47 protein-coding genes and 1 riboswitch (2 of these 48 only partly in view) are annotated in these 57,671 nt (G+C 47.5%); of the genes, 11 read left to right on the top strand and 36 right to left on the bottom strand.

Going from position 1 to position 57,671, the window contains the following annotated elements; genetic code table 11:
- From ACOCLE_RS03850 to ACOCLE_RS03835, 4 genes are all read right to left on the bottom strand, one after another.
- Positions 1-449 carry the 5' portion of a MetQ/NlpA family ABC transporter substrate-binding protein gene (locus ACOCLE_RS03850; protein WP_419535583.1) on the bottom strand. Its footprint begins 376 nt before the window's first position, so 449 of the gene's 825 nt are visible here — the first part of the coding sequence; the start codon lies at positions 447-449; its stop codon lies off the left edge, out of view.
- 101 nt (positions 450-550) lie between these two features.
- Positions 551-1,207: a methionine ABC transporter permease gene (locus tag ACOCLE_RS03845; RefSeq protein WP_066016669.1), complete on the bottom strand. Its 657-nt coding sequence runs from the start codon at positions 1,205-1,207 to the stop codon at positions 551-553.
- Entirely contained in the window at positions 1,197-2,228 is a 1,032-nt protein-coding gene (locus tag ACOCLE_RS03840; protein WP_419535582.1) for a methionine ABC transporter ATP-binding protein, read from the bottom strand. Before ACOCLE_RS03840 ends, ACOCLE_RS03845 begins: the two co-directional genes overlap by 11 nt.
- Before the next feature lie 248 nt (positions 2,229-2,476).
- Positions 2,477-2,552: riboswitch (SAM riboswitch) on the bottom strand.
- Positions 2,553-2,598: 46 nt separating this feature from the next.
- The gene (locus ACOCLE_RS03835) at positions 2,599-3,318 is read right to left on the bottom strand and encodes a sulfite exporter TauE/SafE family protein (RefSeq protein WP_419535581.1); all 720 of its coding nucleotides are present in this window, start codon (positions 3,316-3,318) and stop codon (positions 2,599-2,601) included.
- A 370-nt stretch (positions 3,319-3,688) separates the two neighbouring features.
- On the opposite strand from ACOCLE_RS03835, the gene ACOCLE_RS03830 reads away from it, so the two are divergent.
- Positions 3,689-4,294, top strand: coding sequence for a MarC family protein (locus ACOCLE_RS03830; protein WP_419535580.1), 606 nt, complete (start codon positions 3,689-3,691; stop codon positions 4,292-4,294).
- On the opposite strand, the gene ACOCLE_RS03825 is transcribed toward ACOCLE_RS03830, so the two are convergent.
- A complete protein-coding gene (locus tag ACOCLE_RS03825; protein WP_419535579.1) occupies positions 4,291-4,878 on the bottom strand; it encodes a thymidine kinase in 588 nt (195 codons plus the stop codon). The two genes, ACOCLE_RS03830 and ACOCLE_RS03825, sit on opposite strands and share 4 nt — an antisense overlap.
- A 163-nt stretch (positions 4,879-5,041) precedes the next feature.
- Here ACOCLE_RS03825 and ACOCLE_RS03820 point away from each other — a divergent pair, with 163 nt between their 5' ends.
- On the top strand, positions 5,042-7,480 hold the full coding sequence (locus ACOCLE_RS03820) for an ATP-dependent helicase (RefSeq protein ID WP_419535578.1): 2,439 nt from the start codon (positions 5,042-5,044) through the stop codon (positions 7,478-7,480).
- Here ACOCLE_RS03820 and ACOCLE_RS03815 read toward each other — a convergent pair.
- Positions 7,457-7,747: a hypothetical protein gene (locus ACOCLE_RS03815; RefSeq protein WP_419535577.1), complete on the bottom strand. Its 291-nt coding sequence runs from the start codon at positions 7,745-7,747 to the stop codon at positions 7,457-7,459. The genes ACOCLE_RS03820 and ACOCLE_RS03815 overlap by 24 nt on opposite strands.
- A gap of 410 nt (positions 7,748-8,157) precedes the next feature.
- On the opposite strand from ACOCLE_RS03815, the gene ACOCLE_RS03810 reads away from it, so the two are divergent.
- Together ACOCLE_RS03810 and ACOCLE_RS03805 are read left to right on the top strand one after the other, a co-directional pair.
- On the top strand, positions 8,158-8,505 hold the full coding sequence (locus ACOCLE_RS03810; RefSeq protein ID WP_419535576.1) for a hypothetical protein: 348 nt from the start codon (positions 8,158-8,160) through the stop codon (positions 8,503-8,505).
- 21 nt (positions 8,506-8,526) lie between these two features.
- Positions 8,527-8,862: a hypothetical protein gene (locus tag ACOCLE_RS03805; RefSeq protein WP_419535575.1), complete on the top strand. Its 336-nt coding sequence runs from the start codon at positions 8,527-8,529 to the stop codon at positions 8,860-8,862.
- Positions 8,863-8,887: 25 nt separating this feature from the next.
- Here ACOCLE_RS03805 and ACOCLE_RS03800 read toward each other — a convergent pair whose 3' ends face one another.
- The 8 genes from ACOCLE_RS03800 to ahpC all read right to left on the bottom strand — a co-directional run bounded on the left by ACOCLE_RS03800 (position 8,888) and on the right by ahpC (position 22,237).
- Positions 8,888-11,089: a YgiQ family radical SAM protein gene (locus tag ACOCLE_RS03800; RefSeq protein WP_419535574.1), complete on the bottom strand. Its 2,202-nt coding sequence runs from the start codon at positions 11,087-11,089 to the stop codon at positions 8,888-8,890.
- A gap of 151 nt (positions 11,090-11,240) precedes the next feature.
- On the bottom strand, positions 11,241-12,812 hold the full coding sequence (locus ACOCLE_RS03795; protein ID WP_419535573.1) for a long-chain-fatty-acid--CoA ligase: 1,572 nt from the start codon (positions 12,810-12,812) through the stop codon (positions 11,241-11,243).
- Positions 12,813-12,892: 80 nt separating this feature from the next.
- On the bottom strand, positions 12,893-15,295 hold the full coding sequence (locus tag ACOCLE_RS03790; protein ID WP_419535572.1) for a DNA polymerase II: 2,403 nt from the start codon (positions 15,293-15,295) through the stop codon (positions 12,893-12,895).
- A gap of 27 nt (positions 15,296-15,322) precedes the next feature.
- Positions 15,323-16,828: an IS66 family transposase gene (gene tnpC, locus ACOCLE_RS03785; RefSeq protein WP_419532963.1), complete on the bottom strand. Its 1,506-nt coding sequence runs from the start codon at positions 16,826-16,828 to the stop codon at positions 15,323-15,325.
- Positions 16,829-17,045: 217 nt separating this feature from the next.
- Positions 17,046-18,365, bottom strand: coding sequence for a 3-hydroxyacyl-CoA dehydrogenase NAD-binding domain-containing protein (locus ACOCLE_RS03780; RefSeq protein WP_419535571.1), 1,320 nt, complete (start codon positions 18,363-18,365; stop codon positions 17,046-17,048).
- Positions 18,366-18,554: 189 nt separating this feature from the next.
- Positions 18,555-19,457, bottom strand: a complete 903-nt coding sequence (locus ACOCLE_RS03775; protein WP_419535570.1) for a homeobox domain-containing protein — start codon at positions 19,455-19,457, stop codon at positions 18,555-18,557.
- A gap of 401 nt (positions 19,458-19,858) precedes the next feature.
- Positions 19,859-21,454 (bottom strand): alkyl hydroperoxide reductase subunit F, encoded by a 1,596-nt coding sequence (gene ahpF / locus ACOCLE_RS03770; protein ID WP_419535569.1) that lies wholly within the window; start codon positions 21,452-21,454, stop codon positions 19,859-19,861.
- A gap of 213 nt (positions 21,455-21,667) precedes the next feature.
- Complete coding sequence (gene ahpC / locus ACOCLE_RS03765; RefSeq protein ID WP_419535568.1) at positions 21,668-22,237, bottom strand: alkyl hydroperoxide reductase subunit C; 570 nt, start codon at positions 22,235-22,237, stop codon at positions 21,668-21,670.
- A 157-nt stretch (positions 22,238-22,394) separates the two neighbouring features.
- Here ahpC and ACOCLE_RS03760 point away from each other — a divergent pair, with 157 nt between their 5' ends.
- Positions 22,395-23,153 (top strand): sulfite exporter TauE/SafE family protein, encoded by a 759-nt coding sequence (locus ACOCLE_RS03760; RefSeq protein WP_419535567.1) that lies wholly within the window; start codon positions 22,395-22,397, stop codon positions 23,151-23,153.
- 312 nt (positions 23,154-23,465) lie between these two features.
- Here ACOCLE_RS03760 and ACOCLE_RS03755 read toward each other — a convergent pair whose 3' ends face one another.
- From ACOCLE_RS03755 to ACOCLE_RS03740, 4 genes are all read right to left on the bottom strand, one after another.
- Positions 23,466-24,734, bottom strand: coding sequence for an OmpP1/FadL family transporter (locus ACOCLE_RS03755; RefSeq protein ID WP_419535566.1), 1,269 nt, complete (start codon positions 24,732-24,734; stop codon positions 23,466-23,468).
- Positions 24,735-25,040: 306 nt separating this feature from the next.
- Positions 25,041-26,411, bottom strand: coding sequence for a DUF1329 domain-containing protein (locus ACOCLE_RS03750; protein WP_066017148.1), 1,371 nt, complete (start codon positions 26,409-26,411; stop codon positions 25,041-25,043).
- 18 nt (positions 26,412-26,429) lie between these two features.
- Entirely contained in the window at positions 26,430-28,091 is a 1,662-nt protein-coding gene (locus tag ACOCLE_RS03745; RefSeq protein ID WP_419535565.1) for a DUF1302 domain-containing protein, read from the bottom strand.
- Positions 28,092-28,176: 85 nt separating this feature from the next.
- Positions 28,177-28,326: a hypothetical protein gene (locus ACOCLE_RS03740; protein WP_419535564.1), complete on the bottom strand. Its 150-nt coding sequence runs from the start codon at positions 28,324-28,326 to the stop codon at positions 28,177-28,179.
- Between the two features lie 14 nt (positions 28,327-28,340).
- On the opposite strand from ACOCLE_RS03740, the gene ACOCLE_RS03735 reads away from it, so the two are divergent.
- Positions 28,341-29,621: an ISKra4 family transposase gene (locus tag ACOCLE_RS03735; protein WP_419532972.1), complete on the top strand. Its 1,281-nt coding sequence runs from the start codon at positions 28,341-28,343 to the stop codon at positions 29,619-29,621.
- A 182-nt stretch (positions 29,622-29,803) separates the two neighbouring features.
- Here the strand turns inward: ACOCLE_RS03735 and ACOCLE_RS03730 are convergent, their stop codons facing one another.
- From ACOCLE_RS03730 to ACOCLE_RS03710, 5 genes are all read right to left on the bottom strand, one after another.
- Complete coding sequence (locus ACOCLE_RS03730) at positions 29,804-30,457, bottom strand: hypothetical protein (RefSeq protein ID WP_419535563.1); 654 nt, start codon at positions 30,455-30,457, stop codon at positions 29,804-29,806.
- Positions 30,458-30,538: 81 nt separating this feature from the next.
- Positions 30,539-31,582: a transposase gene (locus ACOCLE_RS03725; protein WP_419533005.1), complete on the bottom strand. Its 1,044-nt coding sequence runs from the start codon at positions 31,580-31,582 to the stop codon at positions 30,539-30,541.
- Between the two features lie 26 nt (positions 31,583-31,608).
- The gene (locus ACOCLE_RS03720; protein WP_419535562.1) at positions 31,609-32,535 is read right to left on the bottom strand and encodes a hypothetical protein; all 927 of its coding nucleotides are present in this window, start codon (positions 32,533-32,535) and stop codon (positions 31,609-31,611) included.
- A gap of 119 nt (positions 32,536-32,654) precedes the next feature.
- On the bottom strand, positions 32,655-34,160 hold the full coding sequence (gene tnpC / locus ACOCLE_RS03715) for an IS66 family transposase (protein ID WP_419532963.1): 1,506 nt from the start codon (positions 34,158-34,160) through the stop codon (positions 32,655-32,657).
- 295 nt (positions 34,161-34,455) lie between these two features.
- Positions 34,456-35,586, bottom strand: coding sequence for a helix-turn-helix transcriptional regulator (locus ACOCLE_RS03710; RefSeq protein ID WP_419535561.1), 1,131 nt, complete (start codon positions 35,584-35,586; stop codon positions 34,456-34,458).
- A gap of 168 nt (positions 35,587-35,754) precedes the next feature.
- On the opposite strand from ACOCLE_RS03710, the gene tnpC (ACOCLE_RS03705) reads away from it, so the two are divergent.
- On the top strand, positions 35,755-37,260 hold the full coding sequence (tnpC, locus tag ACOCLE_RS03705; protein WP_419532963.1) for an IS66 family transposase: 1,506 nt from the start codon (positions 35,755-35,757) through the stop codon (positions 37,258-37,260).
- A 510-nt stretch (positions 37,261-37,770) separates the two neighbouring features.
- Entirely contained in the window at positions 37,771-38,487 is a 717-nt protein-coding gene (locus tag ACOCLE_RS03700; protein WP_419535560.1) for a hypothetical protein, read from the top strand.
- A 52-nt stretch (positions 38,488-38,539) separates the two neighbouring features.
- Here the strand turns inward: ACOCLE_RS03700 and ACOCLE_RS03695 are convergent, their stop codons facing one another.
- The 10 genes from ACOCLE_RS03695 to ACOCLE_RS03650 all read right to left on the bottom strand — a co-directional run bounded on the left by ACOCLE_RS03695 (position 38,540) and on the right by ACOCLE_RS03650 (position 52,011).
- Positions 38,540-39,412 carry a hypothetical protein gene (locus ACOCLE_RS03695; RefSeq protein ID WP_419535559.1) on the bottom strand — a complete coding sequence of 291 codons (873 nt, stop codon included), beginning with the start codon at positions 39,410-39,412 and terminating at the stop codon, positions 38,540-38,542.
- 179 nt (positions 39,413-39,591) lie between these two features.
- Positions 39,592-41,076 (bottom strand): MBL fold metallo-hydrolase, encoded by a 1,485-nt coding sequence (locus ACOCLE_RS03690; RefSeq protein WP_419535558.1) that lies wholly within the window; start codon positions 41,074-41,076, stop codon positions 39,592-39,594.
- A 113-nt stretch (positions 41,077-41,189) separates the two neighbouring features.
- Positions 41,190-41,822, bottom strand: a complete 633-nt coding sequence (locus ACOCLE_RS03685) for a DsbA family protein (RefSeq protein WP_419535557.1) — start codon at positions 41,820-41,822, stop codon at positions 41,190-41,192.
- A gap of 87 nt (positions 41,823-41,909) precedes the next feature.
- Positions 41,910-44,282 (bottom strand): efflux RND transporter permease subunit, encoded by a 2,373-nt coding sequence (locus ACOCLE_RS03680; RefSeq protein WP_419535556.1) that lies wholly within the window; start codon positions 44,280-44,282, stop codon positions 41,910-41,912.
- A gap of 95 nt (positions 44,283-44,377) precedes the next feature.
- A complete protein-coding gene (locus tag ACOCLE_RS03675; protein ID WP_419535555.1) occupies positions 44,378-45,502 on the bottom strand; it encodes a WD40/YVTN/BNR-like repeat-containing protein in 1,125 nt (374 codons plus the stop codon).
- 365 nt (positions 45,503-45,867) lie between these two features.
- The gene (pepN, locus tag ACOCLE_RS03670; protein ID WP_419535554.1) at positions 45,868-48,522 is read right to left on the bottom strand and encodes an aminopeptidase N; all 2,655 of its coding nucleotides are present in this window, start codon (positions 48,520-48,522) and stop codon (positions 45,868-45,870) included.
- A 56-nt stretch (positions 48,523-48,578) separates the two neighbouring features.
- Entirely contained in the window at positions 48,579-49,424 is an 846-nt protein-coding gene (locus ACOCLE_RS03665) for a DUF2797 domain-containing protein (protein WP_419535553.1), read from the bottom strand.
- A 311-nt stretch (positions 49,425-49,735) separates the two neighbouring features.
- A complete protein-coding gene (locus ACOCLE_RS03660) occupies positions 49,736-50,005 on the bottom strand; it encodes a YeaC family protein (protein ID WP_419535552.1) in 270 nt (89 codons plus the stop codon).
- A 15-nt stretch (positions 50,006-50,020) separates the two neighbouring features.
- Positions 50,021-50,887, bottom strand: coding sequence for a rhomboid family intramembrane serine protease (locus ACOCLE_RS03655; protein ID WP_419535551.1), 867 nt, complete (start codon positions 50,885-50,887; stop codon positions 50,021-50,023).
- Positions 50,888-51,111: 224 nt separating this feature from the next.
- On the bottom strand, positions 51,112-52,011 hold the full coding sequence (locus ACOCLE_RS03650; protein ID WP_419535550.1) for an NAD(+) kinase: 900 nt from the start codon (positions 52,009-52,011) through the stop codon (positions 51,112-51,114).
- Positions 52,012-52,057: 46 nt separating this feature from the next.
- On the opposite strand from ACOCLE_RS03650, the gene ACOCLE_RS03645 reads away from it, so the two are divergent.
- From ACOCLE_RS03645 to ACOCLE_RS03635, 3 genes are all read left to right on the top strand, one after another.
- Positions 52,058-53,074 (top strand): DUF1853 family protein, encoded by a 1,017-nt coding sequence (locus tag ACOCLE_RS03645; protein ID WP_419535549.1) that lies wholly within the window; start codon positions 52,058-52,060, stop codon positions 53,072-53,074.
- Positions 53,075-53,265: 191 nt separating this feature from the next.
- Positions 53,266-53,991, top strand: coding sequence for a hypothetical protein (locus tag ACOCLE_RS03640; protein WP_419535548.1), 726 nt, complete (start codon positions 53,266-53,268; stop codon positions 53,989-53,991).
- A 101-nt stretch (positions 53,992-54,092) separates the two neighbouring features.
- Entirely contained in the window at positions 54,093-54,665 is a 573-nt protein-coding gene (locus tag ACOCLE_RS03635) for a PhnA domain-containing protein (RefSeq protein ID WP_419535547.1), read from the top strand.
- Positions 54,666-54,684: 19 nt separating this feature from the next.
- On the opposite strand, the gene aceK is transcribed toward ACOCLE_RS03635, so the two are convergent.
- From aceK to ACOCLE_RS03620, 3 genes are all read right to left on the bottom strand, one after another.
- Entirely contained in the window at positions 54,685-56,478 is a 1,794-nt protein-coding gene (gene aceK, locus ACOCLE_RS03630; protein ID WP_419535546.1) for a bifunctional isocitrate dehydrogenase kinase/phosphatase, read from the bottom strand.
- A gap of 189 nt (positions 56,479-56,667) precedes the next feature.
- Positions 56,668-57,609, bottom strand: coding sequence for a 1-aminocyclopropane-1-carboxylate deaminase/D-cysteine desulfhydrase (locus ACOCLE_RS03625; RefSeq protein WP_419535545.1), 942 nt, complete (start codon positions 57,607-57,609; stop codon positions 56,668-56,670).
- Positions 57,590-57,671, bottom strand: the final stretch of a protein-coding gene (locus tag ACOCLE_RS03620; RefSeq protein ID WP_419535544.1) for a hypothetical protein. 824 nt of this gene lie beyond the right edge of the window; only the last 82 of its 906 coding nucleotides appear in the window; its start codon lies beyond the right edge, outside the window — the gene reads right to left on this strand; it ends in the stop codon at positions 57,590-57,592. The genes ACOCLE_RS03625 and ACOCLE_RS03620 overlap by 20 nt, the downstream gene beginning before the upstream one ends.

Raw genomic sequence — 57,671 nt, 5'->3', positions numbered from 1 at the left:
AGGGTACGACCTTCGTTGCTTGGGTCGTTGGGAATAGCGATTTTTGCACCATCCTTCAGCTCACTGATGTCTTTCAGTTTCTTGGAGTAGGCAGCAATGGGGTAAACAAAGGTGTTACCAACGGCGACCAGTTTGAAACCACGGTCACGAACCATGCTGTCCAGGTATGGGCGATGCTGGAAGGCATTGGCATCAATACTGCCATCGGACAGAGCGACATTTGGCGACACATAATCGGAGAACTCAACCAGCTCCACATCGACATTATGATCTTTTTTGGCAATATCCACGGCCACTTTCATCACATCGGCTTCAGGACCAGCCATCACACCCACTTTCAAAGGGCCATTCGGATCCTCAGACTGACCACAGCCAACCAGCAACGCTGCTGATGCTAATACCGCCGAACTGGCCAGGATTTTTACTGTTTTTAGAATATTAAAAGTCATTTATTACTCCCAGACTTTAACTATATTCCATCAACAACGTGTATAACCCTGCACGATGTTGATGGGTTCCCACCTATCTATTAATGATTATCCAGTTGTAATCAGTGACTGCGGTCATAGTGCTGCTGAAGACGATCACCAATCATCTGCAGCAATTGCACAAGGGCAATCAATACGACAACTGTTGCCAGCATAATGACACCATCAAACCGCTGGTAACCATACCGTATACCCAGGTCACCAAGGCCACCACCACCGATGGCACCGGCCATGGCTGAATAGCTGACCAGCGTCACCAGTGTGATGGTCATGCCATTAATCAGACCGGGTCTGGCTTCTGGCAGCAACACACGGGTAACAATCTGTAATGGGCTGGCGCCCATGGATTGGGCGGCTTCCACCAGCCCTGAAGGCACTTCATTCAAGGCACCTTCTGCAATTCGGGCAACAAAAGGGATCGCTGCCACGGTCAGTGGCACAATGGCTGCGGTTGTACCAATGGAAGTACCTGTCAGCAGTCGCGTCAGTGGAATAATCGCCACCATCAGAATAATAAAAGGGATAGAACGTCCAGCATTCACAATCCCCCCCAGAACCAGGTTAGCCACCCGGTTTTCCAGAATGCGCCCTTCACGGGTCACATAGAGCAGTACACCCAGCGGGATACCCAGAAGAAAGCTGACTCCACCGGAAAATGCCACCATATAGAGGGTTTCCCAGAGGGCTTTAAACAACAGCGACCATGCATCAGCTGACATAACCAATCACCTCTACCTGAACATTGGCTTTCAGAAACTGCAGGGACTGTTCAATACCTTCAGGCTCACCCATAATTTCTACCATCAAAAAGCCCATGGCTTTTTCATTGACCGTTTCAATATCCGCCTGCAGGATATTAAAGTCCGTATTGAACTGTCTTGCCGCTTTAGTAATCAGCGGCTGCACAACCCCCTGCCCGACAAAGGTAATACGTACAACCGGCCGAGCACCGTCAGAAGGGTCTGACTGGAAGCGGGCTTCAATTTCAGCCACCGGTTTTTCATGAATGGCGCTGCGAACAAACTCTTTTGCCAGATCCGTCTGAGGATTGAGAAAGAACTGTTCCACTTCATTCTCTTCAATGATTTTTCCGAAGCTCATGATGGCCACTCGATCACAGATGGTTTTCACCACATCCATCTCATGGGTGATGATCAGAATCGTGATCTTAAGCTGACGGTTAATGTCTTTCAGCAAAGCAAGAATGGATCGTGTTGTCTGAGGATCCAGCGCTGATGTTGCTTCATCGCACAACAGAACTTTCGGCTTACTGGCCAGGGCCCGGGCAATAGCAACACGCTGTTTCTGTCCACCGGATAGCTGGGCAGGATAGCTGTTTCTTTTAGAGTCCAGCCCAGTCAATTCCAGCAGAGGCAGAACGGCTTGTTCAATCTCTGACTTAGTGGCACCAGCCAGTTCCAGGGGAAGAGCAACATTGTCATACACCGTTCGGCTGGACAGCAGATTGAAATGCTGAAAAATCATGCCAATATTGTGACGGGCCTGACGCAGTGATTTTTCCGAGAGCAGGGTAAGATCCTGGCCATCCACCAGAACCTGACCGGAGGTCGGTTTCTCCAGTAAGTTAACACAGCGAATCAGGGTACTTTTCCCAGCGCCACTGGAGCCAATCACACCGTAGATCGTACCTTCAGGTACCGTTAGGCTTACTCCGTCAATGGCCTTGACCTCTGTGCCGCCAGCGGCAAACACCTTGGTCAGGTTGTTCAATTCAATCATTACAGCTCCTGCCTACAACTGCGCTGGATGATGAGTCGCAATTTCTATACATCTGTTAAAACAGATAGAGTATTTGTCAGATAGTTCCAGTTCAGGAGGTATTTCCTGAAAAATTGCTCCCAGCATTTTCAGGATACCGCACATCCGTGTACATGCCCCGGAAACTGCTCCATGCGTTTCCGGGATACCACACATCCATGCGCATAAAAAAACCACCCTGCTGCTAACAGAGTGGTTTCATAAGGAATTCTTTATTGAAACCCTTCTTTTAGCGGAATTTGTAATGCGCCCGCAAGCCAAGGTCAAATCAGCGCATGAAGCTACAAACTATCCAAAATAGTGATTTCTGTCAACACTCCAGAAAGTGCTCTTAAACTGCAGACAAGATAGCGGTTATCCCTGAAATGCTGCACAGTACGAGCATAATCTGGCGAATCCTTTCCTTTTCCACCTTCTCAGCGACTTTACTGGCCATCCAATGCCCCATTAACACCGCAGGAAAAAGGCATACACCATAGATCAGCTGCTCTTTTGATAACAGATCATTAATCCCCAGCATAACCAGTGAAATAAAACTGCCAACCACAAAAAATACCGCAAGGTTGGCTCTGATCCGGTTGCCACTTTCATTTTGTAACAACAGAGCCATGGGTGGCCCACCTATAGAGGCCGCAGTTCCCATCATCCCCGAGCACAGACCCGCACTGAACAGAGTAAATGGTGTCGTTTTCAATTGATAGGGAAAAAGGCTACCGACAACCGCCAGCAATACAGCCCCTCCCAACACAAGACTTAAGTGCTGGATACTGACCAGCGTGAGAATCAATACCCCAATCATGGAGCCGGGAACCCGGCCCAGCAGGGCATACCCCAGAATTGAAACATCGATCTCACTGGCATAACGTCTGGCGGAAAGAGCACCGATCGCCATACCGGAAAAAATCAGAGGTCCGGGAACCAGAGCGGGATCAATCTGATAAAGAAAAGGTGCGGCAACCACTGCCATGCCAAAGCCGATGGTTCCCTGGACAATAGCTCCCAGGCCAACAACCCCCATAGCAGCAATAATCTGCAGAAGTGACAGTTCCATTCAACGACATCCAGCAAAGACCTTAGAAATTACGCCTGGCTCTGCTATATTGTTTTTTCGAATAAAAAAATAAGAATAAATTATATATAGATAATGTCAGACAAAACATACGTACTGGTAATTTTTTACCTGTAAGCACTTAATAACTGGACAACCGACGTTTGTCTTATTTAATAAAAAGGGAAGGAACATTTTTTAATCAGACATGGCTTATTTTTTACTTTTCAAAAAATTACGCCTTGCAATAACGAACAGATGTCGTCAGGTATTTTCGCAGTTTATCTGCCATTCATACGTCTTCACATGATTGGCTGCCCGACGTTATCCCACATGTCCCTAACACCCATAACCAGCATGGGCAGGTATTATTATGGAGCTCTTCTTCAAAGACTTTATTATGCTCTGGTCAACCATTGATCCTGTAGGCACCCTGGCACTTTTCACCGGGCTGACCGCCCGATTATCAAAATCACAAAAACGCAGGGTAGCTCTGAAAGCAACAACGTATGCCTTCGTTATTCTTCTATCAGCCCTAGTGCTTGGACAGATTATTTTAAAGGCAATGAGCATCCAGCTGATCTCCCTCCAGTTGGCAGGAGGCATCATCCTGTTCCTGTTTGGTCTGCAAATGATTTTCTCTGACCCTGAAGAAGGCTCAGGCTCTCGGGAGCCTGGCCACCAACTTGCCGTATTCCCTCTGGCAGTCCCTTCCATTGCCAGCCCCGGGGCAATCATGGCAGTGATTGTTCTGACGGATAATCAGCTCAAAACCTTTAGCCAACAGGCCATGACAGCCGGCGCCATGACGTTGGTTCTTATGGTCACCTGTGGCCTGATGCTGATTGCCGACCGTATTTTTCGTGTCATTGGACACAATGGTTCGGCCATTATCATACGGGTCATGGGTATGGTACTGGCTGCACTGTCGGTAGAACTGGTGATGACAGCCCTTGGAGTTCAGCGCTGGATGGGTTAACTCTCCAGCCCCATCATCGACTTGTAGTGTTTTCTGCAAACGGATAGATAGCTGTCATTACCGCCTATCTGCACCTGGCTGCCACTTTTAACCGGATTACCATCTCCATCAAGACGCAGCTGCATATTGGCCTTTTTCTCACAACACTTGCAGATGCTCTTCAGCTCTGTCAGCTCATCAGCAATGCTGAGCAGAACCTCACTGCCGGCAAACGCCTTGCCAAAAGCATCGGTACGCAGACCAAAACAAAGTACAGGAATACCCAGCACATCAACCACATCGGAAAGCTGCCATACCTGCTCTGGTGTCAGAAACTGTGCTTCATCTACCATAACGCAGGCAATGTACTCTTCACTGTGCTCTCTGGCGATCTGCTGCTTCAGGTTATCATTCTGGGAAATGGCCACAGCTTCACTTTGCAGGCCTATTCTTGAGGTAATTTTTCCTACACCAAAACGGTCATCAATGACCGGAGCCAGCAACAACACCCTTTTACCGGCACTCTCATAATTATGAGCAGACTGAAGAAGGTATGTACTCTTTCCCGAGTCCATGGAAGAAAAATAGAAATAAAGCGAAGCCATTACACTGTGATCCTTGGTGTCGATACATAATTATTCCGTCATTGTCGCTTTATCTCCAGAGAAATTACCGCACCCCTGTTTCGGAAGATGACGCTTGTTCTAACTATAGAAGTTTCTCAAAGTTTGCTAGCCTTGCCCTCTCTACACTAAACCACCAGACTGAATGAAACTGACGCCCCACCAACAAACGGTTGCCAATCATGATCAGGACCATGCCCTCTGTATTGCGGTGGCTGGCTCGGGGAAAACCTCAACGCTTGCTCAACTGGTCAGTAATCTACTGCAAAAAGGGGCAGATCCACGTCGGTTGATGGTGATGATGTTTAACAAAGCGGCACAGATCGACTTTTCAAAAAAACTTCGAACGCTGGCCAGCTCCCAGTTTGCAAGCCTGCCGGAAAATCAGCTGCAGCTCCCCGAAATCAGAACCTACCATGCAACCGGTCTGAAACTGCTCAGAACACTGGAAGGCTGGCAGATAAGAGCCCCCTATAACAAACAACCGTTATCTGAAAAAGTGGTAGAACTGCAGGTCAGGACACTGATTCTGAAATTGGCACCAGAAACCATTAAGGAGCGCATTCGCTCGGATGCTGCCCGCCTGATCGAAGCTGCCATCAGCTTTATTGAATCGGTCAAAGCTCATTTGACCAGTCCAGAGCTATGGTTTGAACAATCCGGTTATACAGATGACTATCGATTTTTCATCAAGCTGTTTCATCAGTTTGAACAATGGCGCCACCAGCAGAAATCGATCACCTTCACCGACATGCTCTACGATCCGGTGAAACTGATCCAGGAACACCCGGAGCTGATTCCCAAAGTCGCTGATAAGATGGACTTTATCATCGTTGACGAATATCAGGACACATCAACTCTACAGCACCAGTTTACCCGGCTGATTGCCGGACAGCGGGCCAGAATGATTGCCGTCGGGGACCCTGACCAGACCATCTATGAATTCGCCGGAGCGAATATCGACAACATTCTGAACCATTTTCAGCAGGACTACGGAGATAGCGGTGAGGTCAAAGAGCTCACCATGCCCCATACCTTCCGCTATGGTCACAGCATTGCCCTGGCAGCCAGCCACTTGATCAGTCAGAACCGATCCCGCAAAAATGTTCTCTGCATTGCCCATCCGGAAAACCCTCCGTCACTGATTCGCCTCAGCCAACCCGGATCAGACGACAGTCGCTTTGTTGTTGAATCACTCATGGAGTATCTGGCGTCAGGCACACCACCAGAAGATATAGCCATTCTGGTGCGAGTCTGGGCTCAGGCAGTTCCCATTGAGCTGAACCTTCTGGAGATGGGGATTGCCTACAGCAGTGACGGCCCTTCCCTTTTTCAACGGCCGGAAATTGAATCATTGATCGATGCAATGGCTCTGGCCAGTGGCGGATTTGCCGACTTTCTGCCCGAGGTTCGATATCATAAGTTAGCAAGGCTTCTGACGCTGCCTCATGTCGGCCTGAAACAGCAGCATATTGACTGGCTTTGCCAGCAGCTGAAAGACGAAAATCACCAATTTGGTAAAGCTCTGGGAAAGCTGGCACCCAAAATTAAAGACATCAGTGACTTTCAGGCTCGAAAACTGGCACAAAGGGCAGAACTCTTCACATGGCTGGAGCATAATGGCAGCAAACATAAGGCTCATACGCTGATCGCCACGTATATTCAACAGTCTGAAATATACGACAGCCTAAGGTCCATGAGCCTGAATGAGCAACGAACGGATGAGCAGATTCTTGCCATCAAAGGTTTTCATCGTTTCCTGAAACAGCTGAATGAAGACACTGCCAACTGCTGCCTGCATATCGCTGAATTAATCGAGAAACGGAAGCAACAGAAAAGCCAGCGACAGCGATCCAGCCATGGCATCACTCTCAGTTCCTGTCACCGCTCCAAAGGGTTGGAATGGCCTGTTGTGTTACTGCCTGGACTGACCCGTCAATACTGGCCGTTCCTCAGGGAAGATGAAATCGCTACCCTTTCCGCCCAGAAGACCAGTAATGCGATTGAGTCTGAGCGCCGCCTGCTCTATGTAGCAATGACCCGAGCAAAGCAACAGTTACATCTTTTTACGGCGCGGGGAAATCTGACAAGTATTCCAGGAAAGCATTCATGCTCATCTGAAGTCCAATCCATTACAGCCAGAGAGCATCAGGACCGGATCAGTCCCTTTTTGCTGGAAATGAACCTGCCCCACGTCTTATCACTGGGCAACCTGCTCCATGAAGATGCGGATGAAGAGCTGGCCGAAGCCATTGATAAAATTGGCCTGACACCAGTATCAAGGCGATACCTCAGCTCAGCTCGCCCAGCTCTGATCGAAAGACTGAAAACAATCCCCAATATTGAGACAAACAGCAAATCCACTGGCTCTGCTTACAATGAAGCCAGTAATGCCAGAGGCAGTGCTTCTGACGGTCCATGGCAGCTCAAAGCCATTATTGATCATGCCATCTTTGGCCGTGGCGAAGTTATTGAAGTTAATGACAGCAACTTCTCCATCCGTTTTGACAGTCGACAGCATGGTGTAAAACGCTTTGCCCGGATTGAAGAAGTTCGGCACTTATTCAGAACTGTCCAGTGCTGAGCCTTTACCCAGATCACAACGTTTTTTTGAGAAATACTCAAACAACTTTGTAAGCCTGGTGTAACGGCCGGATTTAATGAGCAAACTGGGCTTTGTTGAACCACCGCTTTGCCTGATCAGATACATTCCAATGCTCTCATTTTCAGGTACGAATACGATCTCACTTTTGGACGCGCCTTTTTCAAACATTTTTTCACTGACCAATAAGCCAACCTCCATTCCATTTTTTGCCAACTTCCTGGCGTAGCGATATTTTCCCTGCATCATCCGGTCAGATCCTATTGCCTGATACATATAGATAGTTCGCCCAAAATACATCAAGAGCTGAGAGGCTGTAGCTATGTCACTGGAATCCTGAGACTCAGCCCCATCCTGCTGTAGTAGAAAGACCTCTCCTTCAAACTTGGAGGGAAGAAGACCATGACTGTGACTTACCTGTCCCAGAATCAAAAGAAGCAAACAACAGAACGATCGTAAAGCAGCACAACACATAGTCTGTAAAAAATTATTGTTACTGTTATTGGACAAGCAGTTAATAGTAGCTGGAAATTTGTTAGTGACTTAAAAAATATACAAAACAATGTTTTTGTAATAAGCCAAAAAGCCGTTGTTTCCGGAATTTCAATTATACTGATTCCAGTTTTATTCCAATCGGGGTGCCGCTGGTGTTTTCATCAATGAAACAAGCATCACTTGCTTTGGTACTATCAACCGTTGTTGCCTGCTCGTTTGTCGATACGCAAGAGCATCCAAAGAAAGACGCCTCGTTTATATACCCCGATACACTTCAGGAGAAGCCCGGCTTTACCAATATGGCAACGTATGGCCAGTTTATGGGCTGCCAGGCTGGGAAAAGAAATCGTGGCGGACCACAGGATGGCTGGGTAAAGTCCCCTTCCCTTCCAGGCTCCTATGAAGATTACCTAAGCGGTTGGGAAGCCGGATTCAGAAAATGCAGGAAAGAGCAGGGTCCCGAAGAAAACCCGGGAGGCCCCATCGTCCCCCCAGGTGACCTATACCCTTGAATCAGATCTTTGGAGCGACCGATGTTTCTATTCATGAAACGGGCATCAATTTTCCTGATGCTGCCAGTACTTTTTGCCTGCTCTACCACTGATCAACCGATGTCACCGCAGAGAAACATGCCCCCTCCGCCGGATATCACGCAGGACAATACGCTTTACACCAATATGAGGACTTATGGCCAGTACATGGGATGCAGCGCAGCAGAAAGAGATGAAGGCCTGCTCCAGACAGGATGGGAGCAGGCTCCAGAACTGCCAGGCACCTACGAAGAGTATCGCAGTGGCTGGCAGGAAGGGTTTAATAAGTGCCGAATAGGACTGGGGCCTGTGGTGCCTCCCAGTGGGGCTTATCCATAGGCAGCTTTTTAAACGACTTTTTCTTTTATCTGCGCCGTCCTTTTTTCTGACGGGCAGAGGAGCTCTTTGATGTCCTGGAATTGCGGTTATCCCACTGACCACCCCAGGCTTTCTGGAAGTCACCCTGCGAATGTACCCGCTGCCCCGACCTTCTCTGTCCCTTGCTTTCTTCTTCTGGAATCAGCTGATGCTTGCCGGGACCAATCAGGTCAGAACGGTTCATATCCCGCAGCGCCTGACGCAGGAAGGGCCAGTTCTTTGCGTCGTGATAACGGAGAAATGCCTTCTGCAGACGACGCTGATCCAATGTTCTTGGTGTATACAGCCGGGGGCTCTTGTAGCTGACCCGCTTCAGCGGGTTCTTCTCAGCATGATACATGGCCGTCGCCAGTGACATGGGTGATGGATAGAATGTCTGCACCTGATCCACACGGAATTTGTTTTTCTTCAGCCATAGAGACAGGTTCAACATATCTTCATCCTCACAGCCAGGGTGAGCAGCAATAAAGTAAGGAATCAGATACTGCTTTTTACCCGCCTTCTGGGAGAAGTGCTCAAACATTTTTTTAAAGGCATCATAGGTCCCCATCCCCGGTTTCATCATTAAATCCAGGGTGCCTTTTTCAGTATGCTCCGGCGCAATCTTTAAATAGCCACCTACATGATGCGTCACCAGCTCTTCCACATATTCCGGGTCTTCCACGGCCAGATCATAGCGAAGGCCAGAGGCAATGGCGATTTTCTTAATACCCGGTATAGCCCGGGCTTTCCGATAGAGTTCAGTGGTCTGCTTGTGTGATGTTTTCAGGTTTTTGCAGATCCCGGGGAAGACGCAGGATAGCCGACGACAGCTGGCCTGAATCTGATCATCCTTACAGTTCAGATGATACATATTGGCAGTCGGGCCACCCAGATCAGAAATCTGTCCGGTAAAGCCTGGCACCTTCTCGCGAATATCCTCCAACTCTGCCAGCACCGACTCATGTGAACGACTCTGGATCACTCGCCCTTCGTGTTCCGTGATCGAGCAGAATGAACACCCACCAAAACACCCCCGCATAATATTTACAGAGGTTTTGATCATATCGTAGGCCGGAATTTTGGCATGACCATAAGACGGATGTGGTCGGCGCTGATAGAACAGACCAAAGACACCATCAATCTCAGGCGTTTCCAGCGGGATTGGTGGCGGATTGACCCAGAGTTCACGGTTGCAATGCTTCTGTACCAATACCCTGGCATTGTGCGGATTGGATTCCTGATGCAACACTCTCGAAGCATGGGCATAAAGTGACGGGTCATTGCGCACTTTTTCAAACGAAGGCAGTCGGATACAAGTCGTTTCAGGGTTCAGCTTTTCTTCACGATGCAGTGGCATCGGAATAATCCGCACCGGCTGAACCTCATTAATGGATGCACTCTCTTCGGTTTGACAGCTTTCTTCTTCTTTATAGTCGTAGGGGCTGGATCCAAATGCTTCCTGCAGAGAACTGATATCCCGTGGCCAATCGATTCGGGAAGAGTCGATTTCTGTCCAACCACCAGGCACCTGCGGCTTCACAACCACGGTACCGCGAACATCATGGATATCTCGAATATTAACCCCGGCAGCCAACCGGTCGGCCACTTCTGCCATGGCCCTTTCAGCATTGCCGTACAGCAAAATTTCTGCGGTTGCATCCACGAGAACTGAACGTCGAACCTCATCACTCCAGTAATCATACTGAGCTATACGGCGAAGACTGGCTTCAATCCCCCCCAGAATGACCGGAACCTCACTGTACGCCTCTTTGCAACGCTGGCTATAAACAATCACCGAACGATCTGGCCGCTTGCCGGGCTCCGCATTGGGTGTATAAGCATCGTCATTACGAACTTTCAAATCAGCCGTGTACCGGTTGATCATGGAGTCCATATTGCCGCCGGTCACACCAAAGAACAGGTTGGGTTTCCCCAGACGCTTGAAGTCTTCAGCATTGCTCCAGTCTGGCTGGGCAATAATCCCTACACGAAACCCCTGAGATTCCAGAAAGCGGCCAATAACGGCCATACCAAAGCTGGGATGGTCTACATAAGCATCACCAGTCACAATAATGATGTCGCAGGAGTCCCAGCCCAAATCGTCCATTTCCTGGCGGGACATAGGCAGGTACGGGGCTGTGCCATAACACTCTGCCCAGTACTTGGGGTATGAAAACAGGTCAGGGGCAGTTTTTGGTGTGGGCATGAAGTCTTCGGTGCTGTGATGAAAAACGGGCTATTTTCACAGAAATCGCCCGTCAGTCCTACCCCGGTATTTAAATCATGCAGTGATGATTATCGAAAGCCTGATAAGAAAAAACAGAAAATTACGTTTCAATTCATCAACAAAGCGAAGATTACTGCCCTTTATCTTCTCTTTTTACCAGCTCTCTCAACTCTCTTTTTAATATTTTCCCAGTGGCACTGAGCGGAAATTCCTGAAAAATTCGAACATATCTTGGGTATTTGTAGTCGCCCAGTTGCTGCCTTGCCCAGGTCTTAACCAGCTCAGGGGGAAGTTCGCAACCTTCATGCAGAATCAGGCAGGCCATAATCTCTTCCACATAATAATCATCAGGTACACCAATAACCGCCGCCTGCATAATGTCCGGGTGTGCCAGTAATACTTCCTCCACCTCCCTGGGATACACATTAAAACCACCGCGAATAATCAGATCCTTCTTACGGTCAACAATGTAGTAGTTACCCGCTTCATCTCGATGGGCAATATCACCCGTATAGAACCATCCACCCTTCAGCACCTCAGCAGTCTGTTCCGGCTTGTTGAAATACCCTTTCATCACGTTATGGCCACGAATGGCCAGCTCACCATCCTGACCAAAAGGCAAAGCATTTCCTCCATCATCAATCACTTTTAGTGCGACACCAGGAATGGGCCGGCCAATGGAGCCGGGAATGCGTTCCTGGTCCAGAGTATTAAAACAAGCTACCGGCGAAGTCTCTGAGAGACCATAGCCTTCAAGAATGGTGACCTTAAAATTGCCCTCAAATGCCTTCATGACTTCCAAAGGCATAGGACCTCCACCACTGATACACAGCCTCAAACTGTCGGTAATGATTTGCCGGTCATCCTTAGACAACTCAGCCTCAGCACCATTCAGGGCAATATACATGGTGGGTACACCAGCAAAGAAGGTAATCTTCTCCTGCGCCAGCAGTTTCAGTGTTTTCGAAGCGTCGAAGCGAACCATCAATACCATTGTGGATGCTGATGCCACGGCATGAAGCATATGCGCTGTCTGTGCAAAAGTATGGAATAACGGCATAACCACCAGGTGGGTATCATTCACATCCGTCATCAAAAGGTCTGAACAGATCAATGCGTTCATCGACAGATTATGGTGCGTCAGTTCAGCGCCTTTTGGCCGGCCAGTTGTGCCAGACGTGTAGAGAATCGCCGCCGTATCGTTTGCCCCTCTATCCTGTGGGTCGTCCAATGCGCTGCCTGAAAGCAAAGCTGAGAGAGTCGACTCACCTCTCCACTCCTCCGTTTTAAGGTCTCCGGTAATCGCAAAAAAGTGTTCGCAACTGCTTACCTGCTGAAAAGCCTCCAGCCCAAACTGCCCCAGTGGCAGTTCATCCGAACCTTCGAAACACAGAAAGGCAACCGCCTGACTGTCTGTCAGGTGGTAAGCAATTTCCTTAGGCTTTAATAGAATGTTCAGGGGCACCACAGCGGCACCGGCACTGAGAATCCCGTAATACACCATCAGGAACTGGGGAATATTGGGACAGCTCATGGCAACCCGGTCACCGGGTTTTATGCCCTGTTGCTGCAGTCCTTTACCAATACTGGCTGCTGCATCTTTTAAGACCTGATAACTGATTCGCAGGTCACCAAACACAATGGCAGTTTTATCCGGATAGACAGCAGCACTCCGATAAAGGAAATCAGCAAGATTGGACATAAAACCAGCACCCTAAAGAGAATATCAAATGACTCCCTTCAGAAAGTAGACAGCGACCTGTGAAAGCTCAAACCAGGTTATTAAAACAAACTGGTCTGAGACGTAATGATTTTGTCAAAGTCCATATCCACAAAAGGCAGGATACCGTCCGCAATGGGCTTTAGCTGTTTGGCAACATAGTGCTCATAATCAATGGCACTGTTTAGATATTCGATAGACTCTGGGCCATTAACCGTAATGAGATATTGAACAGAACCTTTGTTCTGGTACTGAAGAGGCTTACCTGCTGCCCGGTTCTGATCATCAGCCATTCGCGCAGCACGAACCTGAGGAGGAACATTTTTCACGTAGTCATTCAAACGGCGACGTAACCTCTTCTTATACACCAGTTGATCGTCTTTTTTCCCGGCTCTGACAGCTTCAACTGTTTCCAGTATGTAGGCTGAAGGATCACGGCCTGCAAATGTCAGTCTGAGCAACTCGGCCTGAAATTCCCGTGCAATTGACGTCCAGTCTGACCGAACGGTCTCAAGCCCCTTACAAATGAGCTCTTCACTGCCTTTACCCACTTTCAAACCCGCATAACGCTTCTTGCTGCCCGTTTCAGAGCCACGAATGGTCGGCATCAAAAATCGTCGATAGTGGGTTTCATACTCCATCTCCAGACAGGACGTTAACCCATAGGAAGTCATCAACAATGCTTTCCATCGATCATTAATTTCTGCGGCAAGGCTCTGCCCAATCTCATCAGCCTCAGCATGAGAAAGCGTTTCGCCCAGCAGAACAAAAATGGAATCCGTATCACCGTAGATCACCTGATGCCCCTGCTCTTCAACCCACCGGGAGGTCTGCTGCATGATCTCATGGCCGCGCATGGTGATGGAGCTGGCCAGTCGGGTGTCGTAAAAGCGGCAGCCGCCAGAACCAAGAACCCCATAAAAAGAGTTCATCAGGATTTTGATCGCCTGAGAGCGAGCGCTGTCTTTTTCTGCCTTGGCCTGATCCCTCTGTTGCCAGAGCTGAGTAATAATCTTAGGTAAAAAATGCCGCTCTCTGGAGAATACAGCCCCTTTAAAACCGGGAATCGCATGATCAGGGTCTTTCAACCCTTCCACCAGCCCCAGAGGATCAATCTTGAACGTCCGGATAATGGAGGGGTACAGGCTTTTAAAATCCAGAACCAGCACATGACTGTATAAGCCCGGCACTGAATCCATCACATAGCCGCCTGGAGAAGCCAGGCCTCCATCATCAGGAAGATTCGGCGCTACATACCCGGCTCGATGCAGTTTCGGCAGATAGAGATTGGTAAAAGCCTGAACGGAACCACCAATTCGATCCAGCTCCAGCCCGGTCAGTTCACTGCGTAACCGGAGAAAATCCAGCAATCGCGTTGTTTCAAATATCTCCGTTACCAGACGACAGTCTTCCAGATTGTATTTCGCCAGTTTCTGCTTATTGTGATGAAAGTCGTGAGTAATTTCGCTCATCCGATTACTCACGTCGTTAATGGCTTTTCCCTTACCTAACAACTCCCGGGCAACCGATTCCAGGCTGAAGCTTTCAAAGTGCCAGGTGGCAGACTTTAATGCATCAATGCCATCAATCACCATACGACCGGGTATTAAAACATAGCCTTCACCAGCATCACTGTTTCGCTCCCGCCAGCTGGCAGACTGACGACCTCGACCCAGCGTTAATGACATTCTGTGCAGGGTCGCACGCTTCAATAAGAGCCGGAAATCGAAGTTAATCACATTCCAGCCAATGAACAGATCCGGATCGTACTGTGCTACCTGCACTTCCAGTGCTTCAAGCAATGCCCGTTCATCAGCAACCCACAGAATATCGATACCTTCCGAGTGATTATCTGTTGAAGGCTTTTTATATGCTGAAGGTTTTTCATCCGCTGAAGGCTCTCCAATCATGATGACCGTCGAGAGGTTCTCCCCATAGAGACCGATTGAGTAAAGCTCTCCTCTGGCTGAACACTCAACATCCAGAGAAATAACCCGAAATGACGGCACATAGTAGGCTGGGCGGATACGGGCATGACGATACTCCAGAAACCCCAGTTTCTGTATCGGCTCACCGGTAAACGCCAGAGGCCCATAGGTAAAACGCTCCATCAGGTAGCGGTCATGGAGGCGGATATCGGCTTCATATATGGGCAGAGAGTCAGAACTGAGTAACCGCCGAGCTCGCTGGCTGCTATCAACGGTATTGAAGTAGAGTGCTGTAACAGGCTGATGATGAAACGTGGTCAGTTCCAGGTGCCGAAGGGAAAAGGTTATCTGAGCATGGTTCAGCAGCGTTTCAGCCTGTTTAAACGCAGCCGTTTCTACAAAAAAGACGGGCTGCTCCCCTTCGATAACCAGACATACCGGCTGGTCATCGGTCACCAGCCAGAACAGCATTTCAGTCTGGTTACGCCGGTCAGAACTCTGCCTGCTTAATAGAAAACCTTTTTGTCCTGATGCCATTCTTAAGATTGTGAAAAATGAAGGTAACTATTCAGCACCCAGCAAAGGCGTATTGTTGTAATTTCGAACCGCTTTAAGAAGCGCCTGAAATATGTTCAACCCCTGCTTTTTAGCAGATGATAAATAGCTTCGGATTCGGGTAAACATGGTACCTCCGTCTTCGCTTCTGAAGCAGCCTGAGATCTTCTGCTTAAGTTTGGCCATCCTGGCATCACGTTCACTGCCATTGTTATCGAAGGGAATTGAAAAGTCCGACATGAAGCGCAACGTTTCAACCTTAAACTCAATAAGCCTTTTGAACAGGTTGTAGGCCTTGGTATTCCTGACCTTCTTACGTCCAAGCACCTGTCGTTGTTTTTCCATATAAGCGGTTTCCTTCGTGAGAGCCCTTTGAAGGATTTGGTCGTATATCGTCTCAATGCGAAGCTGTATTGCACCAGGCATTTGAGTCAGACCGGCTGCTTTGTATTTCTTGCAGAAGTGCCAGGAGAGCGTAAGCAATTTCATCAGCCGCAGAGCCAGCTTATTCGCATCCCTATCGACAACTCCCTGAAGCTCTCTCAGATGATGGGCATTACAAAGCACATGCACTGCCGCATAGGCAAAGTAGGACTTCCAATGATCGTGAACCAGAATGCCTGCAAAAGTCAGCAGGATGCCCATTGCATCCATTGCTTCACAACCTCGCCTTTCTGAGAGGTAGTAAAGCGTCCATTGGTCATCTCGCATAATGTGTAACCACCACAGTGAACCGTCAACCCGCATGCCAGTTTCATCCGCTCCTGCAACCGGACTTTCTTGTAAAGCATCGCGGATACTCTGCTCAGTAGAGGCCAGGTTCTCATGGGTATAGGCAACAAAATTGGCAACAGAGCCTGCGCTGACACTCATGCAATAAATAGTATTGAAATACTCAGACACCCGGTGATATGGGATGAAGTGATACTGGTTTAAATGAACAGCCATTGCCTGAGTCACTTCTCCGTATTGAGCAGCGGCTTTCACTCCTTGGGGAAACTCAGCGGTGTTCCGTTTACCACAAGGACATACTTTAACGTCTGCCCAGTACGCGGTAACTTCAAATTCTCCGGGTCTACCTGGATCAAAAACCTGTCGCTCAATGTATTTGGTGGGTTTAATATCGATAAGCGAAGACTGGCAACAGCAACATTTTTCAACCTTCAGATGCCTGACATAATCGGGTAAGGCGACACGTCTCAAACAAGAGCCTTGATGACCTTTCTGGCCACCTGGTTTATTGCCTGAAGATGGTCTAAGGCTTTTGGGGTTCGGTGTTTCCTGTGAGGAGCAGGGGGCTTCTTTGGAAGATGTATCACCTTTATCACTCCCTTTTTTACTGGGCTTTTGATAACCATCTGACGATGGTGGCTTACTACTGTTTTGACTGTTTTTATTAACCCTTTCTTCCAGTTCGCTGCAACGTTCCCGTAAAAGCGCATTCTCGGTCCGAAGCTCTTCATTCTCTTTAAGGAGAGCTTCGGTAAACGGAGTAGCTGGGAAGTCTGGTTCCATACTGGAGATTTGTTAGAAAAATTGAGTATAAGATGATGGTCGAAAAATCAGAAAATTCCAGATTTATATGAAGGGTGCTGAATAGTTACAAATGAAGATAGTACCATCTTACCTTGATTAAATAAGAAAGGTCAGATAGCGATCATCAACTTCCCACTCTTCAAAACGGCTTTTGTCATGCCCTCAGATTGATCTGGTTTTATAAGCAACAGGCATCTCAAAAAGCAACCTCAGTCAAACCAAAAGAGACCGGGAACCATTGATTCAGCCTGCTGAAGAGACGATCCTGCCCGGTAAGAATGTTAACCAGACGGTCCATACTCTCCGGCGATATGACGTTGTTACGAACCACCGTGTGTCGATACTCCTTTATGGTAATGCCTGCTAACAGATAGACCGCCAGACGTAGCTGTGAGCTGACATTCAGATAGTCAATAACGTCACTTCCATCAGGAACAGCATGGTCAGCGACTTCTGGATATCGCTCTTCCAGATTCAACTCTTTATGAACCATTCTATGGACATCACTTTCCCAGTGAGGATCCATCAGACCATTTTGCCAACCATACTCAAGCAGACCTGCCTGGTTGGCAGCGCCAGTCTCCCATAACCTGGCAATATTTTTCTGAGTGCAGTCAGGCCGGGTACAGGGAGGGTAAAATGTCTCTCCTTTTTCAGCCATATCACGGATAAAAAGCGGCATTTCAGAAGAGCAGGCGCCATAGGTTTTCCAGACATGGAGAATATCAATGGCAGCATTCAGACCAATCATATCCATAGTCCCAAAAATACCCAGTGGCCGGTTATAGACAATAATAAACGCTAAATCTGCCAGCTGCCGGTTGATAAGATTTTTACCCAGCATATCGATGAAGTGTTCTTTAATCCGAAACCAGATGCGATTAAAAGAGTGACCAATCTGATCCTTAATCTCCAGACCATGGTTATGTAAGCGAAACGACGCTATGTCCAACCGGGCATTAAACGCTTCTACGGCTCTGGCGGTTCGTTCAGCCTGCAACCGTTTTTCTGCTTGGTCAGCTGACAGTGGTGAATCACCTTCAGTAACAGGGCCGTATAGCACCCCCACCTCACTGGCTGCGCTATGGGGAGAATACATATGATTCACGGACACTCTGGTTTTCTGATGCTCCGGTAGATGTTCCGTGAGAACGGAGACAGGAATAGACGAGGTATTGCTGGCCACCACCACATCGGTTTTGCCAGCAGACTCCAGCTTATTCAGCACACCATCAATCAGAGCCTGCTTTGCCTTCACATTTTCGGTAATCAACTCCTGAACAAAAATGGTATCAGCCCATTCACTCTCCAGAACCTGATCGTAATGGGTTTTATAGGTGAACGTATGTTGGCCTGACTCTGCACCCCAGCGTTCTTTAGCTTCATCAATTCTTTTGGGCTCAATATCTACAATCACAATCTTCGTATCGTCACCCAATTTGTGTTGCACTTTCTGAGTAAATACCTTGCCTGTTTTTCCATAGCCCAGAACAACAACCGTATCAGCAAAACTCAATAAGGTATAACTGAGAGCCAAGAGAGAAGCGAAAATAAATTTTATGAGCAGCCAGCGCTGGAACATGATGCCTCAAACCTGAAATTAAAAATAATTCAATTTTAGTCTGGGTTAGAGGTCTATTCTAAAAACTAGAAAATACTCAAAGTGTAAAAGAGCAATCATCCTCTATTTTTAAATAACGCTGATTCATTGCCCATCATTCCGCAATGAATCTTCTTGTGAAGATTCACGACTGCTTGAACTGGAAGAATCCGACTCGTCATACCCTCCAGTTAAACCTCCTGTAACTGTGTGTGTGGCAGCTATAGGAAGTTCTCGCTCAGGACATCGAGACTGACTTGAGCCAGCAGCAGAATGGGCAGACCGTGACTCTGGAACACTATTGAACTTGGCTAACATTTCTCGAAGTGCAACAATGGGTGATTGCGCGGTGGTACTAAAAACAACGTCTCTATCAGAAAGTAATGTGTATGTCTTCTGCCCCCCCACTCCTTGCAAAAAAAATGGAGACGTTTGCTGACTGGCCAAAAAAGCTCGGGGAACAGCTCTGGATGCCTCCATATTTTGAACGAAGTTGCTTCCACTTCCTTGAGTAAGCTGTTTTTTGCTATTCGTCCTTTTATTCTGAAACCATACTTTTACCTGTTCGTCAGTCATCTGCAGACTTGAAGCAAGCCTCGAACGATCAGTGCCCGAAATATAACGATTATGTTGAGCGAACGCCTTATTTAGTTCATGAACTTTCCACTCTGGAAAGTTAGTACGTGTTTTGCGTCCCTTTTGCTGGAGGCCTGTTTGCTGAGAACACAGTTCATTCGCATCAGCCTCTTTTTTTAACCTCTCAGAAGAAGCAGGCTGGCCACTATCACTGCTCACCCCCAACGCATTTTTCGAAGCTGCTGTCCAGTCATAAGCCCCAAAACCAGACTCCATGTAATGTCTTGCCGCTTCCTGATAGAGCCGCCTGTAACTACTGTAAGGATCCAAACCCGGTGCCATAGCAGCCTGATGAAGCAGAGGCATATTCCTTGATACATCACCGACACTTGAAATCCCTGAGCCAAAATCTCTTGAAGTTGAAGCATCCATTGCCTGTGACATCACAGGAAATAAACTGTGCACAGAATAGACTGGAAGTGTCTCAGAGCGCGCTACAGAAAACCTGCCATAAGAAGGTGTTTGTCTCGCTTCTGCTCCACCTGCTGAACTGCTTTGAACCGTTTCGGGTGCACTAACAGCGTCATGCAAAGATATGTCAGAAGGGTTGGGGATAAGGCCTGTCGGATACATAAATTCAGCCAGTTCATTGTAGATAGACCCATACTAGACGCAAGAATCAAAAAATCTAATTAAAAATAGTTTCCTGTAATTACTATTAAACAATCAAATTTATATGCTTTTTTGAATAGCTCAACCTTCAATCCTATTTTTTGAGCGTATAAAAAAAACCTGCAGTTAAACTGCAGGTTTTTATTAATTCTTTAACTACCTCAAGCCGCTTTCTGCTGTTGAGGCTCCGGTGTACGAATCAGATAATCAAAAGCTCCCAGTGCCGCAGTAGCGCCACTGCCCATGGCAATAATAATCTGCTTATAAGGTGCGGTCGTTACATCGCCCGCTGCAAATACACCTGGAAGCGATGTTTCCCCCTGGGCTCCGACGATGATCTCGCCACGTGGGCTCAATTCCAGAGTACCTTTCAGAAACTCGGCGTTAGGTACCAGGCCAATCTGGACAAAGATACCCGACAGCTCAACGGCTTTGCTCTCATCGGTGGCTCGATCGGTGTAACGCAGCCCGGTCACCTTCTCGCCATCGCCCAGCACTTCAGTCGTCAGCGCTTCGGTAATGATATCGATATTACCCATGGAGCGCGCCTTGCGCTGCAACACTTCGTCCGCCCGCAGTTTGCTGTCGAATTCAAGAACCGTCACGTGTTCAACAATACCCGCAAGGTCGATGGCCGCTTCAATACCGGAGTTACCTCCACCAATTACAGCAACTTTCTTACCCTTGAACAAAGGTCCGTCACAGTGTGGGCAGTAAGCGACACCTTTACCACGATACTCCTGCTCACCCGGAACGTTCATCTCTCTCCAGCGGGCACCGGTAGCAATGACCAGTGAGCGACTCTTCAAGGTTGCACCGCTTTCCAGCTCAATTTGAATCAGGTCACCCACCTGCTCGGCCGCAACAATCCGGCTGGCACGCTGCTGAGTCATGATATCCACATCGTAGTCACGAACATGCTCTTCCAGACTCGCCGCCAGTTTAGGGCCCTCTGTCGCTTTAACAGAGATAAAGTTTTCAATACCGACAGTATCCATCACCTGGCCACCAAAACGGTCAGCCACGATACCGGTACGAATGCCTTTACGGGCACTGTAGATTGCAGCTGAAGCACCGGCTGGGCCACCGCCAACCACCAGCACGTCAAACGGGGCTTTTTCAGAGATGGCTTCCGCCTGACGCTGAGCAGCTCCAGTATCCAGCTTGTTCAGAATCTCCTGAAGGGAGATGCGCCCCTGGGCAAACAGTTCACCGTTCAGGTAAACCGATGGCACAGCCATGATTTTCCGCTCATCCACTTCTTTTGGGAACAAGGCTCCATCAATCATCACATTGGTGATGTTTGGATTCAGCGCTGACATGATGTTCAGTGCCTGCACCACATCCGGGCAGTTCTGGCAGCTCAGGGAAACGTAAGTTTCAAAGCGGTAGTTACCTTCCAGCGCTTTTACCTGTTCTGCTACCGCTTCATCCACCTTGATCGGGTGGCCACCACTGTGCAGAAGGGCCAGAACCAGAGAAGTAAACTCATGTCCCATGGGCAGGCCGGCAAAGCGGATTTCACTGCCCGTCGCCGCAGAGCGAACCAGCATGGAAGGTTTGCGCTCTGCTTTCTCGGAAAGAGAGTTATCTGCTTTAGTAACAGATACCTTATCAGACAGGCTGGCAATGTCGTTTGCCAGAGATTCCATCTCAGCGGACTTATTGCTGTCGTCCAGGAATACCACCAGCTCAACGGATGTTTTCAGATTCTGCAGGTAGTTTTGTAACTGGGTTTTCATATTTGTGTCGAGCATGGTCGCACCCCTATTTATTTCAAAAACGGTATTGGTAAGGCGAAAGATGATTTTTTACTTTCTTTTTCTGGGCTTTTTCTGAACAGGTTTCTCAGACAAGCCTCTGTAAAGCTGACCAGGAATGATGAATAGCGGCTTAGTCAGCATTCCTGGTCAGCTTTTGAGCCTGCCCGGACTGGCTGTCCGGGCAGGCAATCAGCGGCGATCTATTGTTTAGATCTTGCCAACCAGATCCAGGGAAGGAGCCAGAGTCTCTTCACCTGGCTGCCATGCAGCTGGGCAAACTTCACCGTCGTGCTCAGCGATGTACTGGGCAGCCTGTACCTTGCGAACCAGGTCTTTAGCGGAGCGGCCAATGCCCAGGTCGTTGGTTTCGATGGCCTTGATTTCACCTTCTGGATTGATTACAAAGGTGCCACGCAGTGCCAGACCTTCTTCTTCAATCATCACACCGAAGTTGCGGGTAATGGTGCCAGTTGGATCGCCGATCATTGGGAACTGGATTTTCTTGATAGTTTCTGAGCTGTCGTGCCATGCCTTATGGGTGAAGTGCGTGTCAGTAGACACAGAGTATACTTCTACACCCATGGCCTGCAGCTGCTCATAATGGTCAGCCACATCACCCAGCTCAGTTGGGCAGACAAAAGTGAAGTCAGCTGGGTAGAAGAACACAACAGACCACTTGCCCAGCAGGCTCTGTTCAGTCACATCCACAAACTCGCCATTGTGGAAAGCAGTGGCTTTGAATGGCTTGATAACGGTGTTAATCAGAGATTGAGTCATTTGATTTACCTTCTCGGTTGGTTTGTGTCTTTCACGTGATAAAGATTACGACCAAACCATCGAACATCAAAATTAATTAAAAGAATACCCCCAATAGATTTATTTAATTGACAAAAATTCGGATTACCGAACAAAAAAGCGACAACGGGAACGGATTATGGAAATCACGACAGTATCATCCGCAACACTGATCACACTGGGCGTGCTGGCAGGCATGATCAATACCCTGGCTGGCGGCGGTTCCAACCTGACACTGCCTGCCCTGATGGTGATGGGCATGCCGGCAGACATTGCCAATGCCAGTAACCGGGTCGGTATCTTTCTTCAGAGCCTGACCGGCGCCCTTGGCTTCAAGCAGCATAACCGTCTGGAAACTGGCGAAATCCTGCCCATGATGATTCCCACCCTGGCGGGAGGCCTGGCGGGAGCACTGGCCGCCTCTTACAGTCCGGAGGGGATATTAAAGCCCATGTTACTGGGAGCCATGGTCACCATGAGTCTGATTATGGTGCTACGACCAGCGCTGATAGTGCCACCAGAAGGTACAGCCCCCTTGAAAGTTGCTGACTCACCCAAATCCTGGATCGGGTTAACGATAGCCGGATTCTATGGAGGCTTTGTCCAGGCGGGCGTGGGCTTTATTCTACTGGCAGCGGTATGTGGTGTTCTCCGTTACGACCTGGTGCGGGGCAATGCCCTGAAGCTGGTCTGTACGCTGGCTTTTACGGTCGTCGCCCTCGTTGTCTTTATTGCCCGTGATCAGGTTGCCTGGATTCCGGCACTGGTGCTCTCCATTGGCTATATTATTGGCGCTCATCTTTCCGTGAAGTTCGCCATTAAGGCAAAACCAGACACACTGAAAAAGCTGCTGCTGGTCATGACCATTTGTGGGTGTTTTGCGGCGATGTTTTTTTAAATCGTCGCAAAGAACATAAACACTACAGAGCAATGAGTAGACCAAACTCATTTGAGCGAGACCAATGGTAAGACGAGTTTAAGCTCTAACAATAATTGATGTATGGAAGGTGCCAGCTTCTTTAACCACATTGGCTAAATAAATAGGTAAATTTGAATCATATGTACGCTTCCTGTCTGTTCTCGTTGAACAGGAAGCAAGATCCAAAACTGAATAATATACAGAAAGGATAACGAGAAAATAAAAAAACCCGGCGATTGCCGGGTTTTTCTTTTTCGCTCAATTTTCTTGATGCAGAACAGTGAGCAAGCTCTAGAAGCGCTTGGTTACGGATGCACTGAATACATGAGCAGTGTTGTCGTACTCACCCTCAAGAGTCAGACCTCCGTTAACAGAGCCATCGTTATTATAGTTTTCCTCATCAATCTTAACCTTTGATGCAAACATGTAGCCATAAGCTGCATCAACGGTCCAATCATTACCAAGTTCATACTTAGCACCAACCGTTAACCAGTTACGATCACCATCAGGAATACGTGCAGTTCTGAACTCATCTTGAACAGGGGTTTGATCAAATGCATAACCTGCTTTTAAGGTCAGTTGATCACTGTATTTATAACTACCCCCCACTGCCAAAGACCAAGTATTTTTCCAGTTTTCCGGCACGTAAGTAATGACTGTGGAATCACTTGGATCTAATCCGGAGATTGGACCACCGCCTTGATCAGATTCAATGACAAGTTTGTCAAAACGGCTCCAACGGGTCCAAGTCGCCCCAGCCATAACCGTCCAACGGTCATCTAATTCATGTGTAGCACTGAACTCCAGAGTCTCTGGTAAAGTGATATTAAGTTTAGCTTTTTCAGAAATTCCTGCAGGCTGAAGTGTCGCATCGCCTTTAAGTTTCAAGTCTATTTTTGAGCGATAACTAACCCCTAAAGAAGTGGTTTCCAGTGGTTGCCATATTGCTCCAATGTTCCATCCATAAGCCCAATCATCACCCTCAACCACTACAGCAGTGGCTGGAGAGGCAGGGTTAATAAATCTACTCAGTTCTCCTTCCGCATAGGTTGCAAAAAGTCCTATACCGAAAGAGAGTTGATCTGAAAACTTATAGGCAACTGTTGGCTGGAGGTTAATTACAGAAACATCTGTTTCGTTGGCAAGGTAACGTCCGGCCCAATCGTCGTTGTAGTCAGTGGACGAACCAAAAGGAGCGTACATTCCCAATCCAAACGATAACTGATCATCAATAGGCATTGAGAAATAACCAAAAGGAATCACCGCTGTGTTCAAGAATTCATCATTGGTGCTGGCTCCTGCAAAGCTGCCTTCACCTTTGAAATCACCTTTTGGCACAACGACACCACCACCCACAGTCACCTGCCGCTCTTCAAGCAGCGCGATACCCGCTGGGTTAGCAGCCATAATGGAGGCATCTTCCGCATTGGAGCCCCGACCCGCATAAGCCGTACCCGCAGCAGCCGCTGAAGATTCATTCAGGGCAAAACCTGCAGCACCAGCCTGCATGGCCAGTGTCAATGTCGACAGGGCAAAGAGGGATTGATTTATTTTTTTCATAGTAACTTCCCTTCAGGCACATCGTTAGGTGCATTTTTATTGTTGTGTGAAAACTGCGTGCATTTTCGTTAGCGGATCTTAAAACATTTGTTTGAATTTGAAAAGCAATACACCACCTCTGCGTAAATTCCAGTAATAATTTGGTCAAGTCGCACTCAACTTAATTCATTCAGCAGTACTTTAAGCAGCGGGAAGCGGGAAGCGGGAAGCGGGAAGCGGGAAGCGGGAAGCCAAAACCCTAAGGATAAAAAAAGACCGGAGCAAGCTCCGGCCAAAAAACTTTCATGAGATCATCACGAAAGCGTATTAACGAACCCCAAGCTTTTTCAGGGTTGAAGACGTGAAGTAAGAAAGTTCTTTTTCCTCGCGGTTCACCACCATTGGCGGATGGGGGTTACGGATCTCATTGGCAAAGTACTCACGGGAAATCAGATCGTGGTGAATGGTTGAACGACGATCCATTCCCGGCATGTCGAACAGGTTAATGGAATTAACCATCGTCGTACGCCAGAGTTCATCACGGTTATCATACTGATCCACAACAACCGGATTCCAGTGATCCTCATCGATAAACAGAACGCGAGTTTTATAGACGTTACGCTCACCCTCTTTCAGCTCAGCCTTGACCACCCAGACTCTATGCAGCTCATAGCGCATATACTTTGGATTCGGGTGCCCTTGGGTCAGCAGCTCATCCAGAGAGACACTGGGGTCTTCAAAACGGTAGGCGTTGTAAGGAACGTACATTTCCTGCTTACCCAACAATGTCCAGTTGTACTTGTCAGTGGCACCGTTAAAGCCATAGGACTCATCGGTGGTCCGCCAATTACCCAGGCCTGCTGGAGAATCATACTTTACGGTTGGCGCACGACGTACACGACGAATACCTGGCGTATAACTCCATGCTGCACGTGGCTCAACACTCTGGTTTACAAACTCATGAACCAGAACGGTTTTACCCTTCTCCCGTGTTGGTGCCAGCGCCTGAATAATAGAAGCTGAACGGGGCAGGTTTTCTTTCTGGAATGTCTCAAAATCCAGCTCCGGATTAAAGTAAGGGGCTATCCGGGTAAAATGACTGACACCCTCCAGACGAGAGCCATTTCGGTAAACGACAGCATCTGTAATTCGGTAGTCAGAAAAGTATGGCCAGTTATTAAAAGCCATATTCCATACTACTTCCAGCGGACCTTCTGGAATCGGAAATGGAACACTTCCAAATGCATTGATGACGCCATTACCGTCTTCCGTTAGCTCAGCACGGGTCGCATTGGCCCGAACCTGCTGGATACTGAAGTCAGAGTACATGGCATCCCGGTGGGTCTTATAAACCGGCATTTTGAAGGTTTTTGGGTACGTCTTGAACAGCGCCTGCATACCCGGTGTCAGTTTATCCTTATGCTCACTCATGTTTTCCGCAGTAATCACGAACAGCGGCTTTTCATCAGCATAAGGGTCCGGATAGTAGTCACCGGGCTTATAACTGGCCGGTGGCTGGAAGTCCGGGTTCCAGGCCGGGATAGTCCCCTCGGCATTACCCGCCATCTCACCTCCGAAAGGCGTCAGATCCTTACCCAGGCGGGCAGCTTCCTCTTCGCTTACCTTGGCGGATACCGAAGTGGCCATCAGGGTCATCCCTGCCATGGTCACAGCCAGTAAAGATTTTGTTATTTTCATTATTATCTCTCCAGGCGATTAGAAGGAGTACTTCAGGTTAACGGATACAAAGTCACGGTCGGTGTACTGGTTCTCTTCATAAGATCCGAAGTAAGCACTGTAGTTAACACCCGCTTCCCATTGGGTCTTATAAATAAACTTGGTTCCTACACTGACACGGTCTGAGTTCTGGCCACGGGTAAAACCACCAGCAGCTGAGTTGCCATTGATGTTATGGCTGAAATTGACAGGCACTTCCAGGTTGGTTCCGGGGAATACACTGTTGTATTTCAAGGTTACCGAACCGGCGATACCGGCACCGGACTCATCCATGGTGATGTCTGCATAACCAGGTAACTCGTTATTGTTATTTATGCCACGAACTTCGTTGTAACCAAATTCACCAGAGAAGACGACATCATCAGCAATGGCTGAGGCTCCGAAAGAGTGAATAACAGAAACCTGAGCCTGCAATGTATCGGCTCGACGGATGGCATCGGTACTTGCATTGAAACCTGATGGGTTTACTGCTGCATCTTTACGATAGGCTATTTCACCACCGACGTTAGTATCACCAATCAAAGTACTGAAACTGAAACCAATGAGTTTAATGTCTTCAACAAATTCACTGTGATAACTACCAGGAAGCCTAGCAGGGCCTAATGTGTAATAGTCCGCAGTTACAATGGAAGGGTTTTTATCATGATAGTTAAGGTAATAGAGGCCAAAGTCAGTACCATAGCCAAGATTTTCAGCGTAATAATTCAGGGCAACTCCCCATTGACCAGAGTCACGGGCATCAATATCTTGACCGCGTACAGCCTCACGTACACCAAGACCAGGAATAGGCAGCAACAGTGAATCCCCTGCATTATCCAAGGTATCACTGGCCCCAAAATAACTACCCGCCTCGCTGACTTCATTCTGAGCCCACTCCCACTGGCTATAGGCCGCAACGCTCAGAGTGTCATTGATGTCGTATTGCGCAAAGACCTGACCAACAGGAAGCAGGATATCTTTTACTTCAACACCAGGAACCGTAGTTTTGGTCGCATCGGCGGGGCTCATGGCAGAACTGATACCCGGAATAAACAGACTTTCCCCCCAGCTCACGACCTGCTTACCCACTCGAACGTTTAAAAGTTGGTCCCTTACATCAAACGAGCCATAAACAAAAGCATCAAGAATGCGGGCATCGGAACCGTGGGCGTCTCTTACGGCCTTACTGAACCCATCATGGTTTCCATTACCGTTAAATGTTGCCTCTGAGTCATTATCATTGGTGCCATAGTATGCACCGTCATAGAAAGCACTGCCGCGGATAAACGCACCATAATTCTTATACTGGATATCCGCTTCACTCAGCACCGAGAAGCGGTTATTGACCATGGCCCCTTTTTTGAAATTCCGGTTACCATCATCATTGTTAATATCTGCAAGGGCCTCAGCATCCTGCTCACTCACCCGCCATCCGGCACTGTAACCGACGGTTGTATCCCAGTGAACGGTCACCTCATCAGCAGGCTCGAAAGAGAGTGCATAACTGTTCTGGACAGCACCGGCCGACACCGCGGCAGACACAGCCAACGCCAGGATCGACTTCCTTGGTATTATTGTGTTTTGCATTATCAACTTCTCGATCGGTTTATTATTGTTGTTGTCATTCGACTGGGGCTGATCGTCAATGCTGCTGGCGCGCATTTGAATTTATTCGGGTTATCAATCAGCTCTGTTATGAAAATCTACAATCCGGCCAGCGTCTCCCCCCACCAGATTTCCACAGTTACTAACCATAAATCGCCATCCGGCCATCAGCAATGACAAAAACGGCCAACACTTTTTTTTCATTTCTTTTATGGGATTTTGTGGGTGCTCTCTCTGAATGATTGAAACAATAGTGCTCTATTTTCACAGCTACTATGGGAACACCACTCATAATAGTTAACTGTCATGCCCGCTTCTGTTATTTCCAGCTCTACCAAAAGCATCGTTTTGCAAATTGAAGTTTCTATAGATTCAGGCAACATGCTGAATCTTGAAGATAGTTTACAGCGTGCACTCAATGAAGCCGGGCAGCTTGGAACAAAAGAGTTATTGGGGCTATTTGAATCACCCAATAAAGAACCTATCGTCGTTAATCAGCAGAAGTGGAACTACAAAGGAAAGGTTCTTAAGCACTATGAAACCTTATACGGTCGTATACCTTTGGAGCGCTCCGTATATCAGGGTGTCAGAGGTGGCAGTACTCTGGCAGCACTTGATCTTCGTGCCGGTATTATTGGTTCAGCTACCCCCAAATTTGCCAAGTCTATCGCCTGGAAATACAGCCAGATGCCAGCGCCTGCGGTAAAAGAAGATTTTGAGACCAACCATCAAAGGACGCTTTCAAATTCTTATATCAAGCATTTATCGGACAGAGTAGGTGCATTAATTGAAGACCAGCAAGACACTCACTACCACCTTCCTCCACTAAAAGAGCCTGTTGAAACAATAGCCATTGGTCTGGATGGAACCTGCATGCTGCTTTGTGAAGAAGGCTGGAGGGAAGCCATGTGTGGGACATTGAGCCTATATTCTGCAGATGGAGACAGGCTCCACACGATATATACAGCCAGTTCGCCAGAGTATGGTAAACAAAGCTTTATGAGCAAGCTCGACGAGGAGATTGCAGATCTAAAACGACTCTACCCAAATGCCACATACATCGGGGTAGCTGACGGGGCTAGAGAAAACTGGAGTTATTTGAAACAACATACCTCTGGGCAGATACTCGATTTTTATCATGCATCTGAATATTTAGCTGGAGCAGCGGAAGCACTGTTTCCAACCAGTAAGGCGAAGCGACACCAGTGGCTTGAAGACAGGCTACATAGTTTGAAAAACAAGCGTGGAGCAGCCAAAAAAATCCTTCAGGAAATTGAATCAGCCGAGCTCCCGAAAAAGACAATCGCACTGACAGAGAAGCGCTACAAAGCTGTGAGCTATTTTACAAACAATCACCAGTTAATGAATTATCATCAGGCGCTTAAACGCCATTGGCCAATAGGTTCAGGAGTTACTGAAGCGGCTTGTAAGACTCTGGTAAAGCAACGATTATGTGGTTCTGGAATGAGGTGGAAAGCAACAGGAGCGGAAGTGCTTTTGACAACAAGAGCACTGATCCAGAGTAAGGGGCGCTGGGAACAACTTTGGTCTGAGTTCATGACTGGAAAGGTTGAAGCTAACCTATGAGTCAGTTATCAAATTGAGAGAGCACCCGATTTTGTTGAATCACACAGAACACAAAGAGCACAAAGGAAAAGAAGACATTAAATGACTTGTTATATTTTCAGGATACATTTAAGGAGATACTCAATTAATTAAAAGGCCGGATAACTCCGGCCTTTTAATTAAATTTAAATACGCAATAATAATTAATTACTGGCCGTATTCAGCACTTCTTCTTTTCTTGGCTTCAAACGCACCTTGCCGAATGAAGTACCAAAGAAAATATGACCGTCTTCATCAAGCAACACGCCGGCAAACAGGGTGTTGTATCGCTCATCACCCAGCACATAGTGGAAAACCGGTTCTCCAGTTGTCCAGTCGATGCCTTCCAGTGTCCACTCACCATTTCTGGCTCCGGTGGTATAGAGGATATTTGAGCCGGCACTCACCAGGGGCATGGCATTCGGGGAACTTAATGACGTATTAACCCAGGCATTTTCCAGCTGTCGTTTCTCGGGATTCCAGGCAAATTTCTGAATACCGTAGGGCTGATACTCTTCCCGGGTTCCGAGGAAACCATTCAGTAACATGGCGGCACGTTCTGGATAGTACCAGGGCATTCTTGGCGTGTTATTCACCATGGCTGCGCCATAGCCAGACACCACCACTGACTGTTCAGACTGAACGGCCAGCTCCGGGTCGCCCATATCCACACGGATAATACCGGCGACACGACGATCATTCGCCTCTGGCAACTTCTCCCAATCCGTCGGAATCTCATTCCGCCAGTAAAGCAGCAGGTTCATCTTCTTATCACCATCGGTGATCACCACAAACTGGTCTTCATCCCCAAAGCCCATCAGGCTTGGTGTAGAACCAGTCCCCTGCCCTGCCGTATTGCTGTACTGAACACTCCAGGCACCGTCTTTCTCATCTAGAACTTACGCATTGACAGCTCTGATAAAAGATGGTCTCAGCCAGTCTTTACCATCAGAGAAGCTCTTAATGAAGTCCCAAATAGCATCCTTGAGCGCATCATTCTTAACGCGATAGATGCTACTGAGAGATTCAGATACTTTCTTGGCCTGAAGGCAGGCATACCCAAAGATAGAGGCAAAAATATGGTTCCTGACCTGCTGCTTTCCTCTCACCTGAAAGCGCTCAATACTGCAGAGTTGTTTCAGCGCCCGGTGATACTCTTCGATCGCCCAATGGTGCAGGTGAAGTTCATTAAAGCCTACCTGTGGTGATACCTCTGATCCAGCATGGGGTGTGTAGACGACGTAATGGCGCAGCTCGTTTTTTAGCCGCGTCCGGTACAAACGCACAGAACCAAAATTACGTAGCCAAACGGTTATTCCCTCTTCAGGAATCTCCAGGCTCTGCACTTGTTGGTAGTCACCCTTTTGGATAGAAACAGTACGGTTGCTTTTAACGGCAAACATAAAACCCAGACCGTTGTTTTTCACAGTCTTCAGGTTTGCGGCACTGCTATACCAGGAATCCCCCGTAACAAATGCAGGTCGTAAGCCCCATACAAGTACTTCTTTCAGCATCTCGAGAAAATAATCATTTTTGGACTTTCCGTCCGCAGAGTCATAGATACGGAAATTGACAGGAAGGCTATAGCCTTTGATATCGGTGTAATAGAGCGTTATGAGATTAATGCCCTTGACGGCTTTATGATGCTTGCCCGAGTAATGATAGCCGATGAATGCCGTGTAGTTACTGTACGGCTTATCCAGCACCGTATCATCAACCGATAGCGTGCCCCCATCAAGAATCAGCCTTGCGGCTACTTCCATGAAAAGGTCATTGGGAGCAAAGTCTTCACGTTGTAGAAAACGGTTAACGCTGTGGTGTGACATATCTCCGATCTCACTAAGGCGAGTACAGGTTGCTGATTTCGGCTCACACAATAGAAACCCTGTATATTTCGGCAAATCACACCCAGCTGTTGTAGGTCTTGTTATCTTTCTACGCACGACGACATCCGCTATTTTTTGCTGATCTAGCAATTTTTACAGCTGCCTGTCAATGCGAAAGTCCTATCATCAACGGAAAGCTGCTCATTCTGCCAGATGACTTTGTGCATATGGTTCTGGGAAGCAACGTAGATACCGCTCTCATCAACCGCCTGCCCATTCCTTACCCAGCCTTTCCCGGTGGGGCCGGTTGCTGCATTCTCTGCATCTTCTTCAACCGCGTAATTCAGGCGAACAACCCGCTCTTCAGAGAAATCTTTTTTAACGGAAACGATATAACCGTGCTCTGTGGCAAACACAATCCAGCCATCAAAGGTCATATTCATACCAATCATCAGGCCACTGACTGAATCTGGCATGGTCCACTGACGTTTTTTCACAATTTTGCTGTTTGAGTCAGAGGGATCTGCGTCTCCGTAAACGGTGATACCACGACCACCATTATCACCGATATAGTAATCGTGATTATTGTCCAGCAACGTATAGACGCCAGAGAGCTCCTTAAACATATCCGCCTGTTTAAAGGCAAAATACATGGCGGAAAGCCCTTCTCGAGAGCGCAGTTCTTCAAGCGCACCTTCGATTTCAGGACGGCTGAACTCCTTACCCTCTACCGGGAAGCGATCGATGATATTGAAGCTGTCATGCTCTGCCTTAAACACACCATTGGCACCATTACTCCAGAACACCCGCTTACCGTCTGGATAGACACCGGAAATACTGGTACCAAACTGAAAAGGACCAAAGTGGCGATATTGCAGCTCAAAGTCATCCAGAGTACGGGTTGGTCCGATCGGGCCAGCCTGGGGAACAGAGTCCTGCTGAGCCGACGTGGTGTGACCTATAGGGTTGGTAGAATCTGCCAGGTGTGGATTGCGAGGAGCCGGGTTAGCTGCATTAATTTCACTCACATGGCCGGCAGCGAAAAAGCTGCCAATCAGGAGTGCACTCACACCCAAACTCCGAGAACGTTTACAGCATAAAGCAGTCGAACGAAAGACTTTCCCCAAAAGGGATTTACGGCTTGTTATATCCATTGTCGCAATGCTTCTTTTTTATAGTTGTTTTGTAACTATTCAGCACCCAGCAAAGGCGTATTGTTGTAATTTCGAACCGCTTTAAGAAGCGCCTGAAATATGTTCAACCCCTGCTTTTTAGCAGATGATAAATAGCTTCGGATTCGGGTAAACATGGTACCTCCGTCTTCGCTTCTGAAGCAGCCTGAGATCTTCTGCTTAAGTTTGGCCATCCTGGCATCACGTTCACTGCCATTGTTATCGAAGGGAATTGAAAAGTCCGACATGAAGCGCAACGTTTCAACCTTAAACTCAATAAGCCTTTTGAACAGGTTGTAGGCCTTGGTATTCCTGACCTTCTTACGTCCAAGCACCTGTCGTTGTTTTTCCATATAAGCGGTTTCCTTCGTGAGAGCCCTTTGAAGGATTTGGTCGTATATCGTCTCAATGCGAAGCTGTATTGCACCAGGCATTTGAGTCAGACCGGCTGCTTTGTATTTCTTGCAGAAGTGCCAGGAGAGCGTAAGCAATTTCATCAGCCGCAGAGCCAGCTTATTCGCATCCCTATCGACAACTCCCTGAAGCTCTCTCAGATGATGGGCATTACAAAGCACATGCACTGCCGCATAGGCAAAGTAGGACTTCCAATGATCGTGAACCAGAATGCCTGCAAAAGTCAGCAGGATGCCCATTGCATCCATTGCTTCACAACCTCGCCTTTCTGAGAGGTAGTAAAGCGTCCATTGGTCATCTCGCATAATGTGTAACCACCACAGTGAACCGTCAACCCGCATGCCAGTTTCATCCGCTCCTGCAACCGGACTTTCTTGTAAAGCATCGCGGATACTCTGCTCAGTAGAGGCCAGGTTCTCATGGGTATAGGCAACAAAATTGGCAACAGAGCCTGCGCTGACACTCATGCAATAAATAGTATTGAAATACTCAGACACCCGGTGATATGGGATGAAGTGATACTGGTTTAAATGAACAGCCATTGCCTGAGTCACTTCTCCGTATTGAGCAGCGGCTTTCACTCCTTGGGGAAACTCAGCGGTGTTCCGTTTACCACAAGGACATACTTTAACGTCTGCCCAGTACGCGGTAACTTCAAATTCTCCGGGTCTACCTGGATCAAAAACCTGTCGCTCAATGTATTTGGTGGGTTTAATATCGATAAGCGAAGACTGGCAACAGCAACATTTTTCAACCTTCAGATGCCTGACATAATCGGGTAAGGCGACACGTCTCAAACAAGAGCCTTGATGACCTTTCTGGCCACCTGGTTTATTGCCTGAAGATGGTCTAAGGCTTTTGGGGTTCGGTGTTTCCTGTGAGGAGCAGGGGGCTTCTTTGGAAGATGTATCACCTTTATCACTCCCTTTTTTACTGGGCTTTTGATAACCATCTGACGATGGTGGCTTACTACTGTTTTGACTGTTTTTATTAACCCTTTCTTCCAGTTCGCTGCAACGTTCCCGTAAAAGCGCATTCTCGGTCCGAAGCTCTTCATTCTCTTTAAGGAGAGCTTCGGTAAACGGAGTAGCTGGGAAGTCTGGTTCCATACTGGAGATTTGTTAGAAAAATTGAGTATAAGATGATGGTCGAAAAATCAGAAAATTCCAGATTTATATGAAGGGTGCTGAATAGTTACGTTGTTTTTTTAGATCCCGGATTCCAGTGATTACACAGTAAAAGACTGCAAACCTCTGAAACAATGGCTGTACCTTATGATTAAAGCCAGTGAACAGACAATAACAAATTCGGCCACAAACAAAGCCAAAACAACATTACAGATTAAACAAGGTGGAAAATGACTTGCCTGCCACATCCCTATGGCATTTGAAGATTACTGAAACATCAACCCAGCGTTGCAACACTTTTCAGAATCAAGCGCACCAGCATAGTTTGACGGGTTACTCCGGTTTTTGAAAAGATCGAACGCAAATGCGCCCTGGCTGTATTTCGACTGATCCCAAGCTCCTCGGCAGTTTCGTCAAGCGTGAGTCCGTTTGCCAGTATCATCGCCAGCTGGGCTTCTGCCGGGGTTAAATCGAACAACGTCTTGACAATATCCCGGGGTGCCTGAGATTGCTGCTCAGGGTCGCCAACAAATAAAACAACAGAAGGCGTATGTTTAGCTTTTGACCATTGAGAGGGAGGAACAGAACGCACAACAATGCCAAGATCACTCTTACCTGAAGGCCGCTGTACTCTCAATGCTTCGACCACCGAAGGCTGATTATCATTCTGGGCAGCCAGCACATCCCTGATCAGTTCTTTCAAGCGCCGGGTGTCACGACTGCTTCCTACCTGTAGAGAACCTCCGATCAGTTCGATTCCATCCTTCTCTTTCAGCAGATCACTGGCCACCTGGTTACTCTGGAGCACTTTGGCCTCTTCATCCAGAATAATGGTTCCCACTGCCAGTTGATTCACAGCGCCTGCATAAAGGTTCCGCTCTGTTTCAATTCGCCCCAACTGGGTATGCAGCTCAATCGCCTCCTGCAAATGAGGCACCAGCATCTCGACAAAGGCCTTATCCCCATCATTAAAAGCGCTGCTTTCGTGTCCCCGGCTGATTCTCAGACTGTATTTCGCCCCATTGTCAGTGCCGATATCCACCCCCAGCACATGAAAAACATCCATCGGCTGCAGGAACTGTCGACAATACTCTGAGTCAACCCGCTCACTGCTTGAAATAAATTCATCAAGACTCACTACTTTGGCACTGGGCAGATCAACAAAAGGGTCCATCGCGTAAAAATGACTGTTGTAGGAAGCGACAAACTCTTTTCCAGTTGTTCCTGTGGTAAGAAAAAGACCGTCATGGTCATCAGTAGGGGGACTGATAACTATGGTCACATAGTTTGCTTCCAGCTTACTTTGTAGACGATCAAGAAAACCAGACCACGGCACATTTTCCAGAATGCCCTGATAAAGAGCTTTAATTAACCGGCTAAACTCTTCAATATCGATGGTATATTTCATAATTTATTCTTTTTTTACTCATTATCGTCCATGAAGACGATAAAAGACTGAGATAGCTTGTGCTAATTTAACAAAAAAGGTAACTATTCAGCACCCTTCATATAAATCTGGAATTTTCTGATTTTTCGACCATCATCTTATACTCAATTTTTCTAACAAATCTCCAGTATGGAACCAGACTTCCCAGCTACTCCGTTTACCGAAGCTCTCCTTAAAGAGAATGAAGAGCTTCGGACCGAGAATGCGCTTTTACGGGAACGTTGCAGCGAACTGGAAGAAAGGGTTAATAAAAACAGTCAAAACAGTAGTAAGCCACCATCGTCAGATGGTTATCAAAAGCCCAGTAAAAAAGGGAGTGATAAAGGTGATACATCTTCCAAAGAAGCCCCCTGCTCCTCACAGGAAACACCGAACCCCAAAAGCCTTAGACCATCTTCAGGCAATAAACCAGGTGGCCAGAAAGGTCATCAAGGCTCTTGTTTGAGACGTGTCGCCTTACCCGATTATGTCAGGCATCTGAAGGTTGAAAAATGTTGCTGTTGCCAGTCTTCGCTTATCGATATTAAACCCACCAAATACATTGAGCGACAGGTTTTTGATCCAGGTAGACCCGGAGAATTTGAAGTTACCGCGTACTGGGCAGACGTTAAAGTATGTCCTTGTGGTAAACGGAACACCGCTGAGTTTCCCCAAGGAGTGAAAGCCGCTGCTCAATACGGAGAAGTGACTCAGGCAATGGCTGTTCATTTAAACCAGTATCACTTCATCCCATATCACCGGGTGTCTGAGTATTTCAATACTATTTATTGCATGAGTGTCAGCGCAGGCTCTGTTGCCAATTTTGTTGCCTATACCCATGAGAACCTGGCCTCTACTGAGCAGAGTATCCGCGATGCTTTACAAGAAAGTCCGGTTGCAGGAGCGGATGAAACTGGCATGCGGGTTGACGGTTCACTGTGGTGGTTACACATTATGCGAGATGACCAATGGACGCTTTACTACCTCTCAGAAAGGCGAGGTTGTGAAGCAATGGATGCAATGGGCATCCTGCTGACTTTTGCAGGCATTCTGGTTCACGATCATTGGAAGTCCTACTTTGCCTATGCGGCAGTGCATGTGCTTTGTAATGCCCATCATCTGAGAGAGCTTCAGGGAGTTGTCGATAGGGATGCGAATAAGCTGGCTCTGCGGCTGATGAAATTGCTTACGCTCTCCTGGCACTTCTGCAAGAAATACAAAGCAGCCGGTCTGACTCAAATGCCTGGTGCAATACAGCTTCGCATTGAGACGATATACGACCAAATCCTTCAAAGGGCTCTCACGAAGGAAACCGCTTATATGGAAAAACAACGACAGGTGCTTGGACGTAAGAAGGTCAGGAATACCAAGGCCTACAACCTGTTCAAAAGGCTTATTGAGTTTAAGGTTGAAACGTTGCGCTTCATGTCGGACTTTTCAATTCCCTTCGATAACAATGGCAGTGAACGTGATGCCAGGATGGCCAAACTTAAGCAGAAGATCTCAGGCTGCTTCAGAAGCGAAGACGGAGGTACCATGTTTACCCGAATCCGAAGCTATTTATCATCTGCTAAAAAGCAGGGGTTGAACATATTTCAGGCGCTTCTTAAAGCGGTTCGAAATTACAACAATACGCCTTTGCTGGGTGCTGAATAGTTACAAGATACTGATTATGACTTCCAAACGGGACTGGAAGAGTTTGATTACTTCTCCGAGCTAGGTTGCGAAGAAACAACAAAAATCGAGCAGAACGTAACAACTGGTCATACCGCGCCTTTATTTAAGTTCACAACCGAATTCGACGACCTTGACAATGCTGTTGAGCCCACACCAGCACAAGGTAAACAATATGAAAGCTTCGATGAGACTTACGATTCAGAAGAGCCTTTTGGAAGCGAGCCACCACTTGACAGCAACCATACAGAGAAGGCATGTAAGAATACTACAACTGGAAAAACAATAATTTCTGAGGATACTCAACAATTACCATCTCCACTGACAATTTCTCCTGGAATAAAACAACAACCCAGCACTACCATACCAAGACTACTACTGAAAGATTTTGCCAGAAAGTGCCAACCAGCTTCTGACTCCGAAAAAACATTAGAAGTTCGCAATCATTTTCACGACCATATATTAGAAGCAATAAGCAACCAGCCTCCACCAATGATTAAAACCCAACCACTCCCTGCTACCAATAACAACACTTTCCCAGTTATTATTGTAGGAAGTGCCTCTTTTGAACAATACGTCTATTTTCATTGGGGTCCAAACCCTCTAGAGCTTTTAAAAGACTTATTACTACCAGAAGGCATAAACAAAAAACTCCTGAAAATAACTTTAACCCCAAGAGATATTGATATTTCAGTCAAAAAAGGTTTTTTAATGGAGGAAATTGCACATACAGCGAGTAAATGGATAAAAAATGCAAGGAGTGACTATAAACCTGAACTAGGAAAAACCAGAATTGAAAAAGGTGAGGAATCTACTGAAAATAATATTATTATCAGAAGAGTACTTTTATTGAAAGATAAGCCAGATCCTAGAGCAGAAGATATCGTTTACGCTGTCGACCTGTCACAGAGCAACGGTGTTGAAGATTACAACGAGCTAGAAATTAGAACACATTTATTGATACAAGGAGTTGATAGAATTATTCAGAGTGAACTCAAGTTTACTAAGCTTCCTCCTGGCATGGAAGAAAGAGCCTTGAAAGCAATTGCCCGCCTATACCTACTGGCTGCATTAGAGACCGTAAAACCTAAACTCAACCAGTTATCAAGGGGACTATTAGCCGGCGCACTTCGGGATATTCCTTATCATGACCCTGTATTTGATCAATTTGCACAATCATTAGAAGGCTCTCCACTCTACGTGTTCTGAACAGAAGAACAGGCAAACAACAATAAATTATAATTCTTGATTTTTTTTACTATCAATCCGCACCGAACCGATAAACCAAAGACCCCATCAACGTCTGCCGGCCATCAAACCCAGCCTCAAACACACCCTGCAGTTGGTCAGAAAATTCCAGAGTTACTCCCAAAGAAGGGCTCCAGGGATTATCCGCCTCGACATCCAGCTCAAGCACCATCGGCTCAGAAATACCCGGCAATTGCTGCTCTACAGTGATTCGCTGATCCAGCCAGAGATAGCTGACACCCGCCATCCAGGTAACTGGAAACCCTCCTATACGAGAGGTATAGCCAACACGAGGAGTTACCATCACCGCATTCACTCTGGAGCGTACAACGTTCAACTCAGCTCTTGAAGCATTGATGTCCAAAGTGGTCACCCACGGTCCTTTACCATAAACCAGAGTTGCACCAAGCCCCCAGTTAATACCATGATACTTTTGATACATAGTCATCGATGTGCTTAACTCACCACCGGGGAAGTTGGGCGTTGGATCAAATACCGTAGTACTGTCTACCAGTGTCTTTCCTTCCATATAACCCGCCATGAGATAGACATTCATAAAAGGAAGTAGCCAGGCATCCAGCCGGATATTAGAAACCTGACTGTCATCCTCAACCCGGTTAAAGGACAGATCTTTAATATATTCCCCTGCCCTGCCCCGAAAGGTCACACCACTGAGCTTACTATCCTGCTCCATAGACATGGTGGTAATGGAAAGTCCCCAGGTTTTTGGCATATCGGTACCCTCAGGAACCCATTCACTGCCAAAAATCGGGCCATAGCCTTCAGAAGAATGAGCACCGGCCATCCGGGCATCATCGGCTACAACGGTATAACTCAAACAGATCAGCAAAAAGAAAACCGAGAAATGGCGGAGTACAGCTTCCATGGGAATCATTCCTGAACTTTGTTTATTTATTGTTGTTATCAGGTGCTTTCAGCCCTTATCCCCATGGTATTGAAAGGGCGTAGAACCATCAATAACAAAAAAGGCTAAGTATCAGAAATTCAGTAGAAATTGAGAGAAAAATCAGGCCAGTAGCAAGCCAGCCTGATTCAGAAGAAAAATTAACGCCCGGCTTCAAGCTGCTTCTGGCGAGCCCTGGCCATCTGGTCAATATAAGTGAGCATTTCCTGAGTATTGGTGGCAGGATCAGAAACCCGCGCCTTATACACGTCAATGGTCAATTGCTGCACCTCAGGATGATCAGAGTCTGCCATCCAGGCCCAGTCAGCCATATGACTGGCCAGGGCCAGATCGGTTTTCATTACCTCACGGGCTCTGACCACCAGCTGGTCAACACCACCGGCCAGGCCAGCGATCTCGGCACCACGGCTGGCCCAGGGTGCTGGTGACCAGTCAGACGGAATATCACTCCACCATCCGGTGTACTGCTTGAGCAGCATTTTGGAAATATCCTTGGCGCTGACGTATTTAACCTGAAGGGTCGGGTGATTAGCCAGCTCCTCAGGGAGCTCTATTCCATCAACAATCAGATCTTTTCTTACGCCTTGATTCAAACCGTCCAGCGTCTGCTCAGTGATGGACTCAAGCGCTTCAGCCAGAACAACAAAGTTCTCCTGAATCTCTTTCCCAGTGGTAATACCGACACCATGGGATGGCAATAAAACCTCAGGCTTCAGTGCAGCCATTTCACGCATGGCTACCGCCCAGTCCTCAACATAGCGCTGCCTGCGCTTACCATTGCCAACATTGGGCAGGAACCCCTGATAGAAGTCACCCACGGCAATCGCCTTACGCCCTGGAATCCAGACATAAAGATGGTCGTCTGTTTCACCACGGTGATGCTGCAGAACAAACGCTTCACCACCAATGGTTAACTCCAGACGATCCTTAAAGGTTCTGGTAGGCCAGACAATATCGTCCTTTTTAGCCGGCAATTCATCTACAGGCTGACTCATATAGTTAGCCAGTGAGCCCCGCAACTTTATATAACGTTCAAAACGGGGAATGATGTTCTCATGGGCAATAATCTGGGCATTCGGACTGTCTTCAACCAATGCGTAGGTGCCATAGGCATGATCGGTATGGCCATGGGTGATAATAATGGTATGAATAGGCTTATCACTGACGCTGCGAATGGCTTTGATCAATGCGGGACCCGCCGGTGCCATGCCGGTATCAATCACCACCAGTCCTTCGTCAGTCTCCAGCAGGATCGAGTTAACGATCGGCATATGAATAATCCACATGCGGTCACCTGCCTGCTTGACCTCAGTCATCTCCAGCGCATCCTGAATGGCTGGCTCATAATTCTTGCCAAAAATATGCTGACCAATATTTTTGGAGAAATTCCCCCCAAAGCCACCACCCACCATGACACGCTGAATCAATTCCGGGTTTTCAATCAATACCCGCTCACGAATATCCCCGCTGAACTGATCAGCAACGGTACTCAGCGCCGACTTTTTAGCAACCTGGGCACTGCTACGCACCTGATCACCCAGCTCGGTATCACTGAGCATCACCCCCACACCGGTAAACACAAGAGCTGTTGCTGCATAGCCAATCAGGCTTTTTATTTTTGCCATTTTTTTACCACTTTTTTTATTGTTTGATCAGCTTGTTAATCTGGATTGATTAAAACCAGAGAACCACACAGCATCATCGTCTGATAAGACTACGAAAATCACAATGCAGTGAACTATCTCATCAGGTCTGATATGAACTTCAAGATGGCTCCCGGATTCTGATAGTCAACAGGAATATCATGAACACCTTCTGCAACCTCGAGAAAAAGACTGGGAAAGCTATTCCCTCCAATACTACGAGCAAATCTTATTTCCTCCATCAATAAAGCATCACACTCTGGCGATTTCATAAACTGCCCAAAGTGTTTTGAATTGAGGCCTGCTTTTTCCGCACAGCTCAACAAGACGTCATCGTTAGATGGGTTCTCTGCAAGAAGGTAATAAGCCTGTTGAATCGCAGTAATCATTGCCAACTCACTATGCGCTCCTGCCAATTCTCTGGCAGCAATTACGGCCCTGCAGGCCTGATAGGTAGAGCGTCGCGGAATATTCTTCGCCCAGAAGTCATAATTAAAATGCGTTCCCAGCAACTGTTCGATCTTCTGCCAGTGATTTCGAATCTGATCCGCCATCTCAGCTGGCATTGGCTTATCCGAATCCGGAGCAAGACCACCAGCAACCAGTCGAACCGTTAGTTCATCAGTTTGATAGTCCTGCTGAATAGTGCTGTATACCGTTTGCCAGACAGGAGCAAAACCCCAGCACCAGCTGCACATGGGATCATGAACATAGATAAGTGTTGCCAAAACAGACCTCCATCCAGTAAAGCCAGAAAACTGAAAACAATAAAGCCGGCTAAGTGCCGGCTTTATTGTTAAGAGCAAAGACCTTATTTAAACAGAAGCAGCTGGTGTCGCACTACTGACATTCCGCCCCTGCGCCTTGCTGCCCAGCAACAACCTGGCAAGCGCTGGCAACAACCAGATCGCACCAATCATATTCCAGACAAACATAAAGGTCAGGAGAATACCCATATCCGCCTGGAACTTCAGTGGCGAGAAGATCCAGGTGCCCACACCAATCGCCAGCGTCACACCCGTAAAGGTTACGGCTTTACCGGTAATCTTCAGCGTTGAATAATAGGCTTCTTCCAGAGACATCCCCTGCTTCAGGAAACTCTCTAAACGGCTGTAGATATATATGCCGTAATCCACACCAATCCCCACACCCAGGGCAATCACCGGGAGTGTCGCCACCTTAACACCGATTCCAAGGTAAGACATTAGCGCCTGACAGAGAACCGAAGTCAGTCCAAGAGGAATAATGATGCACAGAACCGCTTTCACTGAACGGAACGTAATCAGGCAGAGAATACTCACCACCGCATAGACCCAGAACAGCATTTTATTCTGCGCCTGGGCTATGACCTCATTGGTAGCCGCTTCAACGCCAGAGTTACCGCTGGCCAATACAAACTGATAGTCTTCCGTATTATTAATGGCAGCAAAATCTTGAGTTGCCTTGACCACACGCTCCAGCGTTTCTGCCTTGTGATCATCAAGGAAAAGGATAACCGGAGCACTGGAACAGTTGGTATTGAACAGTCCTGCCGCACTCGCTACTGAACTGTTCAGTACATAAGGGTTACGGGAGAGGCTCTGCCATTTCATACTCCCCTCGTTCAGCCCTTTGATCACCTGCTTGGATACCGTAACCAATGAGAGAGCAGACTGAACACCCGGCACATTCTCCATATGCCACATATATCGGTCGATCGCATCCATCACCGGATAAGAGGTACAACCTTCAGGTTGGGTTTCCAGAAAGGTAATGAACAGATCAGCACTGGTGGAATAGTTACTGTTAATAAACAGGTTATCCAGGTTGTAGCGGGAGTCTGGATGAAACTCCGGAGCACCCGGATCAAGGTCACCAATTTTCAGATCCGTTGCCTTATAAGCACCGGCAGCAAAACCCAGCAGTGCAATCAGGATAGAAACCGGCATCACCTTTGCACTGGCCAGTTTTGCGACCACTTTCCAGACTTTTGCCTCTTCTTTCTGACTCTTTCTTGCATAGTCAACAGAACGCTTGCTGACTTTGATAAACGACATCAGAACAGGAAGCAGGACCAGGTTGGTTAAAATAATGGTAGCGACACCCACACTGGCCGTGATCGCCAGATCCTGAATCACCTGAATATCAATCACCAGCAGGGTAAGGAAACCAATGGCATCAGAAATCAGTGCCACCATGCCGGGAATATAAAGGGTACGGAATGTTCGGCGCGCAGCGGTCAGAGAATTTGCTCCCTGTGCGGTTTCAACGCTGATACTGTTAATAATCTGAACACCATGGCTCACACCAATAGCAAACACCAAGAAAGGAACCAGCACTGAGTAGAGGTCAAGACCATAGCCAAGGGTAGCCAGCAGGCCCATCTGCCATACAACCGCAGTCACTGACGTCAACAGCGGAATAATGGTGCTTTTCAGGCAACGGGAGTAGAGGAACAACAGAATACTGGTAACGCCAATAGCGATAATAAAGAACCAGACAATGGCTTTAACGCCTTCGAACAGATCACCAAATACCTTGGCAATTCCCGTAATATGCAGATCAACACCTTTCTCTGCGTATTTGCTGCGCAGCTCTTCCAGCTGATCAGACAGGTATTGGTAATCCAGGTTTTCACCGGTTTCCGGTTTTTTCTCAAACAATGGCGCACTGACGATACTGGAACGGAAATCGTTGGCAATGATCTGCCCCACCTGGCCAGATTTCAGGATATTTTCTCTAAGCAGATCCAGACTGGCTCGGGTACCGTCGTAATATTCAGGAATAACCGGCCCACCGGTAAACCCCTCTTCTGTCACTTCAATCCAGCGAACCGATGGTGTCCAGATGGACTTCATATTGGCCCGATCAACACCCGGAAGGTAAAAAACTTCATCATTAATCTGCTTAAGCAATTCCATATACTCAGCGGAAAAAATATCGCCATCCCGGGCAGCGACAGCAATTCGAATGGTATTACCGGAATTGCCGCCCTCTTCCATATGACGAAGCATATTCTGGATAAAAGGGTGTTGCAGCGGCACCATCTTCTGGAAACTGGCATCCACCCGCAATCCAGTCACCAGCTTCCAGGTCAGAAACAGCGAAACCAACAGGAAAAACAGGCAAACCCGCAGACGATTATTGAAAATCATCCGCTCCATTATTGGCTCACTGCCTTGATACGATGAATGATTAAAAGACGACATAACTGGCTGCCCCGGATTCTTTTTAATTGTTCTTTTTATGGCTTACATCAAACACATTCACTGTCATACAAGATGAAACAGTACTGTACCCGCTTCTACTCCAACACATTGCCTTCCAGGGTCATCCGGTAGGCGCCACCCTGGCCAACAACGACAATGAACCCATCACTACTGGGTGCCAGAGCACTCAGTGTCATCCGATCAGGTCTGTGTGAAACCGACAGATCACTTTTCACACCTGAAGCCAGCCCCGCTCCATAGCCGGACCCCGTCAGCACCGCTCCGGAATTGCCAACCAGCGCAATACTGCCATCAAACAGCTTTGCTGAACCAAAGAGCGTTTGATCGGTACCAGAGCTCAGCGGTTGCCAGGTTTCCCCCAGGTCAACACTCTGATAAATATTTCCCCTTAATCCATGAACCAGAACTCGACCATTATCACCACTCAGACCAAACCAGGAACCTTCATAAGGGCTGCTCAGGGTTACCCAGGACTGACCAGCGTCAGAAGAGCGGAAGAGAATACCAGCCTCTCCGGCAAGAAAGAGATTACCCTGACCATCGTCGTTAATGGCGTTGTAGTGAAACTCATCATCATTGGCGATGCGATCATCGATAAAGTCCCAGCTCTGACCACCGTCGACCGTTTCAATGATGTAACCGTACGCACCCACGGCAAAGCCGTGAAGGCTGTCCTTAAACCACACATCAAGAAGAGGAACGGTTGCTTCACGATCAACATATATCTGCTGCCAGGTTTCACCACCATCTTCTGTCTTCAGAACAATGGCATCATGCCCGACAGCATACCCAATCATTTCTGAGGGAAAGTGGACCGCCGTCAGCATTTGCATTGTGGGTACACTGGCCTGCTGCCAACTGACCCCATGATCATCGGAATAGACAATGTGACCGCGCTCACCAACGGAAACCAGCCTGACAGCACCGTCGGTTCTTGTAACATCCAACAATAGACTGTTAGCCGCTTTCTGGGATTTAACTGCCGGGCGATCAAGACCCGCCTCTGGTGACGAAGCGTGTACCTGAGGGGTTGAAAGGATTGCGAAAGAGAGTACGGCACCCAGCACAGCATGAAGCGCCGAAGACAGGCGGGAGAACTTTGCAGGCTCAGCCTTTATACCACTTTGTTCAAGAGTGTCCAGACCGACTGAACCACCCCTGCGGTGACTCCCCCTAATGAAACCAGAGGCAACAGGCATACGACTCCCCTTGTCTTAATATTCTTGTTTTTAGTGCGACGATTATAAACAAACATTATTTAACAGCGAAGCACATCCAGCTATGGGTGTGACAAATGAAACGATTGTTTACAAAAAGATCTCCTGCCCGCTTTGTTATTTTGTGTTCAGTGCATGGCAGAGCATCAATATAGCGACCAACTTTACCGAATAGAGCAAATAAAATTCTCATCCAAAGGGACTATTGCGAAAATATTTTCACTCGTTAGTTCAAGATCCAATACTTACAGGACAGGTTAGCCTGTTCAAGTCCTGCAATTAATAAAGAGTGCTGACCAGGAACGAGCAGGCTCCTTATTCAAGAAGCCTGCTTAAAAAGAGAGGAATCAGAGGCTTTTAGTGACCACTTCATAAACATCAGAAGACAGGCCCGGAGTTGCTTTAATTCTCTCCAGTGCCTTGCGCATCCGTTCACGGCAACCAGGCTCAAATTTACGCCAGCGGGTTAACGGAGTCATCAACCGTGAAGCAATCTGCGGGTTCTTCTTATCAAGATCCAGCAACTGGTCAGTCAGGAACTCATATCCCAGACCATCCACACGGTGAAACTGCTTCATATTCCCGGCAAAACCACCCAGAACAGAGCGCAGCTTATTAGGGCTGGTTGCATCAAAGATCTCATGCTGCATCAGTGTCAGAATATGCTCCAGAGTTCCCAGTGATGGACTGGAGGCCTGTACCGACAGCCATTGGTCCATAACATTGGTGTCATCCTGATAACGCTCAAAGAAATCAGTCAGCACTTCCTCAATCAGCTCTTTGTCCTGACAGCCGGCATTGACAATACTGGCAAGCGCAGCAAAGCGATCCGTCATATTCGATGCGCCATGATACTGCTGCTCCGCCAGTGCCAGCATGCCTTTATCATCAAGACTGGTCAGATAGGAAAGACTGATATTTTTCAGCGTGCGCTCAGCAATATCTTCAGCCTCAGGACGATAGGGTTTATCGACACTCAGTGATCGCCACAAAGCCTCCAGTGCTGGCTTATTAGCCTCTGAGATAGCCCGTTTAACCTGAAGCCTTGCCTGATGAATATATTGCGGATAGACCTCTACAGCCTGTTCAGCAAGAGATGCTTCCGATGGCAATGACAACATTTCAGCTTTCACAGCCAGATCCAGAGATTCATCACTGATAATCGTACCAAACGCCTTGATCAGGCTTGCATCAGGACTGCACTCCTTTCCCTGCTCCATGGCGGCAACCATTTCATCAATAACACCACTGGCCAGGCGCTGACTGGCATCCCAACGGTTGAAGTGATCGCTGTCATTTTCCATCAGGAACAGGAGATCATCACGGGAATAGTCATACTTGACCCGAACTGGCGCAGAGAATCCTCTCAATATAGAAGGCAGTGGACGCTCTTCTATATGGTCAAAAGTGAATACCTCTTTCTCCTGTGTTACATCCAGTACCAGATCGGTATCTCCGGCTTTATTGAGAGACAGGTCATCTCCCTCACCATCCAGAATCCCGATACGAACTGGAATATGGAACGGAAGTTTTTCCTTCTGCCCTGGTGTTGAAGGACAGGATTGCTCGATAATCAGCTGGTACTGTTTTTTCTCTTCATCGTACTCATCGCTGACCGTCAGCACCGGTGTCCCCGCCTGACTGTACCAGCGTCGGAACTGGCCAAGGTCTCGACCAGAGGCATCTTCCATGGCTTTGACAAAATCTTCACAGGTCACGGCCTGGCCATCATGACGTTCAAAATAGAGGTCAGATCCCTTACGGAAATCCTCTGGGCCAAGAATGCCATGAATCATCCGCACTACTTCAGCCCCTTTTTCATAAACGGTGACTGTATAGAAATTGGAAATCTCAATGAACGACTCAGGTCTTACCGGATGAGCCATTGGCCCGGCATCTTCGGCAAACTGGGCGGTACGGAGAACGTTAACATCCTCAATCCGTTTTACCCCCCGGGAGTTCATGTCGGCTGAAAATTCAGAATCCCGGAAAACCGTAAAACCCTCCTTAAGACTGAGCTGAAACCAGTCGCGACAGGTCACACGATTACCGGACCAGTTGTGGAAGTATTCGTGAGCAACAATCGCTTCAACCCGCTGGAACCGTGCATCCGTTGCGGTGTCCGGACTGGCCAGAACACAGGCTGAATTGAAGATATTCAGCCCCTTGTTTTCCATGGCTCCCATATTGAAGTGATCAACGGCCACGATCATGAAAATATCCAGATCGTATTCGCGACCATAGACCTCTTCATCCCACTTCATGGATTTCTTCAGAGAGATCATTGCATGATCACACTGGTCAATATTATGCGCTTCTGTAAAGAGCCGCAGCGTCACCTCACGACCACTCATGGTCGTAAAATGGTCTTCTACATACTGCAAATCACCGGCGACCAGGGCAAAGAGATAACTTGGCTTTTTGAACGGGTCTTCCCAGGTAACGTAGTGCCTGCCATCGTCCAGTTCTCCACGCTCAATGTCATTACCATTCGAAAGGAGTACCGGATAGGCGGTTTTGTCTGCCGTAATTCGGGTGGTGAACCGGGACATCACATCTGGACGATCCAGATAGTAGGTAATCTTACGGAAACCTTCTGCCTCGCACTGGGTACAGAACATGCCATTGGATTTATACAGCCCTTCCAGGGATGTATTTTCCTGTGGTTTGATGCGGCAAACGGTCTTGAGAGTGAAACTCTCGTTGGGCGACATAATCTTGAGAAAGCCACCCTCTACCTTGAAGTCTGAAAATGGCTTGTCATCGATCTCAACAGAAACCAGTTCAAGGTCATCCCCTACCAACACCAGCTCAGGAAGGTTATCTTCACCCTGTTTGCCTGACTTGTTATCAAGGTTACGATAAATACTCAGAACCGAAGTAACCATCGTATGATCTTCATAAAGATCAAAAGTCAGGTTCGTTTGATCAATCCAGTAGTCAGGTGCCTGATAATCTTTCAGGTAAATCGCTTTTGGTTGCGAGTCTTTCATCTTGTTCATCCCACTATTTATTTCACAAGCGAACAGCTTCGGTTCTGTGATTCATCGACAGTTGGTTAATTAACAGCCACGCTCACCTGATAGGCGGTATGCTTGCGGATATTGACCACACCATTATCCAAAATCAGGTACTGTCCCTTAATCCCCAGCAATGTACCTTCAATCAATGATTCCTTGTCAAAGGATCGGGATGTCACTTTGACAGGGTATTCAATCACGGGGTAATCAATATTAAGTACGGCAGACTTGTCTGTTTCTTCAGACTTTACACCGGCCAATGGCTGTATCGCCTGAATTCCAAACTGCTCCTGCAGTGCAGAAACCCGGCTACCGTTCATTTCCAGTAACTCTTGAGCGGTAGCCTGAAGATCCAGAGGATCAGCCGGTCCCTTCAGCATAGCTCGCCAGTTGGTCCGATCATTAATAAATTCCTTGAAAATGGTTTCCAGCAGCCCAGATTGCTGACGGGTAGCCACTCGAATAAACGGCATAGCCTGAGTGGCACCCTGGTCGATCCAGCGGGTTGGGATCTGGGTTGCCCGGGTAATACCCACTTTCAGGCCAGAGGAATTAGCCAGATAAACGACATGATCCGTCATACAGAAAGTTTCTCCCCAGGCTGCATCACGACAGGTGCCTTGATCATAATGGCACTTTTCCGGGCTCATGATGCAGCTGTCACACTGGGGTAGCTTTTTAAAACACGGGTAGCAGAACCCCTGGTTAAAACTCTTCTTGGTTTTTCGACCACAGTGGCAGCAATGAATTTCACCGTGGTACTGCATGGACAGCTTGCGCCCAAGCAGGTCATTCAATGGCAGCAATTGATCGCCAATGGGCAGTTGGTAAGTAACCTGGCTCTTGCTGCTCTCTTCAGCACCTGTCAGAAGGTCTGAATGCATTTTACTGAGCGATCCGGTGATTGTACTTTCGGACACAGTTGTACTCTTATGTAAAGTAAGAGCCGCCCTGTCATTGCCTGACAAAGCGACCCAGGAGGCTGACCGAGAATAGCGCCCGTAGCGAGGAAGTCAGAAAATTGAGGATGAAAATTTGGTTTTGTGAGGCGAATAGCGAGCTATTTAACGAACAAAAGCGAACTTTCAGACTAATTTTCTGGCTCCGCACGACTGCATGGACGCAGGAGCTAGAGCAACGCAGGAGCAGTTGCCGTGCAGAGCAGTCTATTCTCGGCCAGCCTCCTAGTAAATCTTCAGTTTTTGAAACGAAGGATGGTGGCTTCTTCAGCAGACACATCGTCGATGGAAGCCTTGCTGTCTGATTTGCATTTGGCTGGCATATAACCTACGCGTTCTGATTCCGGCAGGTTTTCATACTCATAAGCAATGACCGCCTGCAGACTGGCATCCCGTTCATCCTGAGTCATCACACGACCATCAGGCCACTTACCCAGTTCAAGAGCCAGTTTTAAGGACTGATGAATGGCGGGTGTCATTTTTTTCAGAAAAGCATCTAACTGCATTGTATTGAATCCTTTTCAATCTTTTTCTTTAAACAGCAAACCAGCAATGGCACCCAGCACACACCCTGCAGCAAGACCTCCGGTATGCGCCGCATTGGCCATATTACCAAAGCCAATACTGCCCAGAACCCCGGTATAGCCAACAACCAGCCAGACCAGCATAAAGCCGTAGTAAATAGGCGGGAGTCCAAAACGCCAATTTCGGTCAACCTTTTCCCGCGTCATGCAATACCCCATCAGGCCATACACAACACCGGAAAAACCACCAAATATAGTGTCATCCCCACCCCAGAAATACTGGGCAAAATTGGAAATCACAGCAGTAAACACAATGATGGCCAGTAAATGAACACCGCCCTGACGAACCTCCAGTCGACTGCCAAAAATATAAAGCGCTAGCATATTGAACGCCAGATGCGTCAGGCCAAAGTGAAGAAAGACCGGACTGATCAAGCGCCAGTACTGTCCCTGATCAAGCCCCATACTCAAACTGCCAAAGTAGAGATAACCATTGGCCACCTCGAAAGGAATGAATGAGAACCAGGCCGTTGCATACCAGTTGGCACCAGCACGGGTGATCAACGCTACAACAATACAGGCCACCATAAACAGAAAGGTGACTGGCATTCTCTGCCAGGGAATACTTTGTAGAAAACCACCCGCGTTCACCCCCCTTCTGGGAGGAGCGGCCTGCAATTTCAAATCACCGGACTGCCATTGCTGGTAAAGGCTGATCACAATACGGGACTTTTCCTCATTCTCAGTCCAGACCACCTGTTTTCCTGATTCTTCTGTTACCTTGTGGGGGATACCCTGAGCATACAGAAAGTAGGAAAGGTTGCTCAGGTCGATGTCTCCGGGGAGTTCCAATGCCCTATGCATAACGTGTAATAAAGTCCTTAATAAGGGAGGCCAGCCTAGAATAGATACCCTGCACGGCAACTGCTCCTGCGTTGCTCTAACTCCTGCGTCCATACAGTCGTGCGGTGTCAGTAAATTGGTCTAAAAGACCCATTTTGTTCAGTAAATAGAACTACTACTCACCTCACAAAACGGAGCTTATATCCTCAATTTTCTACCATCCTCGATAAGGGAGCTATTCCCGTTTAGCCTTCCTGAAATAAACAGCGCTCTTCCTGATAGTTCCAACGTAACTTGGAACGGCAGGACTCATAAAAGTTATGGTTTAGTGGATGCAGAAGCTTCAGACGCTGGGACTTTTTATGGATAGTAATCTCATCACCGGGTGCAGAGGTGATATGAATCTGCCCATCACAGCTGATCTGCGGATATATGGTGTTTTCATGGCGAATGACCAGTTTCAACTCACTGTCCCCATCCACTACCAGAGGACGGTTGGTTAACATATGGGGGTACATGGGCACCAAAACAATGGCATCCAGTCGGGGATGCATAATCGGACCGCCACCAGAAAGTGCATAGGCTGTTGAACCGGTTGGCGTAGCGATAATCAATCCATCCGCCCGCTGCTTATAGACAAACTGCCCATCGATATAAAGTTCGAACTCAATAATTCGGGTCGACTTACCGGGATGCAGAACCACATCATTCAATGCGTCCCCCTGGCCAATAATCTTACCTTTACGGCGGACACGGGCTTCAAGAAGAAACCGGCTCTCGGCCAGATAACGTCCCTCCAGCACTTCTGCCAGCTGGTCATCCAGCTCATCCGGAGAGATATCGGTCAGAAATCCAAGACGACCGCGATTAATACCGATCACAGGGATATCATAAAGCGCCAGTGTTCGGGCAGCACCCAGCATGCTCCCATCACCACCCACGACGATCACCAGGTCACACTGCTGACCCATTTGCTCACGACTGATCATGGTAAAGGAGTGACCTGGCAGCAGACTGTCCAGCTGTTCATCCAGAAGTACGGTCACCCCCCGCTTCTGCAGAAAGTCTGCCAGATGCCTTAGAGTATCCTCCACCTGAATACGCCCCTGGCGGCCGGTTACTCCGACAATTTTGAAGTGTTCCATAAACTCAGTGATGTCGCCTTAGAATGTGAGTTAGTATACGTTAGTCATGAACGGATTTTTACACCAAAGCATACATCATACTCTACACCAGGCAGTAGAGTGGGTACAAAACAGCCCTCCATTATTTAATCGGTCGGCCAGCCCTCTTTTTCTGGACTCTCCCCTGCCCACAGGAATAACCCCGGTTATGCCTGAAAGAAAGCAACTGGAGCTTCTGGCCAGTCTGGTTAACAGGAAAGGTAATCCCCTGCTGGGCATTTTCTACGAAACGCTCTGGCAGTTCCTCTTGAGCCAGCTTCCTGACAGTCAGGTCATAGCCTCTAACCTGCAGGTAAAAGGCGAGAGAAATAGCCAGTCTGCCACACTGGGTGAATATGATCTTATCTACCAGCTGAGAAACCAGTTCATACATAGGGAGCTGGCCGTTAAATTTTATCTGGGCATTCCTGACGAAACTGGCAATGCCAATGGGGCTCCATGGCGAAACTGGGTAGGCCCCGGGCTTAAGGACCGACTTGACCGAAAAATGGATCGTCTACTCCATCATCAAGCCCTATTGAGTGATACCAATGAAGGACAAGAATCCTTATTAAAGCTGGGTATTGAACAGCCTGTACAGAAAGAGACTCTGATACAGGGCAGGCTTTTCTATCCTCTTTACCCAATGAACGCTGAAGAATCACAAGCAGTTCAACTGACAGACGTCATCGAATCTGACACAGAGTCAAAAACGCAAAACCACGTTCATCGTTTATGCCAGCCACCTGAACTCAGTAATCCAGAACACCTGAAGGGGTACTGGCTGACACAAAGCCAGTTCCTGTTGAGCACGCGATTGACCAATAAGATGAACTACCAGATTCCTCATAAGATACAGTGGTTGAACAGGGAGCCTTACGGCAAACGTCTTAATCATGATGAATTGATACCCCAGCTCACACAACAAAAACGACCTCTCTATATAAGAGCCATTCATAATGAACTGGAAAGAGGTTTGAATGTATTTATTGTACCTGATGACTGGACAGGTCACGCTATAAAAGTGACTCAAGAATTACTGTGAATTGAAAGCATTCTTTTGAGGCTAACTTTGCGAATATCTGAAAATAAGTTAAAAAACCAGAGTAATTATTAATAATAATATTACTGCAATATACAACCACGGTTGTGAAATAAAAAAGCAATGTGCTACGAAACTTATTCATCAATTAAAAGTCTTACGGGTATAGAAGTAGTAAAACAAGAAGGGCTGTCATGAATCACCTACTTGCGACTTCTCTTTATTGTAGCGGTGGAGGTTATCACTCAGAAGTAACGAATTACAGGCTTACACCAACTACTGCAAAGACAATACAGATATTACAGCCTGTGATAGTTAAACCACCCAAAACGCCTAAAGAGAACTGTATTAGAAGCACACTCCCCGACTTAAAAACTTTTGAAAATTATCACCTAAAACAAGCTCCGATCCCAAAGAGCTCTCTCCTCCATGAAGAAACTTCCTCAGAAAGGCTACAACCAGATCACTCCGAATGGATCAGTAAGATTAGATATCATTGCGCGAAAAAAGTATTCGATGATGAAGAAGAGCAGTTAATCACCCTGGATTTAAGCAGTCACTTACATAAGGCTGAACAGCTGGCTGATGGCTACTCATTAAATTTTTCATCCTTAATAACAGAGCCAGAAATGGAAAGCAGCTTACTAGAAACGTTTACCACGCAGATAAGCTCTCCAGGTCGATACCTGATCGCGTATTATTTTACCGAAGGTATCGACACTAAAGAAGAGAAAGATTATACGCAGACATTTATCCTTCAGACTGAGCAAACCGGGCACTGCTTTGCATTATCAGATGTTCCAGGCCTAATTGACGAATTGGAAGAATTCGATAGCTGTCAATCATTTATTCTCAGGGCTCTCAGTGAAGACTTCGACGATGAAATCGAAGCCGTTGACCTGTATCAGAAAAAGGGCTAGAGCTGTTTAACTCATTTGCACTGCGTAGAATATCCAATTGGAGGTTACAGAAATTACAGGCATACTACGCTTCCTTTCTATTTAGTCAGAAACTCCCTCCTATGACTACCGAACAAACATTAATGGAGCGCAGTGGCGCTCAATGTGAACTCTGCAGTTCAAAAGATGACCTGAGTGTTTACCCTGTTCCTCCTGAGAGCGACACTTCAAAACCGGACCAATGCGTTCTCGTTTGTGACAACTGCCTTGGGCAGATTAACCAGTCCAATACGATGGATGCTAATCACTGGCGTTGCCTGAATGACAGCATGTGGAGTCAGGTTCCCGCCGTTCAGGTCATGGCATTTCGTCTTCTAAACCGCCTGTCACCCGAAGGTTGGGCCCAGGACCTGCTGGATATGATGTATCTGGATGAGGAAACCCGTCAGTGGGCTGAGTCCGGGTTGAGCAGTGAGGAGTCAGAAGCGCCAACACTGGATAGCAATGGCAGCGTATTGAGCGCTGGCGATACGGTGACCCTGATCAAGGATCTTCCCGTCAAAGGTGCCGGGTTTACTGCTAAGCGTGGCACCGCTGTAAGAAATATCTCCTTGACTGGTAACCCTGAGCAGATCGAAGGGCGTGTCAATGGCGTCCGAATTGTTCTGTTGACCAAATACCTGAAAAAAGCCTGAGCGCCGGGAGAAGAGCCTGTTATACAACAGGCTCTTCCTCTTTGCGGTTTATGGGCTTTTTAGCCAATAGCTTTTTCAATTGCAGCGAAGGACTGTATGGCAATACATCCATAACCCGTCCCTGGTTAATCTGCTGCTGAACTCCCCTCCAGTAACTGGCTGTAAAAAGATCACCATGAAGGCGGAAAAAACGTTTACGAATTGACAAATCCGGAAACAGAAAAACAGGAAACTCTTCTGGAAAAACATCGCCAGGAGAAACAGAGTACCAGGGCTCAGCAGCCATTTCCTGTTCTGGATAGAGGGCCTCCGGTATGTCACGGAAATTACACTCGGTCAGATAAATAATCTCATCATAATCATAAAAGACCACACGACCGTGGCGAGTCACGCCAAAGTTCTTTAGCAGCATATCGCCTGGAAAGATATTGGCAGCCGCCAGCTGCTTTATTGCCCGGCCATACTCATCAAGAACCGCTTCCAATGCCTGATCATTACCATCTTCAACCAGCTGCTCTACATAAATATTCATGGGCATCATTCGCCGTTCCGTATACAGGTGGCGAATCAACACCTTATCGTCGTAGACAATGACAGTAGAGGGTGCAACCTGCTGCAACTCTTCCAATAATTCCTCACTGAATCGAAAGCGAGGCAAAATCAAGTTGGAGTACTCCTGTGTATCGGCCATCCGCCCTACCCGGTCATGGGTTTTCACCAGGTAATAACGATCCTTGACCATGGCCTTACTGATATCTTTGGGAGGGGCAAAGTGATCTTTAATGACTTTAAACACCATATCCAGAGAAGGAAGTGTGAATACGGACATCACCATTCCCTTCACCCCCGGTGCCACCACAAACTGATCAGAAGAGTGTTGCAAATGCTTAAGAAAATCTCGATAGAAGACGCTTTTACCGTGCTTAAAGAAACCAATGGAGTTATAAAGCTCCGCACGATTTTTCTCAGGTATCAGAGTGTGCAGAAACTCAATACACTCGGAGGGAATTCGGGCATCCACTAAAAAATATGACCGAGTAAAACTGAACAGGACACTGACACAGTCATTTTCACAAAGCAAAGCATCCACATAGAGCTTGCCCTGCTCATTATTCAATACTGCCAGTACAAAGGGCTGCAAATCATCCCCAGCCACCAGCCTACCTACCAGATAAGCGGCCTTATTTCGATAAAAGACCCACTTCAAAACATCCACGCGAACATTCTTACGTCTGATCCATGATGGCTGAGTCTTTTGCAGCGCATGGATGATATTGCGGATATCTCTGCGGCGGTATTCCCAGGGCAGTTCAAATTGAAAATCATCCAGTATCTGACCAACCAGACTCACCAGACCCTGCTCCTGGCTATTGTCGTTAAAGGAATAGGATCGATAAATCCCTCTGGCACTCTGAACCTTAAAGCCATCAAATTCAGACTGGATAAAGCAATGACGTGGGTTTACCGCTTCTCCCTTGAACACCTTCCGGTAGATTGAGTTATAAAAGGTTTCGGCCAGTTCAGGATCGGTTCGGTAAGAGACCAAATCCAGATAAGCATCATGAACATCCTGCCAACAGGTGCTGCTCCGTAAATATGAAGCATCGATCTGAGATGCCAGTGTTGTCATCACCTCGGTAACAGCAACATGGTAAAGATTGATCCGGTCAGAAGCAGCATTTTGCGCAGCACTCCAATCCGCCTTTAGAAAACGATCCCTTGCACCCAGGGTGATGTCAGTAAAGCGCGTTCGATAGTCACTAAACCCTTCAAGAATGATTCTGGCAATCTGTCGGGCTATGGAAGTATTCATTACTGCACCATTGTTGTTTTACTGTAAGAAGTGCAGAAAACCCTTCGTTTAAGGTCAACTGGATTTAAGGCTTGAGCGGCACGCTTTAACCATGCTGCACTTCTTTAATCTCGGCGGCTCTGAATATCAGATACTGGCAAAAACTATCATCACCAGCAACTCTGATATTGGCTTCATATTAACTCAATTTTATATTTTTATTCCTCGTCGTCCCTGAAGCCCACCGGTATGAACCATTAGCAGGCGTCTGACCTTACGAGGCAGATCATTTCCCTGGTTTACTGCAAGCGAGTGTCGTATGGCAAACATCACCTTACCGGTATATACCGGATCCAAAGGAATTGATGTTTCCATCTCAAACGATTTTATAAACGACAGCAACTCATTTGTAGTACGAGCGTACCCGCCATGATGATAATCCGTCAACAGTGTCCAGTTGTCCAATGGTTGTATCGTGTTTTCATCTACTGCACTGCGTAGAAAACCTCCCCCCCTGAGGACAGCAACGCCTTTTATATGTGTACCTGGCATTTCTTCCGAAGCAGTCAGTGCCACTCCCGCTAGAGTGGCGCCCGTTCCACAGGCCAGCCAGACCTCATCATAACTTCCCGACGTAATTCCTCCTGCTCTAAGGATTTCCTGACAACCTTGAACACCAAGAGAGTTGCTCCCCCCTTCAGGTACAACATGCACGTCCCGAGCAGACAAGCCTAGTTGAGATATAAGTTGGTCGAGAAAGGAGGCTTCATTTTTTCGGCGATAATCACTTCTGGACAAATAGTGTATTTTCATCCCCCAGTTGGTGACATCGCTCAGCGTTGCAGAAAGTGATTCGCCTGGTTCTCCCCTGATAATGCCAATGGTTGGCATGCCAAAACGGTGGCCAGCCGCCGCCAGGGCATGAATATGGTTGGACCAGGCTCCACCAAAGCTGAGAATCACAGACTTACCCTGCTCTTTTGCAGCAATCAGATTGTGCTTTAATTTGTACCACTTATTGCCACTGATCTCAGGATCAAGTTCATCCAGACGGAGAATATCAAGGAATACGCCTGCTTCACGTAACCACTCAGTACGGACGGACTGAACCGGAACAGGTTTATTTAATGCATCAATAGATTCGAATGCCATATTTCAATAACCGCCTGGGAAGAAATACATCCAGTTGTTTTACCTGAATATCGTCCAGGGTA

The sequence above is a fragment of the Endozoicomonas sp. genome, assembly GCF_965196975.1.
Taxonomy (GTDB): Bacteria; Pseudomonadota; Gammaproteobacteria; order Pseudomonadales; family Endozoicomonadaceae; genus Endozoicomonas.
The sequence above is the reverse complement of the archived record's forward strand: the minus strand, read 5'-3'. Positions and strand labels throughout refer to the sequence as shown.

What these genes read in the sequence shown, in the direction of transcription:
- ACOCLE_RS03790 (WP_419535572.1), bottom strand. Translation starts at nt 15,295, where the DNA reads ATGGCATCAGGACAAAAAGGTTTTCTATTAAGCAGGCAGAGTTCTGAC.
- ahpF (WP_419535569.1), bottom strand. Translation starts at nt 21,454, where the DNA reads ATGCTCGACACAAATATGAAAACCCAGTTACAAAACTACCTGCAGAAT.
- ACOCLE_RS03735 (WP_419532972.1), top strand. Translation starts at nt 28,341, where the DNA reads ATGCCCGCTTCTGTTATTTCCAGCTCTACCAAAAGCATCGTTTTGCAA.
- ACOCLE_RS03680 (WP_419535556.1), bottom strand. Translation starts at nt 44,282, where the DNA reads ATGTCGTCTTTTAATCATTCATCGTATCAAGGCAGTGAGCCAATAATG.
- ACOCLE_RS03810 (WP_419535576.1), top strand. Translation starts at nt 8,158, where the DNA reads ATGAAACAAGCATCACTTGCTTTGGTACTATCAACCGTTGTTGCCTGC.
- aceK (WP_419535546.1), bottom strand. Translation starts at nt 56,478, where the DNA reads ATGAATACTTCCATAGCCCGACAGATTGCCAGAATCATTCTTGAAGGG.
- ACOCLE_RS03675 (WP_419535555.1), bottom strand. Translation starts at nt 45,502, where the DNA reads ATGCCTGTTGCCTCTGGTTTCATTAGGGGGAGTCACCGCAGGGGTGGT.
- ACOCLE_RS03655 (WP_419535551.1), bottom strand. Translation starts at nt 50,887, where the DNA reads ATGCATAGGGCATTGGAACTCCCCGGAGACATCGACCTGAGCAACCTT.
- ACOCLE_RS03635 (WP_419535547.1), top strand. Translation starts at nt 54,093, where the DNA reads ATGACTACCGAACAAACATTAATGGAGCGCAGTGGCGCTCAATGTGAA.
- ACOCLE_RS03740 (WP_419535564.1), bottom strand. Translation starts at nt 28,326, where the DNA reads ATGAGTGGTGTTCCCATAGTAGCTGTGAAAATAGAGCACTATTGTTTC.
- ACOCLE_RS03845 (WP_066016669.1), bottom strand. Translation starts at nt 1,207, where the DNA reads ATGTCAGCTGATGCATGGTCGCTGTTGTTTAAAGCCCTCTGGGAAACC.
- tnpC (WP_419532963.1), bottom strand. Translation starts at nt 34,160, where the DNA reads ATGGAACCAGACTTCCCAGCTACTCCGTTTACCGAAGCTCTCCTTAAA.
- ACOCLE_RS03700 (WP_419535560.1), top strand. Translation starts at nt 37,771, where the DNA reads ATGATTAAAACCCAACCACTCCCTGCTACCAATAACAACACTTTCCCA.
- ACOCLE_RS03840 (WP_419535582.1), bottom strand. Translation starts at nt 2,228, where the DNA reads ATGATTGAATTGAACAACCTGACCAAGGTGTTTGCCGCTGGCGGCACA.
- ACOCLE_RS03650 (WP_419535550.1), bottom strand. Translation starts at nt 52,011, where the DNA reads ATGGAACACTTCAAAATTGTCGGAGTAACCGGCCGCCAGGGGCGTATT.
- ACOCLE_RS03800 (WP_419535574.1), bottom strand. Translation starts at nt 11,089, where the DNA reads ATGCCCACACCAAAAACTGCCCCTGACCTGTTTTCATACCCCAAGTAC.
- ACOCLE_RS03645 (WP_419535549.1), top strand. Translation starts at nt 52,058, where the DNA reads ATGAACGGATTTTTACACCAAAGCATACATCATACTCTACACCAGGCA.
- tnpC (WP_419532963.1), bottom strand. Translation starts at nt 16,828, where the DNA reads ATGGAACCAGACTTCCCAGCTACTCCGTTTACCGAAGCTCTCCTTAAA.
- ACOCLE_RS03660 (WP_419535552.1), bottom strand. Translation starts at nt 50,005, where the DNA reads ATGCAGTTAGATGCTTTTCTGAAAAAAATGACACCCGCCATTCATCAG.
- ACOCLE_RS03835 (WP_419535581.1), bottom strand. Translation starts at nt 3,318, where the DNA reads ATGGAACTGTCACTTCTGCAGATTATTGCTGCTATGGGGGTTGTTGGC.
- ACOCLE_RS03820 (WP_419535578.1), top strand. Translation starts at nt 5,042, where the DNA reads ATGAAACTGACGCCCCACCAACAAACGGTTGCCAATCATGATCAGGAC.
- ACOCLE_RS03755 (WP_419535566.1), bottom strand. Translation starts at nt 24,734, where the DNA reads ATGAAAAAAATAAATCAATCCCTCTTTGCCCTGTCGACATTGACACTG.
- pepN (WP_419535554.1), bottom strand. Translation starts at nt 48,522, where the DNA reads ATGAACAAGATGAAAGACTCGCAACCAAAAGCGATTTACCTGAAAGAT.
- ACOCLE_RS03745 (WP_419535565.1), bottom strand. Translation starts at nt 28,091, where the DNA reads ATGCGCGCCAGCAGCATTGACGATCAGCCCCAGTCGAATGACAACAAC.
- ACOCLE_RS03760 (WP_419535567.1), top strand. Translation starts at nt 22,395, where the DNA reads ATGGAAATCACGACAGTATCATCCGCAACACTGATCACACTGGGCGTG.
- ACOCLE_RS03625 (WP_419535545.1), bottom strand. Translation starts at nt 57,609, where the DNA reads ATGGCATTCGAATCTATTGATGCATTAAATAAACCTGTTCCGGTTCAG.
- ACOCLE_RS03695 (WP_419535559.1), bottom strand. Translation starts at nt 39,412, where the DNA reads ATGGAAGCTGTACTCCGCCATTTCTCGGTTTTCTTTTTGCTGATCTGT.
- tnpC (WP_419532963.1), top strand. Translation starts at nt 35,755, where the DNA reads ATGGAACCAGACTTCCCAGCTACTCCGTTTACCGAAGCTCTCCTTAAA.
- ACOCLE_RS03775 (WP_419535570.1), bottom strand. Translation starts at nt 19,457, where the DNA reads ATGGATGCTTCAACTTCAAGAGATTTTGGCTCAGGGATTTCAAGTGTC.
- ACOCLE_RS03830 (WP_419535580.1), top strand. Translation starts at nt 3,689, where the DNA reads ATGGAGCTCTTCTTCAAAGACTTTATTATGCTCTGGTCAACCATTGAT.
- ahpC (WP_419535568.1), bottom strand. Translation starts at nt 22,237, where the DNA reads ATGACTCAATCTCTGATTAACACCGTTATCAAGCCATTCAAAGCCACT.
- ACOCLE_RS03815 (WP_419535577.1), bottom strand. Translation starts at nt 7,747, where the DNA reads ATGATGCAGGGAAAATATCGCTACGCCAGGAAGTTGGCAAAAAATGGA.
- ACOCLE_RS03825 (WP_419535579.1), bottom strand. Translation starts at nt 4,878, where the DNA reads ATGGCTTCGCTTTATTTCTATTTTTCTTCCATGGACTCGGGAAAGAGT.
- ACOCLE_RS03795 (WP_419535573.1), bottom strand. Translation starts at nt 12,812, where the DNA reads ATGTCCAATCTTGCTGATTTCCTTTATCGGAGTGCTGCTGTCTATCCG.
- ACOCLE_RS03730 (WP_419535563.1), bottom strand. Translation starts at nt 30,457, where the DNA reads ATGGGCTTTGGGGATGAAGACCAGTTTGTGGTGATCACCGATGGTGAT.
- ACOCLE_RS03710 (WP_419535561.1), bottom strand. Translation starts at nt 35,586, where the DNA reads ATGAAATATACCATCGATATTGAAGAGTTTAGCCGGTTAATTAAAGCT.
- ACOCLE_RS03640 (WP_419535548.1), top strand. Translation starts at nt 53,266, where the DNA reads ATGAATCACCTACTTGCGACTTCTCTTTATTGTAGCGGTGGAGGTTAT.
- ACOCLE_RS03805 (WP_419535575.1), top strand. Translation starts at nt 8,527, where the DNA reads ATGTTTCTATTCATGAAACGGGCATCAATTTTCCTGATGCTGCCAGTA.
- ACOCLE_RS03665 (WP_419535553.1), bottom strand. Translation starts at nt 49,424, where the DNA reads ATGCATTCAGACCTTCTGACAGGTGCTGAAGAGAGCAGCAAGAGCCAG.
- ACOCLE_RS03690 (WP_419535558.1), bottom strand. Translation starts at nt 41,076, where the DNA reads ATGGCAAAAATAAAAAGCCTGATTGGCTATGCAGCAACAGCTCTTGTG.
- ACOCLE_RS03750 (WP_066017148.1), bottom strand. Translation starts at nt 26,411, where the DNA reads ATGAAAATAACAAAATCTTTACTGGCTGTGACCATGGCAGGGATGACC.